Below are 56274 nucleotides of genomic sequence, written 5' to 3'. Positions count from 1 at the left end.
TAAAGTCGTTTGTACAAAACAGCGGCGACTACGTCTCGACGCTTATTTCAAACACCTTTAACCTCTACGCCTATGAGAGGCAAAATGAGAGCTGGCTTGGCGGTTGGACGCTGCTATACTGGGCTTGGTGGCTATCTTGGTCGCCGTTTGTGGGGCTGTTTATCGCCAAAATTTCAAAGGGTAGGACGATAAGAGAATTCGTCATAGGCGTGCTTTTCGTGCCAACCGGCTTTACCTTTGCTTGGATGAGTTTTTTTGGTAACTCGGCGATCGCGCTTGTGCAAAGTGGCTTTAGCAAGCTTGCGAGCACGGTAAATTCCGACTCGGCTTTGGCGCTTTTTATGTTTTTGGAGAAATTTAGTTTTTCAGGCGTGCTAAGCACGATCGCAGTCTTTATGATCGTCATATTTTTCGTCACTTCGGCCGACTCAGCGGCGATCGTGATGAACATGCTTTGCTCAAACGGCAAGGACGATACGCCGGTTTGGCAAAAGGTCTTTTGGGGCGTTACAGTGGGCGTCGTGGCGGCATTTTTGATGCTAGCCGGCGGCCTTGGCTCGCTTCAAGCACTTACGATAACTACGGCGTTGCCGTTCGCTATCGTGCTACTTGGCGCCATTTACGGGCTATTTAAAGCCTTGCGCGTCGATGTGACCAAAAAAGAGACAAATAACTTTAACAACATGCCTCTTAGCGATCTTTCAAAGCCTTGGCAAGAGCGACTAAGCGCGATCATCACGCTACCTAGCAAAAAAGACGGCAGTAAATTTCTAAACGAAGTCGTGCTAAAAGCTTTTAACGAGCTAAAAGAGGAATTTGCCAAAAACGGCCTTGAGGCAAATGTCGCAAAGGCTGAAAATTTCGTAAATTTAAACGTCGAACTTGGCGATGAGATGGACTTTAGATACGGCGTATATCTCACCAAAAGCCAGAGCCCGGACTACACGAGAGAGCTTGAGGGCGACGATCTTTACTACAGAGCCGAGGTATATCTAAAAGAGGGCGGTCAGGACTACGACGTGCTTGGCTGGAGCGAGGCCACGCTGATAAACGACGTAATCGAGCAGTACCGCAAACATATGCAGTTTTTGCATGTCGTTAGAAGGTAGGCTTGACTTAAATTTGCCTGGAATTTGAAAATTTCTAGGCAAATTATAAATCTTACTCACTCGTTATCGTTTGTTACTGAATTTAAAAGTGTGATGCGCTTGTTTATAAATTTTAAAATTTTAATTGAGTTTTATATGCACATGGTGTAAAGCGAAATATAAGTGTTATTATTTTTTAGAGAAAACAAATTAGAAAATTTAACTTTATTAGTTTGTATTTTTGCTTGTAGCTATGAGATAAATTTGAAATAAAAAATGTTAATTTTTTGTTGCGTATCGTTCAAATTCCAGAGCCAAAATGCATTTTCTGTAAATTTTTAACTTTGATAGATGTTTTGCTATATCGGTCATTGTAAAAATTTATAAAATCTCAAGTCTGGTGCTGATATCAGCAACGCCTTTTGAATACATAGCTGACGTTACTATCGCATCGGCTTTTGCGTATTCTTTTACATTTGATAAATTTATACCACCAGCTGCTAGGATAATGGTATTTGGCGAAATCTCATCTCTTAAAGAGAGTACATTTTCGATGAGCTCTGGACTAAATTTATCGCACTGCACGACGTCGCAGTTTACTTTTAAAAGCTTATTTGCTTCGTCTAAATTTTCAGCTTCAATGCATACTTTTCGCTCAGCCATTTTTGCTTTAAACTCTGGCAAATGCGATAAAAATTTATCAAAGCTACCGTAGGCTTTCATGTGGTTTTTAAAAAATAAAATACTATCGCTAAGCCCAAGCCTATGGATGCCACCACCGCCTTCAAGTACGGCTTTTACGCAAAATTTCTTAGCAAATGGAAAACTCTTTCTAGTTGCCAACACTTCACATTTTTCATTGACGTACTTTGTGGCATTTACCATTTTATTTGTATAAGTTGCGATGGCACTGGCATATTCTAGTGCGACTTGAGCTAACTTCCAAGCCTTATGCACGTTTTCATAGTTTCCATAAATTTTTATGATCACATCGCCAGCCTTGCAAATTTGAGAATTTTGCACAAAAATTTGACTTTCGCATGAAAGTAACCTCGCGATGCTAGCGGCTACATCAACGCAGCTAACACAAATTTCATCGCGTGAATAAATTTCAAGTAAGGCATTTTTATCGATATTTTGAAGCGACGTAGTAAGATCAAAGTAAGGTATATCTTCGTTTATATAGCTTAGAATTTCTGCGTCGCTAAGTGTCATTTTATGCCTTTTTTACCTCATTTTTTGCTTTTATTATCATTTTTTTGAAGATTCCATTATCATAAAGCCCAGCATGATAAAGAGCAAAGCAGGTAAATGCAATGCCTGAAGCAACATGAAATTTCTTAATGCTTTTATTTCTTTTCATAAAAAGGGCACTTAAGCAAACTGAGGCTAAAGTGATGCCCATACCGACTTTTGATACTTGTCTATGAGTGTTTATATCAAGTAGTTTACCACTTATTTTTGTTTCGTTTTTCAAATTCTTCTCCATTTAGTTTTTATTCCAGCAACTTGTATTTTTTATACCAAGACTTTCTGGGTCAAATTCTGGATTTTGCCCAGCTTTTCTTTGAGCTTCGTAGTCTTTGACTGCTATTATCACTACTTTTGAAAGTAAGAATATAGCGATGATGTTGATAGTTGCCATTGCAGCCATTGTGATATCAGCGATATTCCAAGCGAGTTTTAAATTCATCTGAGCACCAATAAATATCATAACGACAGCTGTTATCTTAAATAGCAATGTAAGCTTGTGGTTTTTGGTTAAAAATTTCATATTTGCCTGAGCGTAGTAGTAGTTGCCAATAAGCGAAGTGATGGCAAAAAGTACGACTGCAAGAGTGGTAAAATGAACTCCAAATTCACCAAAATACTCTTTCATTGCGGCTTGAACGAGAGGAAGTGCTGTTAGCACCTCGCCACTTGAGCCAGTTTGTTTCGTAAGATAGGCCTGTGAAAATAGCACGATCATACCAGAGGCGATACATATCGTCATGTCTATAAAGACTGCCATTGCTTGAACCAGGCCTTGTTTTACTGGGTGGCTAGTATGTGCTGCAGCTGCTGCGTTTGGAGCTGAACCCATGCCAGCTTCGTTTGAGAAAAGGCCTCTTTTGATGCCTATTACGATCACGCTGCCGGCAAATCCGCCAAATATCGCTTTAAAATCAAAGGCATTTTCTAAAATCATCTTAACAACATCAGGAATTTCTTTGAAATTTAAAACGATAGCAATAAGTGCTAGCGAGATGTAGGCAAGTGCCATGAACGGCACGATGTATGAGCTTACTTTACCGATGATGTGACTTTTGCTAAAAAACATTACCGCCGCAAATGCCGTAAGAATAAGGCCGATGCCAACAGGTAGGCCGCTTTGTGCAAAGCTAACGTTGCTACCAGCTTTGTCGTAGTAAATTTCAAACGCTGATGTCATGGTGTAGCTTTGAAGGCCGTTAAAGCCGTATGCGTAGGTGATGATGAGAATAACCGCAAAAAGCGAAGCTAGCCACTTTACGCCAAGTCCATTTTTGATGTAATAAGCTGGACCGCCTTTAAACCCAAAAACGTCTTTTGTTTTATAAATTTGCGCTAGTGTACTTTCTATAAAAGCCGAAGCTGATCCTAAAAATGCCATCAAGCACATCCAAAAAAGAGCACCAGGACCGCCCGCGGCGATAGCAGCTGAAATTCCAGCAATATTGCCTATGCCAACGCGCGAAGCAGTCGAGATCATAAGTGCTTGAAATGGCGTTAAATGGTGCTTGTTGTACTTGTCTTTTTTTTCAACCAAGACCCTGCAAGCTTCAAAGAACATCCTAAACTGCACAAAACGAGTCAAATAACTAAAATAAATTCCCGTAGCCACAAGAATAATGACTAAAAAATATCCATATAAAAAGTCGTTGGCTATGTCCATTTTGCCGTTTAAAAAATTTAAGAAACTATCAAGCACCATCTACCCTTTCAAATTTATTTTGATTTGAATTTTACGCCCTTCATTGAATTTAATAAAAGCCAAATCGTTGTGCCATTATGAAGCATGGCAGTTGCTATTGGATTTAACATACCAAGTGTCGCAGCACTTAGTATAGCTGTGTTTACGCCAACGGTTGAGCGGAAATTTGAGCTAATTAAATCCATTGTTTTATTTGCAAGCTCTTTTACGAGAGCTACGCTCATGATATCGTCTTTTAAAAGACTTATGTCAGCCGTCGCTTTAGCTATATCAGCACCTTTGTGCATACTTATGCCCACATTTGCTTTAGTTAGGCTTGGAGCATCATTTATGCCATCTCCCACAAAGGCTACTTTTTTGCCCTCACTCTTTAGCTCTTCGATAATAGCTGCTTTATCTGTTGGTAAGCACTCCGCATAGACCCTATCAAGTCCAAGCTCACGTGCTACTTCTTCAGCCTTGCTTTTGATGTCGCCGCTTAGCATGACGACCTCTTTTACGCCAAGACTGCGTAGTTTTGCCACCATGTCTTTTGCGTTTTCTCTCATATCATCTTTCATAGCAATGACGCCGACCAGCTCTTTATCATATCCTACGTAGAGTAAGGTTAAACCGCTATTTAATGCTTTACTTATTAAAGCTTCATGAGCTTTAAAGCTTATCATCTCATCATCTTCTAAAAAGTGTCTACTACCTATAACCACCTCTTTGCCGTGCATCGCAGTTTTTACGCCGTGAGCTACGATAAATTCAACTTCATCGTGATGAATATGGTGGAAACCACGCTTATTTGCAGCTTCAACTATTGCTTCAGCTACTGGATGAAAGTAGTGCTCCTCGGCACTTGCAGTTAAATTTAATATATCATTTTGAGAAAAGCCCTCTTTAAATGAGTAAATTTCAACTACGCTTAGGCGTCCATGTGTCAAAGTACCAGTTTTGTCAAAAACAAATGTATCAACTGTGCTTAAAGCCTCGATAGCTTTCGCCCCTTTTACAAGAATGCCGTTTCTGCCTGCTTTTGAGATGCTTGATTTAAAAGCAACTGGTGTAGCAAGCTTTAATGCGCAAGAGTAATCCGCTTGAAGTACGCTAGCAACGCTATTCATATTTTTATTTATAATGTATGAAAGTCCAGCAAGCGAGAGCGTAACAGGTACAAGTTTATCAGCTAGTTTTAACGCTTTTACACCAATGGCTGATTTTTCATTGAGTGAAGTTTGTATGTACTCTTTGATCCTAGCTGTCGCTGTGTCGCTACCTACATTTTCAGCCCAAATTTTTATCCTACCTTCATCGACAACAGTGCCACTTATAACACGGTCGCCTCTAGCTTTTGGTATAGGTTCAGCCTCTCCGGTCATTGAGACTTGATTTACGTCGGCGTTGCCTTCAACGATATAACCATCAACGCCTATCGTCTCACCAGCTCCGACTACTACGATGTCGCCCTTTTTTAAATTTTCGGTTTTTACCTTTTCAAGCGTCTTTTCACCATTTAAATTTCTCTCGACCCAGACTTCTTCGATATTTGGTTTTGCTAGCTCTTTGATGAGATCATCACTTCTGTGGCTAGCACTTTCTTCCATATATTCGCCGATATTTATCATCAAATTTGTGCTATTTGCTGCTAAATGATCGCCCATTGCTAGGCTAGTACCAATGGCAGTTGCCTCAAGTACTTTTGAAGTGACGCCCTCATGCCTTAGCTCTTTTGCACCCTCTATTAAATTTGGCGCTGTGGCATAAAGAGTCACGGCTGATTTTAGAGTTTTATTACTCATAAATGGCGTTATGCCAAGTGCAGTAGCAGCCTTATAGATATTTGCCTTGCTTGGCAAATTTGGATCTTTTGCCTTTGTTGGAAAATCATAGCTTTTTATAAAATCTAAAATTTTCTCATAGCTTTTATCAAACTCGACAACAATACTTTTTGCGTATTTATTTACACGAACACTTAGTGCATCAGTTCGTTCCGAGATCGCAGCCTCGATAGCACTGACGTCGCTTCTAGCGTTTAGGCTCTCGCAAATAAACCTCGCTCTATTTTTACTCTTGTGAGCTAGAGTGATCTTATTTTTGTGAGTCAAGTTCTGCTTTGACATCTTCAAAACGCTCTTTTAGTTCTTCTATGCCAGCATTTATAAGCTCGCCACCTTTGATAATCGCTTTAAATACGCACTCTTGTGCTTTTGGATTAGTTAGTACATAAGCTGCGATACCACCTAAAACTAGACCTTTTACAAAGCCAGCAGCATTAAAATTTTCAGGTACAAATGGCAAATTTTGAGCTGCATTGTTTATTGCATTATCGATTGCGCTTGGCTGAGTAGCTGCTGCATTGTTAGCTACAGTCTCACTTGCTACGTTTTCTTCATTGATGTAAGGGTTGTTCATTATTTACTCTCCAATTTTATTAGTTTTTCTGCTATCAAAAGACCGCCGATGCCAGCTGCTGTAAAAGCTGCTGCATTTAGATATTTTTTTTGTGCTATTAAATTTGAAGCATGAATGCCAACAGCACCTACGAAACCACCAGTTACAGCGTATTTTGCTATCTTTTTAGCAACATCTTTTTTAGTTGCTCTATTATTTAGATAGTCGCTAAAGCCAAGTGCAGCTGCACCCATGCCAGCGATTAAAGCACCGCTGATGAAGTGATCAAATGGAAGTCTTGTGCTTGAAAGTGTAAAAAGACTATTTTCTTGCATTCTCTATCCTTATGCTATATCGTTTGGTGTGATAGCTTTTGGAGTAGTTGGCTTTTTAGCGCGTGGTTTTCTTGTTTTCTTTGCCACTTTTTCAGCCTCTTTTTCTACTTTTTTAGCACCACGTTTTACTTTTTTCTCTTCTTTTACTATAAAGTCTTTTGCATCTTTTGCAACACTTTTACCTTTTTTGTAAAGATCTTTTGCAGCCTCTTTGCCTTTATCTAAGCCATCTTGGGCGTACTCTTTGATCTTATCTCTTTTATTCCAAGCAGCTATTGCTAAACCGCCTACTGCTAAACCTGCTAAAAATGGTAATGCCATTTTAAATCCTTTCTTTGTTTGATTTTGTAAATTATTCATTTTCTTCATCCTTATTAAAATTTTTGCTAACTACTGAAATGCCTAATGCTCCAAGCGCAAGTCCGCTAAAAAACGAGAAATTTGGATTGTTGGTTATCTTTGCTAACTCGCTTTTATCAGCTTTGCCACTCGCGATATTTTGCAAGCTTTTAGTTATCTCATTAAAGTCGTTTTGATAGTTTTCTAAAATATTTGTTATGCCATTTTGCTCAAAATTTTGTGAAATTTCATTTAAATTTAGCTCATTTTTTATTTCACAGCCACTATAAATTTCTTTTAAGCGTTGCTTTAAAGAGGCGACGTATTCGTTATTTGAAGTAGCCCAAAGTCTAAAAAATAGATCTTTTAGCTCTTCATCATCTAAGCTTTCACAAAATTTTTCATACATTTTATTTAGCTCTAACTCGTAGTTTAAAGCTTGTATTAGCGCATCTTCTTTATTTTTTGCTGGCAAAAATATAGCTTCATTTTCGCAAGCAAGCTCATAATCATGAGCACTCGCAAATTTTTCTATCAAGATGATCGCATTTTTTCTGATATTTGTGATCTCGTTAAAAACATCACCAAATGAAGCTAAAATTTCATATAAGCTAAGTGCGTTCTTTTCGCTGGTATATGATGCATTTAAAAGTTCATTAAGCATATTTCACTTCTTTTGCAACTTCATTTACTCTAGTTGAAATCTCTTCTAAATTTTGCCCTTTTAAAAGATCTTCCCAAAGGTTTTTTGGAAAAATTTCATGATCATATTCGATCGTTACAGAGCCGATTAGCTTGTTAAATTTTACATTTTTTATACCATTTATCTGAGCTATCACATCATCTAAGCTAGCTAAATTTACGCTACTACTTAGCTCTTTTATCTTTGGACTAACTCTTACTCTTAGTCTGCCGTTTGTGTGAGCTATCATTGAAAAATAGCTTGCAACTTGTGCTAAAGTTTGTGTTTTTATATCCATTTTCATCCTTTTTTAATTGCGTATTATCTATTTCACAGCTTAAATAAATCTGAAATTTTTTTGTTTTTCATTATCAAAAAGTAAAATGAAATGATAAAATTTAATTTTCATTTTTCTCTTGGCAATCACTGCAAATACCATAAAGTATCATTGTATGCGACTGCTCGCTAAAATTTTTTTCTTTGCAAATTTGCTCTTGCCTTTGCTCTATTATCTCATCTTCAAAATCAACTATCTTTTCACAAATTTCACATATCAAATGATCGTGCGATGATTTTAAATTTAGTTCAAATTTCTTTACTCCATTCTCTTCAAAACAATTTGCAAGATGATGCATTTCGAGAAAATTTAAAAAAGAATAAATTGATGTCATTGAAATTTCATTCTTGTGGATTTTGTAAATTTCTGAAGAAATTTCTTGAGCACTTAGATGAGAGTTGCTAATGAAAAGTACATGCAAAATTTGTTCTTTTAACTCTGAGCTTTTCTGCCCAAAGGCTTCTAAAAACTCTTTAAAATGCTTATAAAATAGTTCAAAATTATCCACAAAAACCTAACTAAAATGATAATGAATATAAGGATTTTACAACTTTACTTATAAAAAAAGCATAAAATTTCTTACGAATTTCAAGTAAAGTATTTTATAAGATTGTTTTGGTATAGTGTCGCATTTTTTAAATCAAAATTAAGGAATAAAATGACTTACGACGAGCTTGAATTAGACGCCGTTTTGTTAGAGGTTTTAGAAAATAGAGGCAGTTTTGATTCTATGGACGATGAGGAGCTTTACGAGCTTATCGAGCAAGTTGCACAATATACAGATGGCGATTACGAAGAAGCGTTTGAGTATATGACTCAATTTTCTCCAATCCCTAAAAAACGCTTTATTTCATTATTTATGGTTTAGCAAAAAGCTAAGCCATAACTTCTATAAAATTAATCAAAAAAGTAAAAATAAAAAGAGCTCTTGACTCAATTAATGAGCCAAGAAATTTGAGCTATAAGAAATATTTTGAGATTATTTCTTTAAATTTTAGTGTGTATTTACTAGCTTTTGGGCTATTGTTGTAGATATTTTCAAAATCATACATTCGCTCATAGTAATCATTTGTATCTTGTCTGTTTATTTTTAGCCTTGCTACATCTAAGCTAACTCCTACAAAAGCACCACTTGTCTTGCCACGCTCCTCAGCAAATGCTGAAATTTCAGGCAAATCACTTGTGATCGCTACTTCATTACCAACGCCACCAGTTGCTTCTGCTTTTAGACTGATCGTATCTTTTGCATTAAATAAATTTGCATAAGCTTCTGAATTTTTAAATAAGATGATCATGTCAGCTGAGCTGTAACCAATCTGCAAGCCTATGCTTCCAGATGTGTAATTTACAAAAAATGGGCTTGACCATTCACCATCATCGTTTTTAGCGATAAATACGCCTTTACCTTTTGAGCCAGTAACGATAGCGCCTGCTTTTGTTACATCAGGGATTATGGCGATTGCTTTTATGCCTTCAAATTTAGTGTTTGGCTTTAAATTTCTCGCACCAAAAGCATTTAAAATATTTATTGCATTTTTTAGCTTTTGATTTTGGATCACATCAGCGTTTAAGTTTGGCGTGAAAAATAAACCAGCAAGAAATATTATTAATAGTCTTTTCATTAAAATTCCTTCCTTAAATTTTTCGTTATTATAGCCTAAAATAAACTAATGGTAAAAATATTATTAATGATTTTTTATGAGAGTTCATTATAAAATGCGACCTTTTAAGGAAAAAATATGAGTTTAATACTTTTTGTCGAATACGTCGGTATCGCATCAGCTGCACTTAGCGGGTTTTTATTTGCAGTAAAAAAGGAGTGCGACTGGCTTGGAGTCTTTTTGTCTGCATTTTTGACTGCGCTTGGTGGCGGTATCATGCGTGATATGCTCGTTAGCAGGGCAGTTTATTCATTTACGCACTATATGCCAGTAAGCGTTGTTATTTTTATGTTGATTGTTTCAAGAGCGGCAAATTTACACATAAAAAGAGAAGGTTTGGAGCGAAAATTTGTATTTATCTTCGCCGATGCGATCGATGTTATCTGTTTTTCGATTGTTGGTGCGATGGTTGCCATCGAGTATAGCTACAATATCTTTGGCGTCATGATGATCGCCTTTTTTAACGGCGTTGGTGGCGGTATCTTAAGAGATATTTTGCTAAACGAAATTCCATGGTTTTTACGCACTGGACTTTACGGCACGATAAGTCTTGGTGTGGGGCTTGCTTACTTTGTGCTATATCATCTAGGTCTAACCAATATATTTTTTACTATGCTCTTGCTTGCTGCTGGCATTACAGTTAGGATGCTTGCATTTTATAGAGGTTGGAAGTTACCTGATCTATGAAATTTAGCGAGTTTTTTGATATTTGGGCCAATGAAAACTACTATAAATTCGGCGTAGATATCGGCAAAAAGGGCGATTTTTATACAAATGTAAGCGTTGGCTATTTCTTTGGTGCTTGCCTTGCAAACTACTTTTTAAAGCTGCTTAGAAAAGGCGAAATTTCTAGCTCTTGTAAGGTTGTGGAGATCGGCGCAAACTCAGGTGAAATGCTAGCTGATTTTGTTCAAGGAATTTTTACACTCGAGCCAGAGATCTTAAAAAATTTAGAGTTTATTATCATTGAGCCTCATGAAAATTTAAGGGAAAAGCAGCTTGAAACTTTCACAAAGCGCTTTGGTAATGATGTCAAAATAAGGCATTATAAAAATTTAAATGAGTGTTTATTTGAAGAAATTTTTGTCATCTCAAATGAGCTGCTTGACGCATTTAGCTGTGAGGCGATAGATGGCGAAAATATGCTTTTTGTGGATAGTGAGCTAAAATTTTACTGGCAAAAAGCTGATCAAAATTTATTAGACTTGGCAAAGAAATTCGGGATAAAAAAGGGCGAGATATCAACTAGCTACGCTAAATTTGCAGCCCAGCTTGCAAATGCAGCAAAAAAGGTTAGGTTTTTAAGCTTTGACTACGGTGAATTTGAGCCAAAAAATGAGTTTAGCTTAAGGGTCTTTAAAGATCATAAAGTTCTTTCTTTGTTTGAAATTTCAAACCTTGCGCCATATTTTAAAGCTTCAGATCTGACCTATAGTCTTTGCTTTAAACAAGTTGAATACGCTTTTAGTGAGGCTGGCTTTAAGATACTTAAATTTAAAAAACAAAATGATGCTTTACTTAATGATCTTGGCGTGGATGAAATTTTATCTTTAGTACTTGAAAAGGGTAGCAAGCAAGCCTATGAAAATGCAGCTAAACAGGCGAAATTTCTACTCTCACCCGAGTTTTTAGGCGAGAAGTTTAAATTTATAGAGTTTTTAAAGAGCTAGCCTAGCAATATTGGCAAAACTTGCCTCGCAAGCCTTTAAAAGATCATTTGGATCTATTTTTATCTGTTTGCCTCTTACTCCAGCGCTTACTAGCACATACTCTTGCTCTTTTGCTCGCTCATCGATAAATGTTGCAAAGTGTTTTTTCATAGCAAGCGGTGAGCAGCCGCCCCTGATGTAGCCAGTGATCTTTTCTAAGTCTTTTAAATTTATAAGTTCGCAGCGTTTGGCACCACACGCATGAGCAAGCGCTTTTAGATCAAGCTCCAAATCGCCCTGCAAGCAAGCAACGACGAAATTTTTAGGCTCACACTCACAAACAATAGTTTTATAAATTTGCTTTATATCTTGCTTGGTGCTAGCTGCTACGTGAATGGCTGAAAGATCGTTTAAATCAACTTCATACTCTAAAATTTCATAATTAATTTTTAGCTTATCTAAAGCTCTGGCAGCATTTGTCTTATGTATCATTTTTTCTCATTTTTGCGAATTTTTTGTATAATTATAGCCAAAACTTAAAGGAGGAAAGATGGCTGAAGAAGTTGAAGAGAAAAAGGCAAAAAAAGGTGGCAATGGTGCATTAATGATAATTATCATTGCGATATTTGTTTTGCTGCTAGTTATTGGAGGGCTAGTCGCGTTTTTGATGCTTAGTTCTGACGAGCCAAAAGAGGCAAATATGGCGCAAACACCAGCTCAGACTCAAACGCAGTCCATGCCAGCTCAAAATAAGGCAAAGCATGGTAGCAACGACTATTCAAATATGGGACCGATATATCCGCTTGATCAGTTTATTGTAAATTTGCTTAGCGAAAATGGCTCAAGATTTCTTAAAACCAAGATTGATATGGAGCAAAGCGATGAGTTGCTAACTCCTGAGCTTGATAAGAAAAAGGCACTTTTAAGAGATATTATTATAAGAACACTTTCATCAAAAACCTACGAAGAAGTAAGCACTGCAAAAGGCAAAGATAGGCTAAAAGACGAGATCGTCGGCAAGCTAAATGAAGTGCTAAATGATGGCTACATCAAAAACATATTTTTTACTGATTTTGTGGTGCAATGATAGGTATTGATATCATTAAAATAGATAGAATTTCTAGACTTAAAGCTCGTTATGGCGAGCTTTTTTTAAAAAAATTTCTTAGTGATGACGAGATCACGCTAGCAAAAAACGATGCGACTTTGGCTGGATTTTGGGCGGCCAAAGAAGCAGCTAGCAAAGCCCTTGGTGTGGGCATCAGCAAAGAGTGTGGCTTTTTAGACATTATGCTCAGTAAAGACGCAAGAAACGCACCAAAGATAAAATTTAGCACAAAAATTTATACAAATTTTAATATCAAAGAAGCAAGCCTTAGCATAACTCACGATGGCGGATTTGCCGTAGCTGCAGTGATGATTGTCTAAAATTTATGCATTTTTACAAAGCTTTTTAATATCTTTTAACTACTTCTGATAAATTTAAAAAACGTATTTTTATAAAATTTTTTAAAGAAAAGACGATATCTTTAATTAAGATTTAATGGAGCTAAAGAAACTAAGGATAGTAAAATGCGAATTTCTAATAACCTCCCAACCTCTAACTATCTCTCAAGAGAGAACATAGCAAGAGAGATAGGCTTTCAATTTAACGATATAAATGAGATACTTAGTAACGATATGGGTCATGGCATGACATTTCCTAAGTATATGAGCCTAGACGATAAAGCTAAAGCAAGGGAATACGACAGATATGAGCACTCACTCACTGGCTTCGTAAAAGGTGAAGGAGAGGCGAGAGTAAGCATACTTGGCAAGCTAATGGGCTATGACGACTCTTTTTCAAAAGATGAGATAGATGAGCTAAAGAAATTTATAGATGATAGTAGTGCTTTAGGGCTTGAGAGAGCTTTTGGTGACTCAGAGACTTTATCCGTTAATGAATTTATAAAAAGATATACCAGAAAGCATGGTTTCTCTGACTTTACCTTTGGTGGAACAAAAACAGCCGAGTTACTTGATAGCGATATGAGCGTTGATGAGTTTAAAGCTAATTGGACTAAATTTGCACTAAAAAAGCGCTTTGGTTTAGAGCTTGACGAGGAGCTAGCAAAAGAGACTATAAATTCCATTAATGATCTTGAAACACAAAACGAAGAAGATAAAAAAGAGAAGAAATTTACACCTATACAAGTTACTAAAAAATCTCACACCTATAAGCTTGAAGCCGATGAGAGATTTAAAGAGCTTTATAAATTTATAAAGAGTGAATTTGATAGTGGTAAGAGTATGTTTGAAATTTTAGAAAAAGTGGCAAAGCTTAAAGTGGATAAGAGGGCATAGGTATTTTATAAGCAAAGAATGGAATTTTTATAATTTAAATTTCAAAGAAAAAGCATAGATGTTCTTAGACTTATGCAAAAGATAAATTTCAAAACATGGCTTAGCCAGCAAAGTATTGATATTAAGTTGCTGGCAAGATAAATTTTATAAATAAAATACAAAGACTTGTAGATATATTTGAAAAAGAAGTTTTAAAATATTGCCTGACATAAAACTAGAATTTACTTCGGGTAAAAATAGGCTAATTGCTGTAATTATAAAAGGAGGTAAATGATACTGTGTTTGTTACAACTCGCTTTTTAGAAACATTGGAGAGTTTAAAAGAAAATGTTGGCAACAATATTATATATTGTGGCGATGATACATACAATAACTTTTTATATATTAAATTTGTACATAAAGTTTATGGTATAGCTTGTTGTGATTATGGGGTTAAGCCACAAATAAGTTTTAATTCAAAACAAAATTTGCTTTATATAGGTGCTAGTCAAAATTTTATTTGTTTCGATATAGAAAAAGAAAGTATAGTTTTTAATAACAAATTATCTTTTTTGTTTTATGAAATTCTTACTGGAAATGAAAGCGAATATGTATTTGTCATATGTGAATGCGGTGTAATATGTTATATCGGCTCTACACAAATATGGGAGACATATTTTAAAGATATTATATGTGATTATAAAATTATAGGAAAACAGCTGTTTATAAAATGTATGGATGGCTTAGAGTATTTTGTAGATTTGCAAAACGGAAAAGTGAATTGATATAGTTTTTGCGTAAATAATTATACTAATTCGATTAAATAGGAAAATACAATAATGATAAAAAAAGATAATAATTTAGAATTTATACATAGTATTTTGTCTAAATTGTTAAATAACTATGAAGAAAAATTTATAAATTTGAAAATGTCAGATTTTATTAAAAATGAGATGATCAATATGGATCATGGCGAGTATGGAGTTGTATTGGAAGATTTATGCGTTCAATTATATGAATATGGCATAAAAGTGTCTGTTGAGGATTTTGAAATGATAAAAGAAGCAGCAAAGATTATTGGTATAAATAAAGATGCATACGATTTTTTACGTTTGGTCTAAAATTACAATAACTGTTTGTAATAAATTACCAGATCCTAAAAAGGGTAAAATTTGAAAGTAAAACTAAAAGCGGGCGTTGATATTTCATCGCTTGAACTTCGCGAGCTAAGCGCATTTGATGGGCTTGAGAAAGATACTATTTATGATGTTTTGCTGATGGAGATGCATGAAGACAAAGTAAAATTTATCATCGTGTATAACAAGGATGATTTTGATGGTATTTGCGGATTTAATGCTGAGCTTTTTGATATTATTGATGGCAGTATCCCAAATAGATGGAATGTTGTTAGGATAGAGGATGCCTTAAGCGTTGCTCCAAAAAATATTAATTATGAAAATTTTTGGTCGGATTTGCAAGAAATTTTTGAAGATGATCTAAATTTTAGAGAGAAAGAGAAGAGATATTGTTTTGCGTTCAGAAATTATGTAGTTGAATTTGCTGGTTTTATTGATTTTAAAATTTATAAAAGCGAATTTAGAAAAATCTTTAATGACTATCAAGACCCAAGTATCAAAGCTATCGGAGTAGATACGCAAGAAGATGGCTACGTGGTTTGTCCGCATTGCTACAATGCTGAGCAGGTAAGTGCAGAACTAGGTGTCATAAAGTGCGAAAAATGCCACCAAGAGTATAACAACCCAATTGCTAAAATTTGTCCAAGTGGGATATCGGTGCTTGATGAGTAAATTTAAATGTTTTTATAAAAGCTTATATGCCCCAAAATTCTATCAGCTCGTCTGCGAGTGATAGAGTTTCTTTGCCAAAATACTTCTCAATTTTCTTATATTGCTCTTTGTTTGAAACATTTTGTATCGTCTCAATAAATCCAGTCAAAAGTGCCGTGCCAACGTAGTTATTGTTCTTAATGTTTTTTTCAACTAAGTCAAAAATTTCTAGCTTATCTTGCTCGCTTAATTCATCAAAAATATAAACTGTAACATTTGCAAAAATTTCCAATAAAGTAAGTAATCCTGGGGTATCTGGAATAAAATTTAAAAGTTCGGATTGATAAATTTCAAAATATCTAATGTCTTTTGATATAAAAATATATAAAAAATCTTCATATACAAAAATGTCTTTTTGAGCTAGCATAGCTTCGCCTTATTTTTTGTATTTTCACCAAAATACTTCTCAATTTTCTTATATTGCTCTTTGTTTGAAACATTTTGTATCGTCTCAATAAAGCCAGTCAAAAATGTCGTGCTAACGTAGTCATCGCTCTTAATATTTTTCTCAACTAAGTCAAAAATTTCTAGCTTATCTTGCTCGCTTAATTCAACAAAATTTTCCACCAAAATGACCGCAAAATCAACAAGTAATAACTCTAAGCTAGGGTAAAGTGGTAAATTTCGCGTGAGTTCTTTTTGATACTCGCTAAAAAATCTTTTATCTTTTGACACAAAAGCATAAATTATCTCTTTGTAACTTTGTAGATCACTGTCATTTTGCGCAAAAAGCATACCGAAACTATCTCTACATCCATTCAAGTACTTGCGTGATATCTTTGGCGTAAAAGCACTTTAGACCTTGCGTGTCAAGCGGTTTGTTTGGGATGATCGCGTTTTTAAATTTCTGCGTTTTTGCCTCTTTTAGACGCTGATCGAGGTTGAAAATTTCTCTTATCTCGCCATTTAGGCTTAGCTCTCCGATGAAGACGCTGTCCTTGCTGATAGGGCGGTTTTTGAAGCTACTTATTATCGCTGCGATGACGGCTAGATCGGCTGCAGTCTCGCTTATCTTAACGCCACCTGAAACATTTATAAAGACGTCGTAGTGCCCAAGTGGAATTTCAAGCTTTCGCTCAAGTAGGGCTAGCAGCATATCCAGGCGGTTTTTCTCAAAGCCAGTCGAGCTTCGCTTTGGATAGGCGCTTTCGCAAACAAGGGCTTGAATTTCGATGCTAAGTGCTCTTGAGCCTTCCATTATGATAGTGATCGCGCTACCACTCATCGCCCCGCCACGTGTGAAAAATTTACTCGATACCTCATTTGCGCTCACAAGTCCGTGCTGGCTCATCTCAAATATACCAACCTCGCTTGTCGAGCCAAAGCGGTTTTTAAACCCACGCAAAATTCTCAGCTCTCTACTCGCGTCGCCTTCGAAATAAAGCACCACATCGACCATGTGCTCAAGCACTCTTGGCCCTGCGATCGAACCCTCTTTGGTTATGTGTCCGATGATGAAAACGCAGATATTTTGGCTCTTTGCAAGCCTCATCAGCTCAAATGTGATCTCGCGAACCTGCGTGATCGAGCCTGGAGCGGAGGTTATATTTTGGCTATAAAGCGTTTGTATGGAGTCTATCACAAGCACCTTGTAGTCGCTCTTTTGCACTTCTAGTAGGATATCTTCTAGGCAAATTTCAGTTAGTAGGTATAAATTTTTATCCACCGCATTTAGCCTGTCAGCTCTCATTTTTATCTGGCTTTGGCTCTCTTCGCCACTTACATAGAGCGTTTTTTTGCCGTCTTTTGCTAAATTTGAGCCGATTTTTAGAAGCAGGGTTGATTTGCCGATGCCCGGGCTGCCGCCTATTAAAACAAGCGAGCCCTCGACAACGCCACCACCAAGAACAAGGTCTAGCTCGCTATCTTTTGTGCTAAATCTCGTAAAATTTTGAATTTCAACTTCGTCTATGCTTATGGCTTTGCTAGGTGCGCTAGTGCTTTTTGCTATCTCTTTACTTATCTTTATCTCTTGCTGGCTAAGCTCGACAAAGCTATCCCAAGCCCCACATTGTGGGCATTTGCCCAGCCACTTTGCCTGCTGATTACCGCAGGCTTGACACTCAAAAACTGGCTTTGCTTTTGCCATAAATTATCCTTTTTAAAATTTCAACTACTATCACTCCAAAAGCCGCTCCGATCATGTCAGCCACGATGTCAAGCAAGCTAAAGCTCCTGTTTGGTAAAAATGCTTGAACGAGTTCTATTTGCACACCAAAGGCTAAAAGTATGGCTAAATTTTTAAAAATTTTAAACTCATAGCCAAGATAGAGCAGGATGTATAGGACGCAAAAAGCTAAAAAATGATTTGCTTTATCCCACGAATTTTCGATGATAGTAGGAGATTTTGGAGTAAATGCAAGAAAATCGATCGCCAAAAGAGCGATAAAAAAGCAAATTTTACTAAGAAATTTTACCCTACTCAAAAATGGCGTCCATTAGCTCGTCTAAAAATTCGTCTGGATTAAATTTGATGATATCATCCATGCTCTCGCCAACGCCTATATAAAATATAGGTAGCTCAAGCTCTCTTGCCACGCCAAATAGTGCTCCACCCTTTGCAGTGCCGTCAAGCTTTGTGATGATAACACCATCAAGCGAGACGATATCGTTAAATGCTTTTGCTTGTGCAACTCCGGCGTTACCTTGCGTTCCATCAAGAATCAAAATTTTGCGGTGAGGCGCTTTTTCGTAAGCTTTTTTGCTAATACGAACGATCTTTTCTAGCTCGTTTGCTAAATTTGTCTGGTTTTGAAGTCTGCCGGCTGTGTCAAGGATGACTCGGTCGATACCTTTTGCAAGGGCTGAACTAATCGTATCGTAAGCAACAGCCGAAGGATCGTGCCCTTGCTGTGTGGCGACTATTGGCACATTTAGTCTAATTGACCATTGGCGTAGCTGCTCGATCGCTCCAGCTCTAAATGTATCACAAGCGCCTAAAATAACGCTTTTACCGTTATTTTTATATAAATTTGCAAGCTTTGCGATTGTGGTTGTCTTGCCAGCGCCATTTACGCCAAGGATGAGATCGACAAATGGCTTATCAGGCTCGATCACACGCTCATTTTCGTAGATAAAGTAGCTGCTCATAACACGTCTTAGATCGGCTCTGCTTACTTCATCTTGAGGCGGCAAGTAGTATAAAATTTCTTCCACGATCTCGTAAGCTACGTCAGCTTCAATCAAAATTTCTTCTAAACTCTCTTTGTCTATCTTTTTTGACTTCTTCGCTGAGCTTATCGCTCCAAAAGTCTTCTCAAGGCCTTTTTTTAGAAAATCAAGCATTATTTTGTTGCCCTATTTATGTCGTTTTCAAGCATCTCTTCAGGCACAAGACCGATGTAGCCCTGAACGTAGTCACCATTTGCTTTAAAAAGTGCTGACGCAGGCAAGCCTTTTATGCCGCCCATCGCTTTTTCAAATAAAAAATTTCCCTCGCCAACCGCGACTTCATATTTTATTTTATATTTTTGAGCAAAATCTTTTACTTCATCTTCACTTTTATCTTCAAGTAGCACACCAACGATATCTAGTTCGTTTTTAAATTTCTCGCTTAGGTTGTTTAAGTGCGGGATCTCAGCCTTGCACGGAGGACACCAAGTGGCGAAAAATACGTAAAGCGTTGCTTTTTTACCATCTTTTACGTCAAAGCCATTACTTCTTTTTGTAATCTGCATAGTTGTGCCATTTAGTAGCTTTAGATTTATCTCTTTTATCTCGTTTTCTTGGGTATTTTCACTCATTTTTGGAGTGAGTGAGTCTTTGCTTAAATTTTCATCTTTGTTGGCATTTTTATCTAAAATTTTGCCTTGCGTTTGTTCGCTTGTATTTTGCTCTTTTTTTTGCTTGTTCTCGTCGCCGCATCCAAAAAATGCAAAAATGCAAAGTGATGTTATAATTGCTCGTTTTAATGTCATAAATTTCCTTTTGAATAAGATTTCAGGATTATACAAGAAAGAGCATAAAATGAGCGTTAATTTAGAAAAAAATGAATTTAGAAAAAATGCAAGAGCAAATTTGATGAAACTTACTAAATTTAAGGCCAAATGCTCGCACTGTAAAGCTACAAAAACGCTTTTAAATTTGATAAATTTTACAAATTCTAAGAAAGTATTGTTTTATTTGCCACTTAACTACGAAGTCGATGTGCTTAAAGTAAGGCGAAATTTATCACGTAAATGTGAAATTTTTGCCCCTTTTATGGTAGGTCTTAGCTTAAAGATGGTAAGATTGCGACTGCCATTTATAACTTATAAATTTAATGTCAGACAGCCATCTGGCAAAAAAATGGATAATGTTAGACTTGATATGGCGGTAGTTCCAGCGATTGGGGTTGATGGAGCTATGGCTAGGATAGGGCATGGAAAAGGATTTTATGATAGATTTTTTGACTCTTTGCCTATTAAGCCAAAACGGATAGTTTTTCTTGAGATAAAAGACTTTTACACCAAAGATGTGCTTTCAAATGCACAAGACGCGGTAGCAGACTTTTATATAACCCCAAATAAAAATTATATAAAAAGAGGAATAAATGATAGAGGTTTTAATAGGCTTAGGAGCCGGTGTGGCGGGCGTTGGAGCAGGGTATCTATACGCTAAAAAGATAAATGATGCAAACTACAACATCTTCTTAGAACAAGCAAAAGCAAAAGCAAAAGCAATAGAATACGAAGCTGAACTAACGCTTAAAAATTCTAAAATTTCAGTACAAGAGGCCGAATTTGAGGCTAAAAAAAGATACGATGACAAGACGACAAAGCTTCAAAAAGAGTATGCGAGTAAATTTGATGAACTAGCCAAAAAAGAGAAAATTTTGCTAAATGAGCAAGAGCTTTTAGACGAAAGTAAAGAGCTTTTTGAAAAGGATAAGCAAGATGCAAAAATAACTTACGAAGAGGGTTTAAATTTAAAAGCAACTTATCAAAATAAGGTAGAAGAGGCGATAAGGGTACTTGAGCATGCTGCTGGCTTAACAGAGGAAGAAGCTAGAGAAGTGGTGCTTAAAAAGGTTGAGGAAAAATCTCGTGCAGATATCGCTCATATAGTTAGAAAGTATGAAGAAGAAGCAAAAAGAGAAGCCAAAAAGAGGGTTAATTATATCTTGGCGCAGGCCACGTCAAGATTTGCTGGAGAATTTGCGGCTGAGCGTCTGATAAATGTCGTAAATATTAAAAACGATGAGCTAAAAGGTAGGATCATTGGCAAAGAAGGACGTAACATCAAGACCCTTGAAATGGTGCTTGGCGTTGATATCATCATCGACGACACGCCTCATGCGATCATCTTAAGCAGCTTTAACCTTTACAGACGTGCGATCGCAACAAGAGTGATCGAGCTTTTGGTAGAGGATGGAAGAATCCAACCTGCTAGGATAGAAGACCTTCACAAAAAAGTGACTGAAGAATTTGAGCAAAGCATACAAGAAGAGGGCGAAAACATCGTCATGGATCTTGGTCTAAATAAAATTCATCCAGAGATCGTAAAACTAATAGGCAAGCTTAAATTTAGAGCGAGCTACGGTCAAAATGCCTTGGCTCACAGCCTTGAAGTAGCTCACCTTGCTGGCATCATTGCAGCTGAGTGTGGTGGAGATGAGAAGCTTGCAAAAAGAGCTGGCATACTTCACGATATCGGCAAGGCGCTAACTCACGAGTATGAGGGCAGCCACGTTGATCTTGGAGCTGAAATTTGCAAACGCTACAAAGAGCATCCAGTAGTTATCAACGCTATCTACGCTCACCACGGCCACGAAGAGGCAACAAGTATAGAAAGTGCGGCTGTTTGCGCAGCTGACGCACTAAGTGCGGCTCGTCCAGGTGCAAGGCGTGAGGTGCTTGAGAGCTTCCTAAAGCGTGTCGAAGAGATCGAAAACATCGCAAAAAGTAAAGATGGCATCAAGCAAGCTTATGCAATAAATGCAGGCCGTGAAATTCGCGTCATAGCAAACGCTAAGCTCATAAACGATGATGAAGCCGTACTTGTAGCAAAAGAGATAGCTCAAGAGATCGAGAGCAAGGTGCAGTATCCTGGCGAGATAAAAGTAAGCGTCATCAGAGAGACTCGTGCTGTTGATTTTGCAAAATAACGGCAAGATATGAAATTTCTTTTTTCAATTTTATTATTTTTCTCAATTGGCTTTGCCAGCGAGGAGCTCGTGCTAGACTCGGCAAACTCGTTTATAACAACGATGAGAGGCGCTAGAAACGCTCCTATAAAAGAGCTAATCGAGCAGTCAAAAGCAACGATCATCTTTCCAAGTATTAAAAAGGTCGGTTTTGTAGTTGGTGGTATGGGTGGAGATGGCATTATGGTTGTTGGCAACATTAACTCGCCAAGTGAAATTTTACCAGTTAGCATAAGTGGCGGCAGTATCGGTATACAGCTTGGTTATGAAGATAGTTCACTTGTACTTTTTATATTTAAAGATAGCATTATCCACGATATTAAAGATGCCAAGATCACGCTTGATACAAAGCTTTCAGTAGCTTTTGGTGACATTGGACGCAATTACAGCAAAGTAAGCGATTTTAAATTTTCAAGTGATATTTACGCATATGCCGCAAATGATGGTTTCTTTGCGGGAGCTAGCTTTGGTGGAGCAGTCATCAGTGCAAGAGAAGAAATTTTAAAGCAAAGTGGCTATGCCTATGAACAGCTAATAGCCTCTGCATCTAAACTTTTAGGAGATTAATGCAAGATATCATAAGCTCAGTTTCAACATACGGCTATATTGTATTGTTTTTTTATAGTCTTGGTGGTGGCATGGTTGCATTAATCGCCGCTGGAATTTTAAGTTTTGCTGGCAAGATGGATATCACTCTTAGTATAATTATCGCTGCTGTGGCAAATACAATCGGTGACACACTAATTTTTTATGTCGCAAGATTTAATAAAAACTCACTTATGCCTTATATCAAAAATCATAAAAGAAAGCTTGCTTATGCAGGAATTTTGGCTAAAAAACACGGCGATAAGATAATATTTATCAAGAAATTTATCTACGGCGTCAAAACTTTGGTTCCTATCGCACTTGGACTTACGAAGTATTCATTTTATAAATTTAGTATTATAAATTTGATCTCGTCAGTGCTTTGGGCGATCATTATCGGATTTGCCAGCTTTAAAGCGGGTGATTATTTTGTAGGTGTAAGCGACTATCTTGGCGAGCATGGATATATTATGCCTATTGCCATGGTTTGTTTGTTGCTTGGAATTTGGTTTTTTTTACAACATATTACAAAAAGGAGAAAAGCATGAAAAAGGTGATATCTGCTTTAATCGTAGTTATCGTGGTAGCCATTGGAGCGGTTTATTTTGCTTCAAATGAGGTAGAGAAAAACTATCAAAGGATAGTGAATGATCTAAACAATATTAATGGCTTTAAAATTTCTAATAACAATTACAAAAAAGGTTTTTTTGGCTCAAAAGGATCATTTGATTTTAGTGTTTCAAAAGATCTTTTGGAAAATATATTTGGTAAAAATGTAAATGAGGATTTGGTTTTTAAAGTAGAAAATGAAATTTCTCATACAGTGCTTGCTTTTATAGATGGCTTTGAAATAGACTCAAAAATTTCTATCCAAAACGATATGATTAAAAACATTATCGCAACATTTATGGGATCAAATGTCATTGCAACAACTAAAACAAAAGTTAGCTTAACTGGCGATAAAGATGTAGATATCAAATTTAGCAATATTGAATTTAACGATAAGCAAAAAACTGCCGTTAATACAAAAGATATAAAGATTGGTATGACGCTTGATTCAAAAGATAGTATAAACAGCTTAAAGGTTGAAGCAGATAAGATTGCTTTGAAAGATTTTAGTGAGTACAACAAAGTTGATCTAAATATCGAAGGATTTTATATTGACTCAAGTTATAAAGAGCCGGTTAAGTTTTCAAAAATTTTAGAGAGTCAGCTTGTACCTTATTTGGCAAAAGTTAAATTTAAAAGGGTGTCTTTCGCATCTAATGATATAAGTAATATCTTGATAGATGACTTTAGGTATGACTCAAAATTTGAAATCTCAAATGATCTTGGAAGATCAGACGATGTTATAAAAATAGGTATAGTAGCAGTTGATAAAGTAAAATATACAGACTTTGTCTTTGATAGCAAAATCGCAAATATCAATGTACCTGCATTAAATAATGTATTAGAAAAGCTTAATAATTTAAATAATGAAGAAAATTATAATGTTTTGGCTGGATTAAATTTTGATGAGATAATAGATCAAATCTTAGAAAAGAATCCAAGTATAAAAATAGATACATTAAGCTTTAAAAAAGGAGATAAGACTTTAAAGCTAAATTTGGATGCAGCAGTAAATGGCTTTAAAAAGGGAACAAATCAGTCAGAAATTTTTGATAAATTATCTCTTAGCGGAAAAATAAGTGTCGATGAAAGTCTGACGAATTTTTTTGATACATTAGTGCCAGAAGTAGCTTTTGTTGAGCCTACTTTGATATCTGCTGGATATTTTAAGGAAGAGGACAAAAAAGTAATAAGCGAATTTAAATATGATCCAAACAAAAAAGATATTATATTTAATGGAAAAGTTGGACTTCAAAATTTCTTTATGGGTTTTTAAAAAATTAGCCTGATTTTTATCTGCATTTAAGCATCACTTCTATATACTTCACTTTCTGTTTTGCAAAACGCAGAGCAGAAAGTTCTTTTAACTTACAATTGTTAAACTATTAGTCAATCTTTGAAATCTAAACAAGTGATCGATTGAGCCAGTCTATTATTTTATAATTTATAATAGATTAGACAAACTAATAAATAAAACTAAAAGTTTTTTGATTAAAAACTTCATAATAAAATCCTATCAAATAAATTTTGATAGGTAATTAATATGGAGAGTTTGATCCTGGCTCAGAGTGAACGCTGGCGGCGTGCCTAATACATGCAAGTCGAACGGACAAGTAAGAGCTTGCTCTTATGAGTTAGTGGCGCACGGGTGAGTAATGTATAGCTAATCTACCCTACACTAGAGGACAACAGTTGGAAACGGCTGCTAATACTCTATACTCCTGTCTTACATAAGTTAGATAGGGAAAGTTTTTCGGTGTAGGATGAGGCTATATTGTATCAGCTAGTTGGTGAGGTAATGGCTCACCAAGGCTATGACGCATAACTGGTCTGAGAGGATGATCAGTCACACTGGAACTGAGACACGGTCCAGACTCCTACGGGAGGCAGCAGTAGGGAATATTGCTCAATGGGGGAAACCCTGAAGCAGCAACGCCGCGTGGAGGATGACACTTTTCGGAGCGTAAACTCCTTTTGTTAGGGAAGAACAATGACGGTACCTAACGAATAAGCACCGGCTAACTCCGTGCCAGCAGCCGCGGTAATACGGAGGGTGCAAGCGTTACTCGGAATCACTGGGCGTAAAGGACGCGTAGGCGGATTATCAAGTCTCTTGTGAAATCCTATGGCTTAACCATAGAACTGCTTGGGAAACTGGTAATCTAGAGTGAGGGAGAGGCAGATGGAATTGGTGGTGTAGGGGTAAAATCCGTAGAGATCACCAGGAATACCCATTGCGAAGGCGATCTGCTGGAACTCAACTGACGCTAATGCGTGAAAGCGTGGGGAGCAAACAGGATTAGATACCCTGGTAGTCCACGCCCTAAACGATGTATACTAGTTGTTGCTAAGCTAGTCTTGGCAGTAATGCACCTAACGGATTAAGTATACCGCCTGGGGAGTACGGTCGCAAGATTAAAACTCAAAGGAATAGACGGGGACCCGCACAAGCGGTGGAGCATGTGGTTTAATTCGAAGATACGCGAAGAACCTTACCCGGACTTGATATCTAACAAATCATCTAGAGATAGAAGAGTGTCTGCTTGCAGAAATGTTAAGACAGGTGCTGCACGGCTGTCGTCAGCTCGTGTCGTGAGATGTTGGGTTAAGTCCCGCAACGAGCGCAACCCACGTCATTAGTTGCTAACAGTTCGGCTGAGCACTCTAATGAGACTGCCTTCGTAAGGAGGAGGAAGGTGTGGACGACGTCAAGTCATCATGGCCCTTATGTCCGGGGCGACACACGTGCTACAATGGCATATACAATGAGAAGCAATATCGCGAGATGGAGCAAATCTATAAAATATGTCCCAGTTCGGATTGGAGTCTGCAACTCGACTCCATGAAGCCGGAATCGCTAGTAATCGTAGATCAGCCATGCTACGGTGAATACGTTCCCGGGTCTTGTACTCACCGCCCGTCACACCATGGGAGTTGATTTCACTCGAAGCCGGAATACTAAATTAGTTACCGTCCACAGTGGAATCAGCGACTGGGGTGAAGTCGTAACAAGGTAACCGTAGGAGAACCTGCGGTTGGATCACCTCCTTTCTAGAGTACATATAGATATTCTCTCACAAGATATCTATAAGAAAGATATTCTCAATCATCCTTGTTTAGTTTTGAAAGATTGATAGACCTATAGGGGCCTATAGCTCAGCTGGTTAGAGTGCACCCCTGATAAGGGTGAGGTCACAAGTTCAAGTCTTGTTAGGCCCACCAGAGAATTTAATTGGGGAATTAGCTCAGCTGGGAGAGCGCCTGCTTTGCACGCAGGAGGTCAGCGGTTCGATCCCGCTATTCTCCACCATAAAATAGTTTAACTATATTAAGTCTAATTAGAGAGCTTAAAAATTTAAACTTTCTAATTAGACTTTTGTCTAAATGTTCTTTTAATTAATATTGTTAATAGTCACAAGCAAGTTTTAAAAACAATTTTACAGGACTTGTTAAAGATTTAAATTTCTATTTTCTTTGCATTTAATGCAAAAGTTTGATATCACAATCTATTTAGGATTTAAAACTTATCTAAATAGTAGTCAATGCTTTCCGTCTTGAGAGCTAGAATTTAAATATAGTAACATAAAGTTATCTTTAACAAGGAAGTGATGCGAATTAGAATAATCTAATATAGAAAAGGTAAGCTACAAAGAGCAAGTGGTGGATGCCTTGGCTAGTAGAGGCGATGAAAGACGTGCCAGGCTGCGATAAGTCTCGGGGAGCCGTCAAGGGGCTTTGATCCGGGAATTTCTGAATGGGGCAACCCAGTTAAGCGCGAGCTTAACTACCTAATATGGAGCGAACGAGGGGAATTGAAACATCTTAGTACCCTCAGGAAAAGAAATCAAAAGAGATTACGCTAGTAGCGGCGAGCGAACGCGTAAGAGGGCAAACCGTTAGTTTACTAACGGGGTTGTAGGACTGCGATATAGACTAAACTTAGCTAATAGAATAATCTGGAAAGATTAAGCATAGAGGGTGATACTCCCGTATATGAAAGCTTTGTTTTACTTAGCAGTATCCTGAGTAGGGCGGAACACGTGATATTCTGTCTGAAGCTGGGTAGACCACTATCCAACCCTAAATACTACTACTAGACCGATAGTGCACAAGTACCGTGAGGGAAAGGTGAAAAGAACTGAGGTGATCAGAGTGAAATAGAACCTGAAACCATTTGCTTACAATCATTCAGAGCCCTATGATTTATCAGGGTGATGGACTGCCTTTTGCATAATGAGCCTGCGAGTTGTGATGTCTGGCAAGGTTAAGGAAACCCGGAGCCGTAGCGAAAGCGAGTCTTAATAGGGCGTTTAGTCAGACGTTGCAGACCCGAAACGATGTGATCTATCCATGAGCAGGTTGAAACCGGTGTAAGAGCCGGTGGAGGACCGAACCCGCTAGCGTTGAAAAGCTATGGGATGACTTGTGGATAGGGGTGAAAGGCCAATCAAACATCGTGATAGCTGGTTCTCTCCGAAATATATTTAGGTATAGCGTCATGTAGTAACACTAGGGGGTAGAGCACTGAATGGGCTAGGGCATACACCAATGTACCAAACCCTATCAAACTCCGAATACCTAGTGTGTAATCATGGCAGTCAGGCGGCGAGTGATAAAATCCGTCGTCGAGAGGGGAACAACCCAGACTAACAGCTAAGGTCCCTAAATCTCATTTAAGTGGAAAACGATGTGGAGTTACTTAAACAACCAGGAGGTTGGCTTAGAAGCAGCCATCCTTTAAAGAAAGCGTAATAGCTCACTGGTCTAGTGATTCTGCGCGGAAAATATAACGGGGCTAAAATGAGTACCGAAGCTTTAGACTTAGTTTTACTAAGTGGTAGGAGAGCGTTGTATTTGCGTTGAAGGTATACCGGTAAGGAGTGCTGGAGCGAATACAAGTGAGCATGCAGGCATGAGTAGCGATAATTGGGGTGAGAATCCCCAACGCCGTAAACCCAAGGTTTCCTACGCGATGCTCGTCATCGTAGGGTTAGCCGGGTCCTAAGCAAAGTCCGAAAGGGGTATGCGATGGAAAATTGGTTAATATTCCAATGCCAACTATAATGTGCGATGGAAGGACGCTTAGAGTTAAGCAAGCTAGCGGATGGTAGTGCTAGTCGAAAGGTGTAGGTTAAGATCCAGGCAAATCCGGATCTTTTTAAGCCGAGATCCCACAGGCGTTTGAAGTTCTTCGGAACGGATAGCGAATTGCCGATACTGTCGAGCCAAGAAAAGTTTCTAAGTTTAGTTATAGTTGCCCGTACCGTAAACCGACACAGGTGGGTGGGATGAGTATTCTAAGGCGCGTGGAAGAACTCTCTTCAAGGAACTCTGCAAAATAGCACCGTATCTTCGGTATAAGGTGTGCCTAACTTTGTGAAGGATTTACTCCGTAAGCATTGAAGGTTACAACAAAGAGTCCCTCCCGACTGTTTACCAAAAACACAGCACTCTGCTAACTCGTAAGAGGATGTATAGGGTGTGACGCCTGCCCGGTGCTCGAAGGTTAATTGATGACGTTAGCTCTGCGAAGCGTTTGATCGAAGCCCGAGTAAACGGCGGCCGTAACTATAACGGTCCTAAGGTAGCGAAATTCCTTGTCGATTAAATATCGACCTGCATGAATGGCGTAACGAGATGGGAGCTGTCTCGAAGAGGGATCCAGTGAAATTGTAGTGGAGGTGAAAATTCCTCCTACCCGCGGCAAGACGGAAAGACCCCGTGGACCTTTACTACAGCTTGACACTGCTATTGGGATAAAAATGTGCAGGATAGGTGGGAGGCTTTGATCCATAGACGCCAGTTTATGGTGAGCCATTGTTGAGATACCACTCTTTTTTATTCTGATAGCTAACTAGCTTGAGTTATCCTCAAGTAGGACAATGTCTGGTGGGTAGTTTGACTGGGGCGGTCGCCTCCCAAAATGTAACGGAGGCTTACAAAGGTTGGCTCAGAACGGTTGGAAATCGTTCGTAGAGTATAAAGGCAAAAGCCAGCTTAACTGCGAGACATACACGTCAAGCAGAGACGAAAGTCGGTCTTAGTGATCCGGTGGTTCTGTGTGGAAGGGCCATCGCTCAAAGGATAAAAGGTACCCCGGGGATAACAGGCTGATCTCCCCCAAGAGCTCACATCGACGGGGAGGTTTGGCACCTCGATGTCGGCTCATCGCATCCTGGGGCTGGAGCAGGTCCCAAGGGTATGGCTGTTCGCCATTTAAAGCGGTACGCGAGCTGGGTTCAGAACGTCGTGAGACAGTTCGGTCCCTATCTGCCGTGGGCGTAAGAAGATTGAGGAGAGTTGACCCTAGTACGAGAGGACCGGGTCGAACCAACCACTGGTGTACGAGTTGTTCTGCCAAGAGCACCGCTCGGTAGCTATGTTGGGATGTGATAACTGCTGAAAGCATCTAAGCAGGAAGCCAACTCCAAGATGAATCTTCTTTTAAGAGCTCATATAGACTATGTGTTTGATAGGCTGGGTGTGTAATGGATGAAAGTCCTTTAGCTGACCAGTACTAATAGCTCGTCTGCTTATCTTTTAATAAGCATCACTTCCTTGTTAAGGATAAAAACTTAATAAGATATGTTTTTATAAAACTTTGTTTATGACTTTTAACTTTATACGTAGTGTTAAATAAGAGATTTATCTAATGTATCTTTTATTTAACACTGCCCGTGACTATACAGACGAGGAAACGCCTTGCTCCATCTCGAACCAAGAAGCTAAGCTCGTCCTGGCTGATGATACTCTCCCTTACTGGGATGTTGGAAAAGTAGGTCGTTGCGGGCTTTGTTAATTTTTAATCTTCTTTATCTAAATAATCAACTTCTAATATTATTTCTTAATTTATAACAAAATATCAAATCTTAAATTTATTTATGTTTTTAAATAATTAGATATCTTTACATTTATAAATATCTTTTAGTCTATGCTTCTATACGAGTGTTGACTAAAAACACCAAATATGATAGACTCCAAACCCAAATTTACCTAAAAAGGACAAAAATGAAAAAGATTATATTCTCACTATTAGTAGCAGCTTCTACATTACTAGCAGCCATAAATTTAAACACCGCCACAAAAGAAGAGTTAATGAGTTTAGATGGTATAGGATCTTCAAAGGCAGATGCAATAATTGAATATAGAAAAGCAAATAAATTTAACTCAATAGAAGATATAAAAAATGTAAATGGTATAGGTGATAAGACATTTGAAAATCTAAAATCAGATATATCAGTATCAGGTGCTACAAAGATAGACGAAACAAAAGCTAAAACAAAATCTAAAAAAGATGAGATAAAAGAAAAAGTAAGTAAAAAGAGTGATGAAGTAAAAGAGAAAAAAGATGGTGCTAAAGATAGCGTAAAAGAAGTCAAAGATAAGAAAGAAAGCCTAAAAGATAAAACAGAGAAAAAGAGTAAAGCTAAAAAAGAGAAGAGTAAAGAGTAATAAAAACTAGAAATTTATAAAAATTCTTACATAAAATATATAAAAATAGTTAGGAGCGCATAGCGTTCCTAATAAATAAAATAGATTGGTTTTTTATATATCTACCTACTTTTTAATTCTATAACCTAGTTTGTCTATTTTTTAAATTTTATAAATTAATAAGCTCATCTAATAGATCTTGTAAAGTAATACTTCTTAAACTATCTTCTAAAGCTTCTTGTGCTTTTAGGAAGTGGTTGGTTAAGAGGCCTTCGATCTTGCCACCAAGCGGGCAGGCTTTAGGTGAGTCAGAGTGGATCTTGAAAAGTTTTTCTTTATCATTTACTGCGTTAAAAATTTGAAGGAGGGTTAGGTGTTGGGGAGTATCACTGACTTGAGATATGGTGTTTGTGGGGCTGGGGTGTTTAGGCATCAAATAGTTATGTCAAGCATATGATGTTCGCTAGGCGCTATTTCCTCATTATCTGCTATATCGTCCAAATTTTCTTCGTCACTATCTCTTGAATTTTGTCTTTCGCTCTCAAACTCACTTGCCTCTTCTTCATTTTTTTGGCGCTCATGCTCCTTTTCAGGGTCTATTTTATAAGACTCTTCCATCGGACGCACCTCTTTGATCTCTTCACTTTGTTGCGAGGCAAGCTCAGCTGCCATCAAAGATTGCATATCAAATCTGGCTTGTTGATTTGCATGCACTTGCGATACTACTGGGGCATTTTGATTTATAAAGTTACTATTTCCTAAAGGTGTTACAGCCATTTTTTAGCCTTTATTTATGATGATAGTTTTATAGTTCGTATAAGTGACATTTGCGCCATTTTCACGTTTTAAATTTTCACGCTTAGTGTAGTCTACCTCGTATCTGCCAGCTCCCTTTACACTAAATTCCACGCAGAATTTAGCTGCCATTTCTAGCACATCTTCAGGCACCCTACTCTTGTTTGTCTTGATGATGACATGAGTGCTTGGGCTATCCTTTAGATGTAACCATATATCGTCTTTTTTAGCAAGATCAAGCAAATTTATATTGCCTTTTTCGTTTCTACCAACTAGTATTTTAAATTCTCTAACGTAAAAAATTTCAGCATTTTCACTCACATCTTTTACGTGGCGTTCTCTTTGTTTTGCCTTGTTTTTTGGGCTTAAAATTTCAAACTCATAAAGACTGTTCGCTTCTTTTAAAAGATATTTTAATCCTTCAAAAAACTCGATCTTTTCGCTTAAATTTCTCTTTTCTATCTCCACGCCAAGGGCTTTTGCGCGAAGCTTTTTTGATCTTGTGTAAAACTCATTTGCACTATTTTTTGGTGTATCGCTAAGAGTTAGTTTTATCTCATTGCCATCAAAATCTTTCAGACAAATTTCCCTCTCATAGCCCTTAAAATTTCCCAAATTTGCAAGCAAAAGCGATCCTAAATTTGCAGCCTCCTCGCTTTTTTTCATTAGCTCATCTTTGTCTTCAAGTGAGTTTAAAATTTCACTCATACTATCTATCTTTTTTTGTACGCTTGCAAGCTTCGCCTCTTTTAAGCTAGCTATCCTAGACTCATTTACTCTAGCCGCTTCACTTCTAAAAAACGCCTCAAAGTCTATTATTTGTTCACACGGCTTTTCTTTTATCTCGATAGCCGGTAGCTCTTTTAAAATTTCTCCAGTTTCTATTTTACGGTAGCTATTATCGATATGCCTTAGAGCCTCAATAATTACGTTGTTTTCGTCAGTTATCACAGCATTTGTAAAGCGGCCTGTAAATTCAAGATAGAGGATAAAATTTTCACTTTTATATGAGCCACTTTGCGTGCAGATAAATTTTAAAATTCTATTATCTTTTAAGCACTCAACGCTTTTTATATGTGAGGCATTAAAGCGCTTTTTTAGCACATTATCAAAAGGCGCTTGATAAATTTTTGCTTCTTTTTGCTCATCATCTTTATAAATAGCAGAGTTTGATTTATTTAGATCAAAGATGATCTTCTCGCCATTAAATTCGATCAAAATAGCCATATCATTGATGCGTTTTGCTTGGTTTATCTTTGTAAAATTTGATAAATAACTTGCTATTTGAACTAAATGTGCGTACTTCATGCTAAAGATTATATCAGAAATGTTGCAAAAATGTTTTAACAAAAGCTTCATCGCTTTTTGTGACAGAATAGTAAAAATCTGTTTTTATGGTCTTGTTTTTAATTTTGAAAATGCTTCATTTGTAATGTTATTGAAATATAAATTTTTCGTAAATTTTTTCATAAAAATTTAAATTTTGTTTATATATAATGATAACCGTTTTTATAATATTAAAATTTTGAGGAAAAATAAATGAATAAATTTCGCATTAGTGCGGTGCTTTGTTTTGCCATTTCTGCGTTAAATGCTACTGATGTAAGCTTAGATGGTATCAGCGTTGAAGATAGCGCAGACGATGGATATAGAGCCACAACGAGCGAAGTAGGCAAAACAAATACGCCTATTTTAGAGATCCCGCAGACGGTAAACGTCGTAACCCAGCAGCAACTAAAGGATAAAAAGCCAGAGACCCTAGCTGAGAGCCTTCAAAACGTGAGCGGAGTTAGCTACGGAAACACCACGGGTGGTATTTTTGACTCGATCATAAAAAGAGGCTTTGGCGGCGGACGCGACGGCTCGATCATGCGAAACGGGGTGCCTGCTAGCGTCATGCATAGCTTTAACAAAACCGTAGAAAGCGTCGAGGTGTTAAAAGGCCCGGCTAGCTTGCTCTACGGCGCGCAAGAGCCAGGCGGCATCATAAATATGGTCACTAAAAAGCCAAAATACGATTTCTCAAACGAAATTTGGGCTGGTATCGGCAACCGCAACTACTGGAATACAGGCTTTGATACCACAGGACCTATTGCGGAGAGTGGATTTGCGTATAGATTTATATTTGATACGATGCAAAAGGACTACTGGAGAGAGTTTGGCGAATATAAAAATGTTCTCTTTGCACCCTCACTTTCGTATAAAGGCGATGATTACCGCATAAATTTGGCTTATGCGCACACACGCTCGACCGATCCGATCGACCGCGGCATGTATCTCATTCCAAGCACTGGCAAGCTACTACCCATAGATAAGAAAAGACGCCTTGACGAGCCATTTAATAAGCTAAAAACAAAGCTTGACACGCTAGATGTAAATTTTGAGAAAAATCTCGGCGAAAACTGGCTATTAAAGGGCGCTTATGCATTTTCTCGTTCAAAACATGAGTATGGCCACATCAGGCTAATGAATGTATTAAATAATGGCACAGCAACTAGGCGAAACGAATATTACGACGGATTTATCCACCGCACACATGCTGGATCACTAAATTTAAACGGCTATGTTAAAACAGGTGAGATAGAACACAACTTGCTCTTTGGCATCGACGCAAAGGAATACTACCGCTATAGACCAGGTGGCCTAAAAGATACGGGTAACCACTTAAGCATAAACATATATCATCCTATCTATGGAAGAGTAGGACTACCAACTGCCAGGGAGTCAAGCATCCAGTACCAAAAGCTAAAAACTATCGGATTTTACGTACAAGATAGCATAAATTTAACTGAAAATTTAATCTACTCTTTAGGAACTAGGTATGAATACTACGACCAAGTAGCTCGCGGCACAACCAGTGGGCCAAATAGCACAGATCAGCAAGATGGCAAATTTACGTGGCAAACTGGGCTTTTATATCTACTAACGCCTCAGTGGTCGGTCTATACCAACTACGCACAAAGTTTCAATCCGCAAATGGCTATGAAAGGCGATATCGGCGATATAAAGCCTGAAGAGGGCAAAAGTGTCGAGCTGGGAACTAAATTTCAAAACGATAGCATAACGGCTAGCGCGGCGGTTTTTAATATCAATAAGAAAAACATCATGCGCACCGTAAGTGGCGTAAGTACGCCAGTGGGAAAGGCGCGCTCGAGAGGATTTGAGTTTGACTTTAACGGCCGCGTGACGCAAGGGCTAAGCGTGGGCGCTAGCTACGCATACACTAAAACCGAGGTGCGCAAGGATAGCGGCGCGTTTGCTGTGCTAGTGGGCAAACCGCTAGAAGCCACGCCGAAACACCAAGCCAGCCTCTTTGCTAACTACGACTTTAGCCACCTAGGCGCAAAAGGCCTAAGGATCGGCGGCGGAGCGAGGTATTTTGGCTCATGGTACACCTACTACATGAGGACGAATCTACCGGCCGTGCCTGCGGGAACCGGCTTTAAGATGGACGACGCGGTCGTTTACGACGCATTTATCAGCTACGATACCAAGATCGCGGGCTACGAGACGAATTTCTCATTTAACGTCAAAAACTTGACCGACAAGCTTTATTATACGTCCTCATCTACTGGTACGGATGCTAATATCATACCGATACAACCAGGCTATGCTCGTCAGTTTATGCTAACAGCTAGCGTTAAATTCTAAATTTACTAGGCCTTTTGGCTTAGTAAATTTTCTTTAAATTTAGCAATTTTCGTTAAAATCGCCTCAAAAATTTAAAGGAAATTTATGAAACAAACTATCACCGAGAAAATATTTTCAGATCATGTTGGCAAAGAGGTAAGCGCAGGAGAGATCATCGAAAGTAAGATCGATATGATCATAGGCAACGACATCACGACACCTATTTCGATCAAGCAGTTTGAGCGAAGCGGCGCTAAAAAGCTAGCTAACCCAGACGGCTTTGCCATCGTGATGGATCACTACATCCCGACAAAAGATATCTTAAGCGCCAACCAAGCCAAAATTTCACGTGAATTTGCCTACAAACACGACCTTAAAAACTATTTTGACGAAAAAGATATGGGCATCGAGCATGCACTTTTACCTGAAAAGGGGCTGGTCATCCCAGGCGACGTCATCATCGGCGCAGATAGCCACACCTGTACACACGGCGCTCTTGGGGCATTTAGTACCGGCATGGGTAGCACCGACCTAGCTTATGCGATGATCACTGGTAAAAACTGGTTTAAAGTGCCTGAGAGCATCAAGGTCATATTTAAGGGCAAGCTTGATAAGCACGTTTACGGCAAGGATCTCATCCTTGAGATCATCCGTCAAATAGGCGTTGATGGCGCACTTTACAAGGCGCTTGAGTTTAGTGGCGAAGTGATAGAGGGCCTTAGCATGGATGATAGATTTTCTATGTGTAACATGGCGATCGAAGCTGGTGGCAAAAGCGGTATCATCGCGGTTGATGAGATCACAAAAGAGTTTTTAAAAGATAAAAATTTACGCGATAAACCAAAATTTTTCTACTCAGACGAGGGTGCAAAATACGACAAAATTTTAGAGATAGATGTCACAAACCTTGATCCAGTTATCGCATATCCATTTTTACCAAGCAACGGCAAGAGCGTAAGACAAGCGGTTCGTGACGATTTAGCTATCGATCAAGCATTTATCGGCTCATGCACAAATGGTCGTCTAAGCGACCTACGTATCGCTGCTGAGATACTAAAAGGCAAAAAAGTAGCCCGCAAAACAAGGCTCATCATCACTCCAGCGACACAAAAGATCGCAAGAGCTGCCGAGAAAGAGGGTCTTATCGACATTTTCATCGAAGCAGGAGCAGTTGTTAGCAACCCAACTTGTGGTGCTTGCCTTGGCGGATATATGGGAATTTTGGGTGCAAATGAGCGCTGTATCTCAACAACAAATAGAAATTTCGTAGGCCGTATGGGCGATAGGACGAGTGAAATTTATCTAGCTAACTCAGCTGTTGTGGCGGCGTCAGCGATAGCAGGTAAAATTGCTGATCCGCGTAATCTTTAGAAAATAGCGGCTCGTCTCGTGAGCGTTTTTAACGGAGCTAGTAAAAATTTAGCTCGATAGACTAAAATGTCTTATCTTTGCTAAATTTTTACGTCGCAACCCTTAAACCCATCTCACGATACTTTGCCTTATCTTTTTCGCAAAATTTGGCGAAATTCCTTCTTAAAATTTCATCACAACATCCAAATCTATCTTAAAATCTTGCCACTCTAAGCTCTTTTGCATAATCAAATAAATTCGAAAGCATTTTGTATAAATTAAATTTAGCTGGTAAATTTGCAAATTTATCGGCTATTTGTAGTATAAAAAGCTTGATGTTGGCGCATTAAAACGCTGTTATAGTTGCCAAAAGACCAAAGATTATACCTGGAAAGTTTGCAGCAGAAAGTGGATAGTCTTTTTTAGCTTTTAATAGGCCGTAACTTGTCCAGATTGTGCAGTTTAGTGCGGCTGCCAGTGGCTGTATAAAAGGCGTCTTGTTGCCGTCAAGGTTGCCCATTATTTGTGGGATGTATGAAAAGTACATAACAACTGATAGGCATGTGCCGATCCAGCCTAAAATTTGTAGATTTTTTTCACTCATTGCTTCTCCTTAAATAAAAGCGCCATTATATCTTTTTAAATCGTAGCAAGCAAATGGATAAAATAGCCATGATTTTTACTTCGATTAAGATGGCTTTAGTAAAATTGAGCATTTTAAAAGGATAAAAATGCCAGATATAGTATATGACAAAGCAAAATGGCATTGGGGTGCGAAAGATGCGCCGACTGATATACCGCATGAAAACGGTGCGACACACATTGCATTTTTCTTTCGCTGGTGCATGGAACACAAATTTTATTCAAAGGAATTTGCAGCAGATTTTGCGGACGATATAGCACAGATGGATGAAAATTTTAACTATCGTCAGTATCTTTTTGACGCTATGGACGGCGTACTTGGAAGCGCGGAGCTAAATACTGCTGGTAAAGCCTTTGCAAAAGCTTACTATACGACCGATCGGACAAAATTTGCCAAAATGTATGGTTGGTATTTGCAGGATTATACGGATTTTGTTTCGAAAAAATTTGGTAAAAAATACTTTGATAACGCCTATTTTTATATAGAAAACTCACAAGAAAACTATGCCTTGATCAAAGCTATCATAGATCATCGCTACGAGGAATTTTTAACAATAAAAAGGGCAAAGCAGGCTTAAAATTTTACAAGTAGCATAAACAAAAATAAGTTTTTATCACATATTTTTGGTAGATCAAAGCCGCTTTTAGCTAAATTTAGCCTCATAACTTTCTTAAGGGAAAAGATGCAAACTTGTGTGATTTTAGCAGGTGGCAAAAGCTCGCGTATGGGGCAAGATAAGACACTTTTGCCATTTGGTGGTTTTAAGACGCTTACTCATTATGAGGTTGCGAAATTTAGCAAAGTTTTTGGCGAAGTTTATGTAAGCTCAAAATTTGAGAAATTTAGCCCGCCACTAAAGCTTATAAAAGATGAAAATAGCAATAACTATTCGCCAATGCTCGCACTTTACTCCATTCTTAAAAATTTTGATCATAGTGTTTTTGTGATCCCAGCCGATATGCCATTTTTTGATCTTAAAAGCTTAGAGGAGCTTGTTAAATTTAAAGATGAATTTGACATGGTTGTGGCCAGTGATAATGAGCACATTCACTCGCTTTGTGGTTTTTTTAGTCCAAGGCTTGCCACTTTAGCTCATGAGTTTTATTTAAAAAATGAGCATAAAATCGGACTTTTGAGAAAAAGCTGTAAATGCAAAGTCGTAAATTTTAAAGATAGTGAGCAGTTTTTTAATGTAAATTTCCCTGACGAATACGAAATGGCAAAGAAAATCCAAGAAAAGAAGATAGATGATGAGTAAAATTTTATTATTTTTAAGCCTTAGTCTTAGTTTTTTGATAGCAAGTGAGCTAGATGATTTTAAAAGGGCACAAGAGCTGGAGCAAAGCGGCGATATAAAGGCTGCGATGCAAATTTATAAAGAGCTAGCCAAAAGCTCTTTAAACGAGCAAAACGTTGTGCAAAATGTGCAAGAGAGCGAGCTAGCGCCAAGAGAGGCGAAGCTAAAGCAAGCTGATCTTTTAAGAGAAGATAAAAGTGGTAAAAATTTACAAAATGCACTTGGTATCGAGCTTTATAAATTTAACTACCTTTTGCCAGTAACTTATGCTAAAAATGTGCCAAACGATGAGCGAAAAAGCGTTGAAACTAAGTTTCAAATAAGCCTTGCAAAGCCGTTATTTTATGACCTGTTTGGATTTAGAGAGAGCCTTGTGGCAGCCTACACGCAGACATCTTGGTGGCAGATAACAAGGACATCTGCGCCGTTTCGTGAGACGAACTATCAGCCAGAAATTTTTCTAAATTTTACTTCGCCAAAATATTTGGAGCAAATAGGTGTAAAAAACCTAAAATTTGGACTTTTGCATGAGTCAAACGGACGAGATGGTAGCAATTCAAGAAGCTGGAATAGAGCTTATGTGCAAAGTGATTTTGTTTTTGGCAAGCTTAGCATTTTGCCAAGAGCTTGGATGGTAGTGGGCAATAAGGGCGATAATAAAGATATATTAAAATACATCGGGCATGGCGATGTAAGGCTTAGCTACAACCTTAATGATCACATTTTTAGCCTAATGCTAAGAAATAACTTACATTTTGATAAAACAAATAAGGGTGCTGCTGAAATTTCATATATGTTTCCTATCTTCTCAACCGGAGTTTATGGCTATTTGCAGTATTTTACGGGATATGGCGAGAGTTTGATTGATTATAATAGGCATACTGATAAATTTGGTCTTGGTTTTGTTATTTTAAAATAAGCTAAAAATTTTGAACTTATAAAATGGCTAAATTTAGGCGAATAGTCATAAATTTACTCAAATATGTCAAAAAAATTTAATTAATCAAAAAACTTAAAAATATTAGAAAAAATACAAGCAAATTTTGCTAAAATCTTAAGCAAAATCTCAGAACAAAGGAGTTTTTATGAGCGGAATCTCACTAATTGTCTGTTTTATTGTAGCCATCATACTTATGATCGTTATGATCTCTAAGCTAAAAGTGCATCCATTTTTGGCACTTATGAGCATTTCTTTGGTTCTTGCGATCGTCGCGGGCATCGATCTGTCCAAGATCCCAGCGATGATAGGTGTCGGCTTTAGTGGCACATTTAAGAGTATCGGTATCGTTATTATCTTTGGAACGATCATCGGCACCGTGCTTGAAAAAACGGGAGCTGCTTTAAAGCTAGCTGATATGGTCGTGAAGTTAGTCGGACAAAAGCGTCCAGAGCTTGCTATGCTCATCATGGGCTGGGTTGTTGGCATACCGGTATTTTGTGATAGCGGATTTGTCGTTTTAAACTCTATTCGCGAGGCACTTTATAAGAAAATTTCAGCAAGCCCAGTCGCTATGTCAGTCGCACTTAGTGGCGGTCTATACGCATCTCACGTCTTCATCCCGCCAACCCCTGGCCCAATAGCAGCTGCAGGAACACTTGGTCTTGGCGGAAATTTACTCCTTGTTATCATCATGGGAACAGTCGTTTCAGTGCCTGTTTTGATAGCTGTTTATTTCTTTTCAAAGAGTGTTGGCAAAAGTGTGACTATCAGCGACAAAGATGCTGACGCTACTATCACAGCTAGCTACGAAGAGCTTTTAAAGAAATTTGGCACGCTACCTAGTGGATTTTTGAGCCTTGCTCCTATCATCATGCCTATCATTTTTATGGCGATTGGTTCTATTGTCGATGTTTTAGCAAAACAAGGCATGTTTGATAAAACGGCTCTCTTGCCAAAGATACTTTTATTTTTAGGAAACCCTATCATTGCTCTTGCAATCGGCGTGATCTTTTGCGTATTTTTATTAGTAGAAGCCAGAAAGATAAGAGAATTTGACCACATCACGAACGAATCTTTAAAGATCGCTGGACCGATACTCTTTATCACAGCAGCTGGCGGTGTTTTGGGCAATGTCATCACTGAGGCCGGCTTTGTAAATTTCATAAAAGAAAATGCAACCGCCATAAAAGCGATAGGAATTTTCTTCCCATTCATCATCTCGGCCGTACTAAAAACCGCTCAAGGAAGCTCGACCGTGGCTATCATCACGACAGCATCTATCATGGGCGCATTTAGCGCTGATAACTCGCTCATGCATACACTTGGCTTTACGACCGAGCTTTCAGCTGCGCTTTGTGTCATGGCGATAGCATCAGGTGCTATGTGTGTATCTCACGCAAATGACAGCTACTTCTGGGTTGTGACAAATTTTAGCAAGATGAGCGCAGAACAAGGATATCGCACACAAACAGCTATGACGTTTATAATGGGTATCGTTGGTATAATTAGCGTTTACATATTATCTTTGGTGCTTTTATGAGAATTTTAGTTGCGATTGATTCATTAAAAGGCTCACTTAGCTCGCTTGAAGCGGGCCTTGCTGTAAAAGAAGGGCTAGAAGAGATTGGCTGCGAGGTCGTTGTCAAGCCTATCGCAGATGGTGGCGAGGGTAGTGTAGAGGCGATGGCTGATGCACTTGGTGCGAAATTTATAGATACGATAGTTAAAAATCCACTTGGAATTGAAATTTTAGCTAGATATGCACTAAAAGATGACCTTGCTATACTTGAAATGTCAAGTGCTTCTGGCCTTACACTCATAAACCCAGACGAGAGAAATCCACTAAAGACTAGCACATTTGGTTTTGGTCAGATGATAAAAGATGCCATTGCTAAAGGCGCTAGAAAATTTATCATAGGCATCGGCGGAAGCGCGACAAATGACGCTGGTACAGGCATGCTTAGCGCACTCGGCTTTAAATTTTATGATAAAGATGGTGCTTTACTTGAAGGAAAAGGCGAGAATTTAGCCAAAATTTATGAGTTTACAGATGAAGATGCTTTAAAAGAGCTAAAGGAGTGCGAGTTTTTAATCGCCTGCGATGTAGACAATCCTCTTTATGGCATGAATGGATCAGCCCATGTTTATGCCCCTCAAAAGGGTGCAAATGGCCGTATGGTAAAAGAGCTTGATGATGGACTAAAACACTTTGCAACTCTTGTAAAGGAAAAGACTAATAGTAAATTTCACACACAAAAAGGCGCTGGTGCCGCTGGTGGACTTGGCTTTGCATTCGTGGCATTTTTAGGAGCGAAACTTCGCCCAGGTATCGAGATCATTACGCAGACTATCGCGCTTGAGGATGAGATCAAAAAGGCTGATCTAGTCATCACTGGCGAAGGTCGTATGGACTTTCAAAGCTCAATGGGCAAGACTCCGACTGGGGTTGCAAAACTAGCCAAAAAGTATCATAAGCCAGTGATCGCATTTGCTGGAAGCGTGCAAAAATGCGCCAAAGATTGCCACAAAAATGGGATTGATGCCTATTTTTGTATATTAAATGAGCCAGTAAGTCTTGAAGAAGCGATGAGAAAAGATGTCGCGATTAGAAATTTAAAGATGACAGCAGAGCAAGTCATTCGCCTTTATATGCTAAACTACAAAGCATAAATTTAAGAAGATAGAAGTTTATTTTCTATCTTTTTCCCACTTCTTTCTAAATTTTACTATCCAAATTCTATCTTTTAAGTGCTACAAAAATTCTCAAAATTTAATACATTTTGCAAAAATATAAAATAAACTTTAGAAAAAATATTTACTATGCTAAAATAAGAAAAAATTCTAAAAAAAAGGAGAATTTTATGCAACAGACCTTAAATTCTCGTCGCAGCTTCATTGCAGCTGCAGGATTATTTTTCGCTACGACCGCACTAAAGGCTGCACCAAAAGACTTTAGTGGTAGTAGTGTTCGCTACGGCATGGCGATAGATCTAACAAGATGTGTTGGATGTCAGTCATGTACTATGAGCTGTATGTTAGAAAACGACGTTCAGCCAGGCGCTTTTAGAACCATTGTTTCCGAGTACGAGGCAAGAGATAAGAGCGGTAAAATGGCAGTCATTGCGTCACTTCCAAGGCTTTGCAACCATTGCAACAATCCAGCCTGTATTAGTGTTTGTCCAACTGGTGCTAGCCATCAAAGAAGTAATGGCATAGTAAAGATTGATACAAAAGAGTGCATAGGCTGTGCGCTTTGCGTAGAGGCCTGTCCATATCACGCAAGATATCTTAGCCTGCATACCTATAAGGCCGATAAATGTACCTTTTGTGACCACAGACTAAGAGCAGGGCTTCAGCCAGCATGTGTAGAGAGCTGTGTGGGCGGTAGCCGTATAATAGGCGATCTTAATGATCCTAACTCAAATATTAGAAAATTTCTAGCCACACATGAGACTATGGTTATAGATAGCCCTAAAAATACAAATCCACAGGTGTTCTACCACGGTGTTAGTGAAATTTTGGCTAAAAACAATAAAAAACTCGAGCTTGATAATGGATATAAAAAGGTTATCAGCTGGAGCGAAGAGATAGCACAGTAAAAGGAAATAAATAATGCAAAGAAGAGAATTTTTAAAAAGATCAGCCGTGCTCTCAACACTAACCACGAGTGCTATGCTGGCAGATGAAGATAAGGACGACTATAAACCGCAGGCAAACTCGCTAGAGCCCGAATTTAGCGTAAAAGATGACAAAATTTCACTTAGTGATGGACATAGTGTTATCTTTTCGATGTGCCATGGCTGTACGACGAAGTGTGGCATAAGGCTTCATGTGGACGATAAAAACGACCGAGTTTTAAGATGTAGTGGCAACCCATACCACCCACTTTCAAACGTACACTGGGCAAATTTTGACACATCGATAAATGACGCACTTCTTGCCACAACACTAAGTGGCGAAGACGAAAAGCGAGCCACAGTTTGCGCTAGAGGAGCGATATTGCCTGAGATGATAGACTCACCTGCAAGGATACTAACGCCACTAAAGAGAGTTGGCAAAAGGGGTGAGGGAAAGTGGAAGAGCATAAGCTTTGAGCAGCTAGTAGAAGAGGTAGTGGAGGGCGGAGATCTCTTTGGTGAGGGGCATGTTGATGGGCTAAGAGCAATATATAGCGACGAGCTAATCGATAGCGAAAACCCAGAGTACGGTACCAAACGCAATCAATTTTTAAGTTTTTATCTATATGACGGGCGCTCTGACATCGTTGATCGCTTTGTCAAAAAGTCATTTGGCACTATAAATCACTACTCGCACGGCGGAATTTGTGGTGGTGGCTTTAGGGTCGGTGGTAAGATTGCGCACAACGCAAAGGGCTTTGCACATACAAAACCAGACTATGAAAACTCTAAATTTGTCATCTACTGGGGCACTTCGCCGTCAAATGGTGGCAACCCTTTCCAAAAACAGGCAAAAATGCTCTCTTACGCAAGAGGCACTAGAGATGACTTTAGCTACGCAGTGGTCGATCCAAGCGTTACAAATGCTGTAAAATACGCCTCTTCGGACAAAGGCCGCTGGATAGCGATAAAGCCAGGCACCGACTCAGCTCTAGCTATGGCGATGATACGCTGGATCATAGAAAATGAAAAATACGCTACAAACTACCTTATCCAGCCAAATTTAGACCAAGCAAAGCTAGCAGGCGAGATACACTGGTGTAATGCCACGCATCTAGTTATCACCGAAAAAGGTCACAAAGACTACGGCAAATTTGCACTTATCAACAATGAATGGCAGGTTTGCTCACAAGATGGTAAGATACAAAGCTACAAGGTAAATGAACCAGCCAAGCTTTATTACAAAGGCAAAATTTTAATAGATGGCAAAAAGGTTGAGGTAAAGAGCTCAATGCAGCTTTTAAAAGAGTCAGCCTATAAGCACAGCTTAGAGGAGTACTCAAAAATTTGTGGTGTAAGCGTTGAAGATATCATCTGGCTTTGCGAAAATTTCACCAAAAATGGCAGACAGGTGAGCACAAACGTGCATGGCGGTATGATGCATACGCAAGCTGGTATGACTACTTTTGCGATCCTTTGTCTAAACACGCTCATGGGCACTTATGGCTACAAAGGCGGCAATGTCAATGCAAGTGCCGGCACACACGAGTTTTTAAAGGGCAGATATGACCTTGAGAGCTTTGAGGGCGCTTATAAGCCAAATGGTCTAAATTTATCAAGATCAGGCAAATACTACGAAACAAGCTCTGAGTATAAGCGCAAAGTAGCAGCTGGCGGCAGCGGCTATCCATCAACTCAGCCATGGTATCCTATCTCTATGCCACTTGTAAACGAAACGCTTACGAGTCACAAGGCCGGCTATCCATACAAAGTAAAAGTTTTCATAAACTACATGACAAACGTACTTTACGGACAAGCAGGACTTGAAAGAGCGGTCTTAGACGTGCTAAAAGATAGTAAAAATTTACCACTTTTTGTGGGCATCGACGCCTTTATGAACGAGACAAACGCCTATGCTGACTACATCGTGCCAGATGGGGTAAATTTAGAAAACTGGGCACTTCCAAACTCTCTTTGGGGAACGATTGCTAAAACTTCAGTCGTGCGCTATCCAGCCGTTAGCTCAAAGCAGGCAAAGGATAAAAACGGCAGCGTGATCGACGTTGAGGCATTTTATATAGCCGTGGCAAAGAGGCTTGGACTAAAAGGCTTTGGCAAAAATGCCTTCAAAGACAAAGACGGAAATTTCATGGACCTTGACGTAAAAGAGCAGTATTACGCGGCTGCACTAGCAAATTTAGCCTTTGACGGCGAGGGTGTGAAAGATATAAGTGACGAGGACAAAAAGCTTAGTAAGATATCAAGAGTGATGACAAAACTCGATCCTTATCTAAAAGACGAAGAAAAACCAAAAGTGGCGCATATACTAGCAAAAGGTGGCAGATATGGTAGCTACGAGAGCGCATATAAGGGTGATAAAGCAACCGTAAAAGTACCAGCGCCTACGCCAGCTTCTATCTACTATGAGCCACTTGGTGGACACAGACACTCAATAACAGGCGAATTTATGCCAGGAGTGCCAAGTCTGATGCTACCAGTAGCAAGTGATGGCACACCGCTTGAGAAATTTTTCCCACGCTCTGAGTGGAAATACGTAGTGAGCTCAAGAAAGTCAAATATCCAACACTTCTACACCTTTGTTAGTCCAAGGCTAAGATCTGTTCATCCTAAGAATTTCATAAGGATAGCACCAGATGTTGCAAGTGAGCAGGGCATTCGCTCAGGCGATAAGGTTAAAGTGACTACGCCTTATGGTGCGCAAGTTGGTGAGGCATTTGTGACAGACGGCGTTGCTAGCGGGGTTATTAGTATCGAGCATGGATTTGGTCATGATGAGTTTGGTATAAGAACGCACATCGTCGATGGAAAGCCAGCTTTTGGGATCGCAAATTTAGAAAAAGGGGTCAATCATAATAAGCTTGGACTTCTTGATCCAAAAAGAAATGGCGAATTTAGTTTAAATGACTGGTTGGTTGGCACTTGCGCTAGACAAGCACTTCCTGCAAAGATAAGAAAGATCGGCTAGTTTGATATAAATTTGGCGAGTAGAATAAAATTTGCTTGCCAAATTTCACTTTTTGTAAGAGCTTTTGCCTAGTGGATTGTAAATTTAGATACAGATCAAGCTTTTAGGCTGCTTGCAAGCTAAAATTTCCTCATATATTTATAGGGTTTCATAGTTAAATTTAATGTTTTAAATTTTACATGAGTTAAATTTAGTATTGCTAGTTTGCTTTGGTTTTAAGCGCTCTAGTTTGCTAAATCCTCAGCTACTTTTGCAGCGAGTTTTAGCTTGTCGCTATCAAAGTGAGTGTAAATTCGTGAGGTATTTAAGCTTGCATGACCTAGAGCTTCTTGCACCAAAACAAGGTCCTTTTGCTTTTTGTAAAGCATCGTTGCAAAGGTGTGGCGCAGCATGTGGGCACCATTTTTCTCTTTTCTGATGCCAGCTTTAAATAAAATTTGCTCAACTATGCGGCTAACATAAGCCTGCGTAAGCCTGGTGCCTTTTTTATTGATGAAAAGATAGCCTTCTTTGTTGATGTAGTTTATCGCGATTGCGTTTAGATGAGCTTCGATTAGGTGGCGTTTTATCATAACGATGCGATATTTGTTGCCTTTGCCCCGAATCCTAATGATAAAAAGATCGCCATCTTCAGTGATGTCTTTTCGTTTTAAGTTTAGGGCCTCGCTTACGCGAATGCCAGTAAAAATTATCGTTTTTATTATGAGCTTATTGCGATTTGAGTTTTGCTTAAAGTCGCTTTGTTCGATCGCATCTAGAAATTTCTTGACCTCATCTTCACCCATAAACTCAGGCAGCTTTTGCCCTTTGTTACCGCTCACTCCGCCCCAGTTTTTTAAATTTATATCAAAAACATGGGCCTTGCCATCCTCTTCGTTTTGTTTGTCTAAAAACGCAAAGAAATTTATTACTGAGATGCGGTAATTTTTCTTACTAGCGTCGCTTAGCCCGCCAGTCGTGCTAGCTAGTATTTCGCTTAGTAGCTCTTCATCGATCTGCTTTAGGCTGCTAAGCTCGTAAAATTTCATCGTTTCATATATTTTTTTAAGTGGATTAAAGTAGGTATTTATGCCAGTAAGTCCTGCATTTCTTGCGCTTTTTACCAAGCCATCAAGCTGATCAATATTCTTTACTTCGCGGCTTAGAGCGTAATTCACACTTGCAAGTGCTTTTGGATCTCTAAGCTCTTTATTCGAAAGTGAGCTTAGCTTAAATTTGACATAGCGAGTGAGCCAAAATATGAATGAGTTTTCAAAATTATCTTTACAATCAAGTGGATATTTCAAACCAATAGCCTTAAATTTTTATTTTGAAAAGTATTATATTTGAAATTTTATAAAATCTACTCTTTTTAAAATTCAACTATAAAAGCTTAAGCGCATATCCATTTTCAGTGGCTTCAAGCTTATATTTATGCATCTTATCAAGTTCTAAAACCACTCTGAAATATCTATCATGCCAGCCTATGATCACATTTTTAAAATATTCATTTTCAAGTTTTAAGCTCTTAGTTTTAAAACTTCTTGGCGGCCTTGCAAAGTCAAGAACAATCTTATTTTTCTCATAAGCAAAATGCTTTAAATTCTTAGCTTTTGTAGCGATTTTTAGCTCTTTGTCGTTGGCTAGAAAGCTTATAAAACCTAGAAATTTAACATCTTTTCCATTTTTTACACTATCAACTGGCTTTGCACTAGGCTCGATCTTTATCTCGACTACCTTGTGTTCAGGCTTTATGGTAGTTTCTTTTGTTTTGTCTGTGCTAAGATCGATCACTACAACATTTGGAGTTGGCATATCTGAAGTTTTGTTTCTATCTTTATTTGAAATTTTAGTTTCATTTTTTTCTATTATCACGGGAGTGCTTACTTTTTGGCTAGGCATATTTGCCATTGTGACCGAAACATCTAGCTTTTTTGCCACGACTGGTTCTGGATTTTTTACCTTATTTAAAGCAAATTCATCGCTGTAATCGATAGTTTTATTTATATCGGCTAGTCTTTTTTCCTTTATGGTACCGTCATTTGCTCTATATCTTATGGTGACATCTAGTAAGAGTGCCGCATCGCTTGGAAATTTAAACGAAAGAGAATCAAAGCTATCAAATTTTTCTATGATATTTGTTGTCATAACGCTTGTATTTAGCTCGCTAATAGGCATAAATGGGTTCTCTCTAGCAAAGACGCTTGCTGCAAATATAGATAAAACTAACCAAAATTTTTTCATCATTCCTACTTTTTATTAAAGTCTGGCTCAAGGCCTTGTAATTCAAAATAATCTTTTTGTAGACGCGCGTTCATTTTTTTTAAAATTTCCACGTCCTCGCTAAGCCTCTCTTTTTTGCTCTGAAGGCTTAACATAACATCAAGTGAGCGTTTGCCAAACATCATATTGCCTACATAAAAAGCAAACATAGCCACACAAATGGTGGCTATGACGTAGCGTAATGTCGGTCTAATGTATTTTAAAATTTTATGAAATATGCCATCGGTGTTGCCATATTCGTCTAAAATTTCGCTCAAATATTATCCCCCAAAAACTCTCCAGCCTCAAGCTCGATCTCGAGCAAGCGGTTATATTTCGCGTTGCGCTCGCTTCTTGAAGTGGCACCTGTCTTTATCTCGCCAGTATTTAGTGCGACTGCAAAGTCAGCGATGAATGCATCTTCGCTCTCACCGCTTCTGTGGCTCATTATGCAGCGATATCCGTTTCTTTGAGCAAGGCGGACAGTTTGCATGGTTTGTGTGACTGAGCCTATTTGATTTGGCTTAATTAATATTGCATTTGCGATCTTTTTCTCGATACCTTCGCGTAAAATTTTCTCATTTGTGACAAAAAGATCGTCGCCTACTAGCTGCACTTTGCTGCCAAGCCTTTTTGTAAGCTCAGCCCAACCACTCCAGTCATCCTCGCTAAGGCCATCTTCGATAGAAAATATCGGATATTTTTCACAAAGTTTTTCGTAGTAGCTAATGAGCTCGTCGCTGCTAAATTTCTTGCCTTCAAGCTCGTATTTGCCGTCTTTGTAAAGCTCACTTGAAGCGACGTCAAGGGCTAGCTTTATCTGGCTGCCTAGCTCATATCCAGCCTCTTTTACAGCTTGTGAGATGAGCTTTAGTGGCTCTTCGTTGTCTTTTAAATTTGGAGCAAAGCCGCCCTCGTCGCCGACAGCCGTGCTGTGTCCTGCGGCGTTTAGGATAGATTTTAGCTTGTGGTAAATTTCAGTTGCAGCCCTTAGCGCGTCGCTAAATGTGCTAAAGCCAAATGGCATGATCATAAATTCTTGAAAATCAACGCTGTTGTTTGCGTGCGCGCCGCCGTTTATGATGTTAAACATCGGCACCGGCAAGATACTAGCGTTTGCACCGCCAAGGTAGCGGTAGAGTGGGATATTTAGGCTCTTTGCAGCTGCGCGAGCCACTGCCATAGATACTCCAAGAACTGCGTTTGCGCCTAAATTTGAGTAGTTGTGTGTGCTATCAAGCTCAAGCATCTCTTCATCGACTGCTTTTTGATTGTAGGCATCAAGGCCGATAATAGCCTCTGCGATCTTTTCATTTACATTTGAAACGGCTTTTAAAACGCCTTTGCCAGCATATCTCTCGTCTTTGTCACGAAGCTCGAGTGCTTCACGCTTACCTGTGCTTGCGCCACTTGGTACGATCGCGCTTGCCTCGGTTCCGTCGCTTAGTCTAACTGTCGCACGAACTGTTGGGTTGCCTCTACTGTCTAAAACCTCGTGAGCTTCTACATCTTCAATAAATACCATTATTCATCTCCTGCTTCGTTTGTGTCGTCGTCTTCGTCTTTTGCGCCGCTGCTTATTAGGTGATCGATCCCCATTGAGCCTTTTATCGCTGCTACTATCTCATCAGAAATTTCTGGGTGCTCTTTTAGATAGGCTTTGGCGTTTTCTCTGCCTTGGCCTAGTTTTTCGGCCTTGTAGCTAAACCACGCGCCTGATTTGTCGATGATGTCGAGCTTTACGCCATAGTCGATGATCTCGCCCTCTTTGCTCACACCCTCGCCAAACATGATGTCAAATTCAGCCACTTTAAACGGAGGCGCGACCTTGTTTTTAACAACTTTTGCTTTTGTGCGGTTGCCGATAGGCTCGTCATTTTGTTTAAGTGTGGCTATCTTTCTTACGTCTATTCTTACTGATGAGTAAAATTTAAGTGCATTACCGCCAGTTGTGGTCTCTGGCGTACCATATCCCATCATACCGATCTTCATGCGAATTTGGTTGATGAAGATAACAGTTGTCTTCATCTTACTTAAAATTCCAGTTAGCTTTCTAAGCGCCTGACTCATAAGCCTTGCTTGCAAGCCAACGTGCTGATCGCCCATATCGCCGTCTATCTCACTCTTTGGAGTAAGTGCAGCGACGCTATCAACTACGATAAGATCGATCGCACCGCTTCTTGCAAGCGTCTCAACGATCTCAAGTGCCTGTTCGCCAAAGTCTGGCTGAGAGACGTAAAGGTTGTCGGTATTTACGCCTAAATTTGAAGCGTATTTTACGTCTAGTGCGTGCTCTGCATCGACAAATGCACAAATTCCGCCAGCTTTTTGCGCTTCGGCGATGATGTGAAGCGTGAGCGTGGTCTTACCAGAGCTCTCTGGTCCGTAGATCTCGATGATCCTGCCTTTTGGAACGCCACCTATGCCAAGAGCCAGATCAAGTCCAAGCGAGCCAGTCGGTATCGACTCGATAGCCTCAACCTCTTTGTCGCCAAGTCTTAAAAGCGTGCCTTTGCCAAAAGCTTTATCGATCTGCTTTAGCGCAAGCTCGAGCGCCTTTTTCTTGTCCGCTTCGCTCTCTGGGATAGCTATTTTTTTGTCACTATCTTTTTCTTTTGCCATTTTTTACCTTATAGTTGAAATTTGGCTTGATTTTATCTAAAAAGAGATGAATTTTACTTGATTTACTCGCAAATTATAATATTTTCGCCAAGCAGTGCAGCGCTATCAATAAGGGCAAAAAGCTGCTCTTTTTCAAATAAAAATCCATAAATTTGATCTTCATTTTTTAGTATCGCAAGCTTTAGTGGCTCTACAAGCGAGCTTGCACAAAGGTTTAAAAAAGCTTCATCGATATGATTTTGTGAAATTTGGGGCTTATTTTTAAAATTTTCATCTTTTATAAAAGATATAAATTCTTCTTGTGAGGTGGATTTATTAAATTTAAAAATTAGTTTTTCTTTTAAGGCTTCAGCCAAAATTTCATCAAATTTAACTAGGTCTATGTGATTTTGAACACCTAAAATTTTGGCGAAATTTAGCAGATTTTTATCATAACTAGCCACATTTTTCTCATGCTCGCTTTGTGCCTTTTTAGCCCTATAAACGGCATAAAAACCAATCATAATAAACAAAATAGAAAGTGTTAAAACTTCTGCTAAAAACTCACTCATCATCATCCTTATAAAATGCAAACTTCAGTCTTAAGCTCTACGCCAAATTTCTCTAAAACCCTAGCCTTTGCTAAATTTATAAGATTTGTGGCGTCTTCAAAGCTTGCGTGGTTAAAATTTATCAAGAAATTTGCGTGCTCTTCGCTAAATTTCGCTCCGCCGATCACGTGTCCCTTTAGCCCCACTGCTTCAATCAATGCCCCTGCAAAGTGCCCATCTGGATTTACAAAACAGCTGCCAAAGCTAGCTCCTTTTGGTTGATTTGCCCTTTTTGCGCTTATGGCTTCAGAGATGCTTGCGTCAAAGCCGCTTTGAAGCTTAAATTTAGCCCCCAAAATGGCCTCATCTATGCTGCTGTGACGGTAGCTAAAGCTTATCTCATCTTTGCTTACCCAGCCACGAGCCAGACGCACATGCGTGAGGTTGTCGCTTATGCTAAATTTAAGCAGTCCAGCGTTCATCTTGATAAGTCCGCCAAGCGTGCCTGGGATATTTTTTAAAAACTCAAGGCTAGCTATGTTGTTTTGCTTGCAGAAGTTATAAATTTTGGCTGATTTTGTCGCAGCACCTATCTCAAGGCAAATTTTTTCATCACAAATTTCTAAATTTATGTAGTCAAAGCTCTTGCCAAGCATCGCCATTTTTGGGGGATTTGGCGAGACAAGCAAGTTGTTGCCCCCGCCTATCATCACAGAGCCTGAAAAGTGAGGTGAGCTTAGATCTTCAAGACTTGTAACCTCAAAAATTTCATGCACGCCGCCTATCCTAACCGAGGTAAATTTAGAAAAGTCAACGAGCCTCGTCACTGGATAAATTCCGGTATAAAATCAAACATGCGAGTGGTAAACTCAACCATCATAGAGATCATCCAAGGCATCAAAAATATGATAACAACGACGACTAGCAAAATTTTTGGCACAAAGCTTAGCGTGGTTTCATTTATCTGCGTAGTCGCTTGAAAAATGGAGATGATAAGACCTGCTATTAGGCCGCTTAACAGCATCGGAAGGCTAATGTAAAGGGCGATCTTAAATGTTTCAACTCCAAGTGAGACAAGCGTGCTTTGCATTAGCTAAACCTTACTTCGTTATATTCAGTAGGTATAAGGTAGTCGTTTACGTCGATCGGCTTTTCAAAAAAACCTTTATCGTAGCCTATTTGATAGAGCTTATTTAGCGCTTTTAACTGAGTTTCGTTCATGCTTATAGACTCGTCATTTGCGTATAAATTTAGATATGTTTTTAGCTCGTCTTTGCCAACTCTGATGAGGTTTCGCTCCATTAGCATGTGAGATAAAAATGGCTTGTGAGAAGTGGCGATCCTAACGGCCTCGCTAAGCACCCTCTCGCATTCGATCGCGTCAGTTATCGGTAGGCTTCGTCTAAGTGCCATGCCACCAAGTGGGAGCGGTAAATTTTCGCCGTTTAGTTCACTCCAGATATCCCAAATTTCACGCTCGACACAGAGCTCGCCTGAGAAATTTAAGATGCTTTCATGTATTAGTACGCCAGCATCGACTTCGCCGCTAAGCACAGCATTTTCGATCTCAAGGAAATTTTTATAAACTATCCTTGCTTCTGGATAGGCGATACGAAAGAGCAGGGCATTTGTCGTGTTTTTGCCAGAGAGCGCGACCTTGAAATTTCGCTTTAGCTGCTTATTTTTTAGCTTGATAAGCTTTGGGCCATATCCATTGCCAAAGCTCACCGCGCAGCGTAAAAGCGCATACTCGTCGCAAATTTTTGGATAGAGTGCAAAGCTGATCGCTGTGGCCTCATAAGTGCCTTTTAGCGCCTCTTCGTTTAGCGTTTCGATATCAAGCGCCTTTGATGTGAAGGCTAAATTTTTACTGCTAACCCAGCCAAATTTGACCGCGGCATACATGAAAATATCGTCAGCGTCCGGCGAGTGAGCGACGTTTATGGTTTTTAGATTATGCAAAGATGATCCTTTTTTTGATTACGCCATTTTAATGAAATTTATTTAAAATAAAGTTTTAAGGGCGGCTCTGAAACGATTTTACCAGCTTTGCCTCTTTGAAATTTAGCATGTATTTTACGTCTATGGCGTCTTTAGCCCCTTTTCTTCGAGCTAAGATCGTTGAGTAAAATGGATGCTTAAGCTCAAGCATCTTAAGCAGTTTTTGATCGCTATCTTCTTTTTTTATATTTTCAACGATTATTGTCGTTATAAATTTGCCATCAAACTCGTAAAATGGCCATACTATTACGCCAGCATCGCTTGTTTTAAAGTCCGTGATTTTAGATTTTTTAGGGATATTTAGCATGGAGATAATCTTTTTGCGGGAGCTGTCCAAGTTTTGTACTGAGATCACCTTTATAAGCAGGTCTTTGTTCGCTCCGAGTCCATTTTCACTAAATCGATAAACTCCGTCTTCAAAGATACCAACCTTTTCAAAGGCATTAGCGTAGTTTGCGGCGGTGCAAACGGTTAGAAAAAGCGCTAGAAACATTAAAATTTTTATAAATTTCATCTTTTCTCTTAAAACTTAACTCTCTTTAGTCTATCTGAAGCGAAATTTTTTCTGCCAAATTTAGCCTCATTTTTGCCGTTTAGCTCGACTAGATCGCCTGTAAAGCCACAAATATCATTTTTAACAAGATAGCTTCCCACGCCATAAGTATCAACCGGCGTGTTATAAGCTTCAAAATCTTCTATAATCTTAGGACTAAATCCTGAGCTAACGACGATTTTGACGTATTTAAAACCAGCTTTATCAAGCGCCTCTCTTAGAGCAAATATAAGCTCCTTGCAAACGCCATGCGGGTCAAATTTGCTCGTATCTTTGCCTTCAAAATACTTATCAATTAAATTTTTACTAGTATCCACTCTAACCGCGCCAAGCCTCTCTTTTAGGGCATTTGCAGCCTTTAAGGCGTCCGTTATCACATCGTTGTTATAATCAACCAATGCCGTGATCTTCTCATTTTCAAAGGTCTTAGCATAAATTTCTGAAGCTTTTACTATATCTCCACCGCACATTTGAATGAGTGCATGAGGCATGGTGCCACCACCTTTTAGCCCAGTAAGCTCGCCCTGAGCATCTGTGGCGACCTTTTTGATGCCGCCGATAAATGAAGCATAGCCGTCACCTGGTTGCGTGTAGATGTCATCTTGCCTGTCTGCCATGCTAAAGACGTCCTTGCCATTTGCCGCTCTTATCACATCTCTTGAGTTTGTCGCCACGCAGCTTCTTCTAGTAAGCGTCGCATCGATCACATTTTCTAAAAAGCCAAAATTTTCATACTTGCCGCTTATTTTTAAAACTGGCTCGTTTGCGTTTATGATATCGCCATCATTAAGCGCATAAATTTCAAGCTCCCTTGGGTCTTTGGCAAATTTATTGATGACGGCTAAAACCTCGTCAATGCCACAAAGCACGATATCATCGCGCCTTTGGAAAAACTGCATCGTCACGTGCTGATTTGACAAATTTTGCTTAATTATCTCATTTACTTTTAGAAAATATTTCGCAGTAAAGTAGCCCTCGCCGATCCTTGGATCTAGCTTAAAGGTCTTGTCTGTTAGCCTTTTTATCTTGCCTTGCATCTTTAGCTCAAGTTCGTTCATATTTGTCCTTTTTTTAGCGTGATTATAGCATTTTGGTAGAAAAGTGAAAATTATAAAAATATATTTTAAGAATGTATAAGAGTATATTTTATAAAATCTTGAAATTTTACTTTTAAAGGAAAAATATGAAAAAGTTCTTACTTTTAATGGTCGCAATTTTTGCATTTGGCAATGAAAATTTGCTAGTAAGTGCTGGTGGCGGATATAAAAAGATAGTTGAGGCAGTCGCGCAAAATCTCAAAAAAGATGGCGTAAATATCGACACTTCTTTTGCGAACATCACAGCTATCATGGCTCAGGCAAAAGAGGGCAAAACTGACGTGATCGTGGGCGATGAGGACTTTTTGAAAAAGTCTGATCTAAAGATCGCTGAGTATGTAAATTTAGGCTCAGGTGCCTTGGTGCTGGCTACTAAAAAAGGTGTAAAAATAGAAAAAGTTGAAGAGCTAAAAGCACTTTCCAAGATCGCTATGCCAGATGCAACAAAGACGGTTTATGGCAAAAGAGCGAATGAATTTATGCAAAAAGCAAATTTAAGTGGCGAGCTAAAGGATAAAATTTTAGCGGTTGCCGGCGTGCCACAAGTCGTTACTTATGTATTAAACGGCGAAGTTGATGCTGGATTTATTAATCAGACCGAACTAAATGCACATAAAGACGATTTTGGTAGTTTTATCTTGATAGACAAATCGCTTTACGCTCCAGCAAACATTGTAGCTGCGAAGCTTGAAGGATGCGATAAAAAGGCTGATTGTGAGAAATTCTTAAATGAGCTAAAAAGCGAGAGATCAAAAGAAATTTACACTAAATTTGGCATAAGATAAGGCTAAATTTGCAAGAGCTCTCTTGGCTGTTTGATCCTCTGATTTTAAGCATAAAGGTCATTTTGTGCCAAGGGGCTTTGCTCGTCGTTTTTGGGCTAGCTTTAGCTTATCTTTTGGCCTTTTATAAAGGTAAACTTAGAGCCGTTTTAGAGATGATCGTAACTTTTCCACTCATCTTTCCGCCCATTGCGACTGGATTTTTACTGCTTTATCTGCTTGGCAAAAATGGCATCTTCGGTAAGGCTTTAAATTTAGAAATTATTTTTAGCTTTAAGGCCCTTGTTTTAGCTGCTTTTATAGCTTCGTTGCCACTATTTGTAAAGCCTGTCGCTTCTGCTCTTGGCTCACTTTCAAAAAGCCTAAGCGAAGCAGCATATAGCCTTGGAAAAGATAAATTTCAAACAGCTATTTTCGTGCTCTTTCCATGTGTTGCAAAAAGCGTAGCGACGGCTTTTATTTTAGCGATCTCGCGTGGGCTTGGCGAGGTTGGAATAACACTAATTTTGGGTGGTAATATCATAGGCAAAACAGACACTATCTCTCTTGCCATTTATAATGCCGTATACGATGGTAAAAGTGATGAAGCGCTGATTTTAAGCCTTGTTTTGGTTGTATTAAGCTTTATTTTGTTTGGGATTATAAATTTGCTTGATAAAAGTAAAATTTAAAGTGAGTGGCGAGAGGATGAGAGAATCGAACTCCCCACCAGACGGTCAACCGCCCAGTCATCGGGTTTGAAGCCCGTGAGCATCACCAGATTACTTTATCCTCCGTGCGCGTTATTTTAGCAGATTTAGATAAATTTTAGCCCATTTTCTATAAACTTTTTGAAATTACAAAAGGATTTCT

Annotated in this window: 61 protein-coding genes, 3 tRNA genes and 3 rRNA genes (2 of these 67 only partly in view); 33 read left to right on the top strand and 34 right to left on the bottom strand. The window is 38.7% G+C overall.

Features of this window, described 5'->3' with window-relative positions:
- Positions 1-1109 carry the 3' portion of a BCCT family transporter gene (locus tag CVT18_RS01205; protein WP_107824122.1) on the top strand. 832 nt of this gene lie to the left of the window's left edge, so only the last 1109 of its 1941 coding nucleotides appear in the window; its start codon lies off the left edge, out of view; the stop codon is at positions 1107-1109.
- Positions 1110-1469: 360 nt separating this feature from the next.
- On the opposite strand, the gene modD is transcribed toward CVT18_RS01205, so the two are convergent.
- The 10 genes from modD to CVT18_RS01155 form a co-directional block, all read right to left on the bottom strand.
- Positions 1470-2303 carry a ModD protein gene (gene modD / locus CVT18_RS01200; RefSeq protein WP_103628415.1) on the bottom strand — a complete coding sequence of 278 codons (834 nt, stop codon included), beginning with the start codon at positions 2301-2303 and terminating at the stop codon, positions 1470-1472.
- A 1-nt stretch (position 2304) separates the two neighbouring features.
- Positions 2305-2565 (bottom strand): helicase, encoded by a 261-nt coding sequence (locus CVT18_RS01195; protein ID WP_087585279.1) that lies wholly within the window; start codon positions 2563-2565, stop codon positions 2305-2307.
- Between the two features lie 12 nt (positions 2566-2577).
- Positions 2578-4041: an alanine/glycine:cation symporter family protein gene (locus CVT18_RS01190; RefSeq protein ID WP_234410250.1), complete on the bottom strand. Its 1464-nt coding sequence runs from the start codon at positions 4039-4041 to the stop codon at positions 2578-2580.
- Positions 4042-4055: 14 nt separating this feature from the next.
- Entirely contained in the window at positions 4056-6131 is a 2076-nt protein-coding gene (locus CVT18_RS01185; protein ID WP_103628417.1) for a heavy metal translocating P-type ATPase, read from the bottom strand.
- Positions 6115-6438, bottom strand: a complete 324-nt coding sequence (locus CVT18_RS01180) for an oxidoreductase (RefSeq protein WP_087585277.1) — start codon at positions 6436-6438, stop codon at positions 6115-6117. Before CVT18_RS01180 ends, CVT18_RS01185 begins: the two co-directional genes overlap by 17 nt.
- Positions 6438-6752: a hypothetical protein gene (locus tag CVT18_RS01175; protein WP_021091246.1), complete on the bottom strand. Its 315-nt coding sequence runs from the start codon at positions 6750-6752 to the stop codon at positions 6438-6440. Before CVT18_RS01175 ends, CVT18_RS01180 begins: the two co-directional genes overlap by 1 nt.
- Before the next feature lie 9 nt (positions 6753-6761).
- Complete coding sequence (locus CVT18_RS01170; RefSeq protein ID WP_103628418.1) at positions 6762-7112, bottom strand: hypothetical protein; 351 nt, start codon at positions 7110-7112, stop codon at positions 6762-6764.
- Positions 7105-7755, bottom strand: coding sequence for a ferritin-like domain-containing protein (locus CVT18_RS01165; protein WP_103628419.1), 651 nt, complete (start codon positions 7753-7755; stop codon positions 7105-7107). The genes CVT18_RS01170 and CVT18_RS01165 overlap by 8 nt, the downstream gene beginning before the upstream one ends.
- Positions 7748-8071: an HMA2 domain-containing protein gene (locus CVT18_RS01160; protein ID WP_021091233.1), complete on the bottom strand. Its 324-nt coding sequence runs from the start codon at positions 8069-8071 to the stop codon at positions 7748-7750. Before CVT18_RS01160 ends, CVT18_RS01165 begins: the two co-directional genes overlap by 8 nt.
- A gap of 100 nt (positions 8072-8171) precedes the next feature.
- Positions 8172-8618 (bottom strand): Fur family transcriptional regulator, encoded by a 447-nt coding sequence (locus tag CVT18_RS01155; protein ID WP_021091224.1) that lies wholly within the window; start codon positions 8616-8618, stop codon positions 8172-8174.
- A gap of 150 nt (positions 8619-8768) precedes the next feature.
- Here CVT18_RS01155 and CVT18_RS01150 point away from each other — a divergent pair, with 150 nt between their 5' ends.
- A complete protein-coding gene (locus CVT18_RS01150; RefSeq protein WP_103628420.1) occupies positions 8769-8978 on the top strand; it encodes a hypothetical protein in 210 nt (69 codons plus the stop codon).
- A gap of 91 nt (positions 8979-9069) precedes the next feature.
- On the opposite strand, the gene CVT18_RS01145 is transcribed toward CVT18_RS01150, so the two are convergent.
- On the bottom strand, positions 9070-9732 hold the full coding sequence (locus CVT18_RS01145) for a lipid-binding SYLF domain-containing protein (RefSeq protein ID WP_103628421.1): 663 nt from the start codon (positions 9730-9732) through the stop codon (positions 9070-9072).
- Positions 9733-9849: 117 nt separating this feature from the next.
- On the opposite strand from CVT18_RS01145, the gene CVT18_RS01140 reads away from it, so the two are divergent.
- Together CVT18_RS01140 and CVT18_RS01135 are read left to right on the top strand one after the other, a co-directional pair.
- Positions 9850-10458: a trimeric intracellular cation channel family protein gene (locus tag CVT18_RS01140; protein ID WP_103628422.1), complete on the top strand. Its 609-nt coding sequence runs from the start codon at positions 9850-9852 to the stop codon at positions 10456-10458.
- Complete coding sequence (locus tag CVT18_RS01135; RefSeq protein WP_103628423.1) at positions 10455-11441, top strand: SAM-dependent methyltransferase; 987 nt, start codon at positions 10455-10457, stop codon at positions 11439-11441. Before CVT18_RS01140 ends, CVT18_RS01135 begins: the two co-directional genes overlap by 4 nt.
- Here CVT18_RS01135 and ybaK read toward each other — a convergent pair.
- Positions 11430-11912 (bottom strand): Cys-tRNA(Pro) deacylase, encoded by a 483-nt coding sequence (ybaK, locus tag CVT18_RS01130; RefSeq protein WP_103628424.1) that lies wholly within the window; start codon positions 11910-11912, stop codon positions 11430-11432. The two genes, CVT18_RS01135 and ybaK, sit on opposite strands and share 12 nt — an antisense overlap.
- 58 nt (positions 11913-11970) lie before the next feature.
- On the opposite strand from ybaK, the gene fliL reads away from it, so the two are divergent.
- From fliL to CVT18_RS01100, 6 genes are all read left to right on the top strand, one after another.
- Positions 11971-12507 (top strand): flagellar basal body-associated protein FliL, encoded by a 537-nt coding sequence (fliL, locus tag CVT18_RS01125; protein ID WP_021091240.1) that lies wholly within the window; start codon positions 11971-11973, stop codon positions 12505-12507.
- Positions 12504-12848, top strand: a complete 345-nt coding sequence (gene acpS, locus CVT18_RS01120; RefSeq protein ID WP_103628425.1) for a holo-ACP synthase — start codon at positions 12504-12506, stop codon at positions 12846-12848. Before fliL ends, acpS begins: the two co-directional genes overlap by 4 nt.
- Before the next feature lie 144 nt (positions 12849-12992).
- Positions 12993-13763 (top strand): hypothetical protein, encoded by a 771-nt coding sequence (locus CVT18_RS10395; protein WP_103628426.1) that lies wholly within the window; start codon positions 12993-12995, stop codon positions 13761-13763.
- A 278-nt stretch (positions 13764-14041) separates the two neighbouring features.
- Positions 14042-14527 (top strand): hypothetical protein, encoded by a 486-nt coding sequence (locus CVT18_RS01110; protein WP_103628427.1) that lies wholly within the window; start codon positions 14042-14044, stop codon positions 14525-14527.
- Positions 14528-14581: 54 nt separating this feature from the next.
- Positions 14582-14863, top strand: a complete 282-nt coding sequence (locus tag CVT18_RS01105; RefSeq protein WP_103628428.1) for a hypothetical protein — start codon at positions 14582-14584, stop codon at positions 14861-14863.
- A gap of 51 nt (positions 14864-14914) precedes the next feature.
- A complete protein-coding gene (locus CVT18_RS01100; RefSeq protein WP_103628429.1) occupies positions 14915-15550 on the top strand; it encodes a 2-hydroxyglutaryl-CoA dehydratase in 636 nt (211 codons plus the stop codon).
- Between the two features lie 22 nt (positions 15551-15572).
- On the opposite strand, the gene CVT18_RS01095 is transcribed toward CVT18_RS01100, so the two are convergent.
- Genes CVT18_RS01095 through CVT18_RS01070 form a run of 6 tightly spaced genes read right to left on the bottom strand, consistent with a single transcriptional unit; the run spans position 15573 to position 19506 of the window.
- A complete protein-coding gene (locus CVT18_RS01095) occupies positions 15573-15956 on the bottom strand; it encodes a hypothetical protein (RefSeq protein WP_103628430.1) in 384 nt (127 codons plus the stop codon).
- The gene (locus tag CVT18_RS01090) at positions 15950-16324 is read right to left on the bottom strand and encodes a hypothetical protein (RefSeq protein ID WP_103628431.1); all 375 of its coding nucleotides are present in this window, start codon (positions 16322-16324) and stop codon (positions 15950-15952) included. Before CVT18_RS01090 ends, CVT18_RS01095 begins: the two co-directional genes overlap by 7 nt.
- A 13-nt stretch (positions 16325-16337) precedes the next feature.
- A complete protein-coding gene (gene radA, locus CVT18_RS01085; RefSeq protein WP_085658607.1) occupies positions 16338-17678 on the bottom strand; it encodes a DNA repair protein RadA in 1341 nt (446 codons plus the stop codon).
- On the bottom strand, positions 17653-18015 hold the full coding sequence (locus CVT18_RS01080; protein WP_107824121.1) for a VanZ family protein: 363 nt from the start codon (positions 18013-18015) through the stop codon (positions 17653-17655). Before CVT18_RS01080 ends, radA begins: the two co-directional genes overlap by 26 nt.
- Positions 18008-18874, bottom strand: a complete 867-nt coding sequence (gene ftsY, locus CVT18_RS01075) for a signal recognition particle-docking protein FtsY (protein WP_085658605.1) — start codon at positions 18872-18874, stop codon at positions 18008-18010. The genes CVT18_RS01080 and ftsY overlap by 8 nt, the downstream gene beginning before the upstream one ends.
- Positions 18874-19506 carry a TlpA family protein disulfide reductase gene (locus tag CVT18_RS01070; RefSeq protein WP_087579298.1) on the bottom strand — a complete coding sequence of 211 codons (633 nt, stop codon included), beginning with the start codon at positions 19504-19506 and terminating at the stop codon, positions 18874-18876. Before CVT18_RS01070 ends, ftsY begins: the two co-directional genes overlap by 1 nt.
- Before the next feature lie 49 nt (positions 19507-19555).
- On the opposite strand from CVT18_RS01070, the gene CVT18_RS01065 reads away from it, so the two are divergent.
- From CVT18_RS01065 to CVT18_RS10745, 11 genes are all read left to right on the top strand, one after another.
- On the top strand, positions 19556-20188 hold the full coding sequence (locus CVT18_RS01065; RefSeq protein WP_103628434.1) for a 5-formyltetrahydrofolate cyclo-ligase: 633 nt from the start codon (positions 19556-19558) through the stop codon (positions 20186-20188).
- Positions 20121-21674: a ribonuclease Y gene (gene rny / locus CVT18_RS01060; RefSeq protein WP_107824120.1), complete on the top strand. Its 1554-nt coding sequence runs from the start codon at positions 20121-20123 to the stop codon at positions 21672-21674. The genes CVT18_RS01065 and rny overlap by 68 nt, the downstream gene beginning before the upstream one ends.
- A 9-nt stretch (positions 21675-21683) precedes the next feature.
- A complete protein-coding gene (locus CVT18_RS01055; protein ID WP_103628436.1) occupies positions 21684-22280 on the top strand; it encodes a lipid-binding SYLF domain-containing protein in 597 nt (198 codons plus the stop codon).
- The gene (locus tag CVT18_RS01050; RefSeq protein WP_103628437.1) at positions 22280-22846 is read left to right on the top strand and encodes a DedA family protein; all 567 of its coding nucleotides are present in this window, start codon (positions 22280-22282) and stop codon (positions 22844-22846) included. The genes CVT18_RS01055 and CVT18_RS01050 overlap by 1 nt, the downstream gene beginning before the upstream one ends.
- Positions 22843-24183, top strand: a complete 1341-nt coding sequence (locus tag CVT18_RS01045; protein WP_103628438.1) for a DUF945 family protein — start codon at positions 22843-22845, stop codon at positions 24181-24183. The genes CVT18_RS01050 and CVT18_RS01045 overlap by 4 nt, the downstream gene beginning before the upstream one ends.
- Positions 24184-24447: 264 nt before the next feature.
- A 16S ribosomal RNA gene (locus tag CVT18_RS01040) occupies positions 24448-25958 on the top strand.
- A gap of 94 nt (positions 25959-26052) precedes the next feature.
- Positions 26053-26129, top strand: a tRNA-Ile gene (locus CVT18_RS01035).
- 12 nt (positions 26130-26141) lie between these two features.
- A tRNA-Ala gene (locus tag CVT18_RS01030) sits at positions 26142-26217 on the top strand.
- A 327-nt stretch (positions 26218-26544) separates the two neighbouring features.
- A 23S ribosomal RNA gene (locus CVT18_RS01025) occupies positions 26545-29448 on the top strand.
- A 132-nt stretch (positions 29449-29580) separates the two neighbouring features.
- A 5S ribosomal RNA gene (gene rrf, locus CVT18_RS01020) occupies positions 29581-29699 on the top strand.
- Together the 16S, 23S and 5S rRNA genes with 2 tRNA genes alongside form the textbook arrangement of a ribosomal RNA operon.
- 216 nt (positions 29700-29915) lie before the next feature.
- Positions 29916-30359, top strand: coding sequence for a helix-hairpin-helix domain-containing protein (locus CVT18_RS10745; protein ID WP_103628976.1), 444 nt, complete (start codon positions 29916-29918; stop codon positions 30357-30359).
- 148 nt (positions 30360-30507) lie between these two features.
- On the opposite strand, the gene CVT18_RS10385 is transcribed toward CVT18_RS10745, so the two are convergent.
- The 3 genes from CVT18_RS10385 to CVT18_RS01000 are packed head-to-tail and all read right to left on the bottom strand — an operon-like array spanning position 30508 to position 32441.
- Positions 30508-30771: an Rrf2 family transcriptional regulator gene (locus tag CVT18_RS10385; protein WP_234410282.1), complete on the bottom strand. Its 264-nt coding sequence runs from the start codon at positions 30769-30771 to the stop codon at positions 30508-30510.
- Positions 30771-31115 carry a hypothetical protein gene (locus CVT18_RS01005; RefSeq protein ID WP_103628612.1) on the bottom strand — a complete coding sequence of 115 codons (345 nt, stop codon included), beginning with the start codon at positions 31113-31115 and terminating at the stop codon, positions 30771-30773. The genes CVT18_RS10385 and CVT18_RS01005 overlap by 1 nt, the downstream gene beginning before the upstream one ends.
- 3 nt (positions 31116-31118) lie before the next feature.
- Complete coding sequence (locus tag CVT18_RS01000) at positions 31119-32441, bottom strand: NFACT RNA binding domain-containing protein (RefSeq protein WP_103628613.1); 1323 nt, start codon at positions 32439-32441, stop codon at positions 31119-31121.
- A gap of 231 nt (positions 32442-32672) precedes the next feature.
- Between CVT18_RS01000 and CVT18_RS00995 the strand changes: the two genes are divergently transcribed.
- Positions 32673-34784 (top strand): TonB-dependent siderophore receptor, encoded by a 2112-nt coding sequence (locus CVT18_RS00995; protein WP_103629247.1) that lies wholly within the window; start codon positions 32673-32675, stop codon positions 34782-34784.
- A gap of 84 nt (positions 34785-34868) precedes the next feature.
- On the top strand, positions 34869-36134 hold the full coding sequence (leuC, locus tag CVT18_RS00990) for a 3-isopropylmalate dehydratase large subunit (RefSeq protein WP_103629248.1): 1266 nt from the start codon (positions 34869-34871) through the stop codon (positions 36132-36134).
- A 325-nt stretch (positions 36135-36459) separates the two neighbouring features.
- Here leuC and CVT18_RS00985 read toward each other — a convergent pair whose 3' ends face one another.
- Positions 36460-36717, bottom strand: coding sequence for a SemiSWEET family transporter (locus tag CVT18_RS00985; protein ID WP_021091682.1), 258 nt, complete (start codon positions 36715-36717; stop codon positions 36460-36462).
- Between the two features lie 127 nt (positions 36718-36844).
- On the opposite strand from CVT18_RS00985, the gene CVT18_RS00980 reads away from it, so the two are divergent.
- The 7 genes from CVT18_RS00980 to CVT18_RS00950 all read left to right on the top strand — a co-directional run bounded on the left by CVT18_RS00980 (position 36845) and on the right by CVT18_RS00950 (position 45596).
- The gene (locus CVT18_RS00980) at positions 36845-37333 is read left to right on the top strand and encodes a hypothetical protein (RefSeq protein WP_103629249.1); all 489 of its coding nucleotides are present in this window, start codon (positions 36845-36847) and stop codon (positions 37331-37333) included.
- 105 nt (positions 37334-37438) lie between these two features.
- Positions 37439-38014: a molybdenum cofactor guanylyltransferase gene (locus CVT18_RS00975; RefSeq protein WP_087586027.1), complete on the top strand. Its 576-nt coding sequence runs from the start codon at positions 37439-37441 to the stop codon at positions 38012-38014.
- Positions 38004-38972 (top strand): phospholipase A, encoded by a 969-nt coding sequence (locus tag CVT18_RS00970; protein WP_234410248.1) that lies wholly within the window; start codon positions 38004-38006, stop codon positions 38970-38972. Before CVT18_RS00975 ends, CVT18_RS00970 begins: the two co-directional genes overlap by 11 nt.
- 166 nt (positions 38973-39138) lie before the next feature.
- Positions 39139-40533 carry a GntP family permease gene (locus CVT18_RS00965; RefSeq protein ID WP_107824119.1) on the top strand — a complete coding sequence of 465 codons (1395 nt, stop codon included), beginning with the start codon at positions 39139-39141 and terminating at the stop codon, positions 40531-40533.
- Entirely contained in the window at positions 40530-41663 is a 1134-nt protein-coding gene (locus CVT18_RS00960) for a glycerate kinase (protein WP_107824118.1), read from the top strand. Before CVT18_RS00965 ends, CVT18_RS00960 begins: the two co-directional genes overlap by 4 nt.
- A 191-nt stretch (positions 41664-41854) precedes the next feature.
- The gene (locus CVT18_RS00955) at positions 41855-42592 is read left to right on the top strand and encodes a 4Fe-4S dicluster domain-containing protein (RefSeq protein WP_107824117.1); all 738 of its coding nucleotides are present in this window, start codon (positions 41855-41857) and stop codon (positions 42590-42592) included.
- Between the two features lie 13 nt (positions 42593-42605).
- Complete coding sequence (locus tag CVT18_RS00950; protein WP_107824116.1) at positions 42606-45596, top strand: molybdopterin dinucleotide binding domain-containing protein; 2991 nt, start codon at positions 42606-42608, stop codon at positions 45594-45596.
- Between the two features lie 224 nt (positions 45597-45820).
- On the opposite strand, the gene CVT18_RS00945 is transcribed toward CVT18_RS00950, so the two are convergent.
- From CVT18_RS00945 to CVT18_RS00895, 11 genes are all read right to left on the bottom strand, one after another.
- Positions 45821-46882, bottom strand: coding sequence for a tyrosine-type recombinase/integrase (locus tag CVT18_RS00945; protein ID WP_107824115.1), 1062 nt, complete (start codon positions 46880-46882; stop codon positions 45821-45823).
- Between the two features lie 76 nt (positions 46883-46958).
- Positions 46959-47819, bottom strand: a complete 861-nt coding sequence (locus tag CVT18_RS00940; protein WP_107824114.1) for an AMIN domain-containing protein — start codon at positions 47817-47819, stop codon at positions 46959-46961.
- Positions 47820-47824: 5 nt separating this feature from the next.
- Positions 47825-48007, bottom strand: coding sequence for a hypothetical protein (locus CVT18_RS10715; RefSeq protein WP_180378667.1), 183 nt, complete (start codon positions 48005-48007; stop codon positions 47825-47827).
- A 104-nt stretch (positions 48008-48111) separates the two neighbouring features.
- A complete protein-coding gene (eno, locus tag CVT18_RS00930) occupies positions 48112-49362 on the bottom strand; it encodes a phosphopyruvate hydratase (RefSeq protein WP_107824113.1) in 1251 nt (416 codons plus the stop codon).
- Complete coding sequence (gene recA, locus CVT18_RS00925; protein WP_002940852.1) at positions 49362-50459, bottom strand: recombinase RecA; 1098 nt, start codon at positions 50457-50459, stop codon at positions 49362-49364. Before recA ends, eno begins: the two co-directional genes overlap by 1 nt.
- Positions 50460-50521: 62 nt before the next feature.
- Entirely contained in the window at positions 50522-51010 is a 489-nt protein-coding gene (locus CVT18_RS00920; protein ID WP_107824112.1) for an addiction module antitoxin, read from the bottom strand.
- 8 nt (positions 51011-51018) lie between these two features.
- On the bottom strand, positions 51019-51816 hold the full coding sequence (locus CVT18_RS00915) for a UDP-N-acetylmuramate dehydrogenase (protein ID WP_103579432.1): 798 nt from the start codon (positions 51814-51816) through the stop codon (positions 51019-51021).
- Positions 51813-52079, bottom strand: coding sequence for a flagellar biosynthesis protein FliQ (gene fliQ / locus CVT18_RS00910; RefSeq protein WP_085658662.1), 267 nt, complete (start codon positions 52077-52079; stop codon positions 51813-51815). Before fliQ ends, CVT18_RS00915 begins: the two co-directional genes overlap by 4 nt.
- On the bottom strand, positions 52079-52894 hold the full coding sequence (locus tag CVT18_RS00905) for an MqnA/MqnD/SBP family protein (protein ID WP_234410281.1): 816 nt from the start codon (positions 52892-52894) through the stop codon (positions 52079-52081). The genes fliQ and CVT18_RS00905 overlap by 1 nt, the downstream gene beginning before the upstream one ends.
- Positions 52895-53006: 112 nt before the next feature.
- On the bottom strand, positions 53007-53504 hold the full coding sequence (locus CVT18_RS00900) for a chemotaxis protein (RefSeq protein WP_103579434.1): 498 nt from the start codon (positions 53502-53504) through the stop codon (positions 53007-53009).
- An 8-nt stretch (positions 53505-53512) separates the two neighbouring features.
- Complete coding sequence (locus CVT18_RS00895; protein WP_103579435.1) at positions 53513-54601, bottom strand: nicotinate phosphoribosyltransferase; 1089 nt, start codon at positions 54599-54601, stop codon at positions 53513-53515.
- A 125-nt stretch (positions 54602-54726) separates the two neighbouring features.
- On the opposite strand from CVT18_RS00895, the gene modA reads away from it, so the two are divergent.
- A complete protein-coding gene (gene modA, locus CVT18_RS00890) occupies positions 54727-55425 on the top strand; it encodes a molybdate ABC transporter substrate-binding protein (RefSeq protein WP_103579436.1) in 699 nt (232 codons plus the stop codon).
- A gap of 8 nt (positions 55426-55433) precedes the next feature.
- A complete protein-coding gene (locus CVT18_RS00885) occupies positions 55434-56093 on the top strand; it encodes a molybdate ABC transporter permease subunit (RefSeq protein ID WP_103579437.1) in 660 nt (219 codons plus the stop codon).
- A 6-nt stretch (positions 56094-56099) separates the two neighbouring features.
- Here the strand turns inward: CVT18_RS00885 and CVT18_RS10155 are convergent.
- Positions 56100-56197: transfer RNA gene (locus CVT18_RS10155), tRNA-Sec, on the bottom strand.
- Positions 56198-56272: 75 nt separating this feature from the next.
- On the opposite strand from CVT18_RS10155, the gene CVT18_RS00880 reads away from it, so the two are divergent.
- Positions 56273-56274 carry a 2-nt sliver of a BON domain-containing protein gene (locus CVT18_RS00880; protein WP_103579438.1) on the top strand. It continues 574 nt past the right edge of the window, so a 2-nt sliver of its 576-nt coding sequence is all that appears in the window; its start codon straddles the right edge of the window (only 2 of its three bases are visible, at positions 56273-56274); its stop codon lies beyond the right edge, outside the window.

The organism is Campylobacter concisus (assembly GCF_003048405.1).
In the GTDB taxonomy this organism is placed as follows: Bacteria; Campylobacterota; Campylobacteria; order Campylobacterales; family Campylobacteraceae; genus Campylobacter_A; species Campylobacter_A concisus_Q.
The sequence above is the reverse complement of the archived record's forward strand: the minus strand, read 5'-3'. Positions and strand labels throughout refer to the sequence as shown.

Excerpts from the sequence above, each read along its gene's own strand:
- leuC (WP_103629248.1), top strand. The coding sequence starts at position 34,869 with ATGAAACAAACTATCACCGAGAAAATATTTTCAGATCATGTTGGCAAA.
- CVT18_RS01050 (WP_103628437.1), top strand. The coding sequence starts at position 22,280 with ATGCAAGATATCATAAGCTCAGTTTCAACATACGGCTATATTGTATTG.
- CVT18_RS01180 (WP_087585277.1), bottom strand. The coding sequence starts at position 6,438 with ATGAACAACCCTTACATCAATGAAGAAAACGTAGCAAGTGAGACTGTA.
- rny (WP_107824120.1), top strand. The coding sequence starts at position 20,121 with ATGATAGAGGTTTTAATAGGCTTAGGAGCCGGTGTGGCGGGCGTTGGA.
- CVT18_RS00905 (WP_234410281.1), bottom strand. The coding sequence starts at position 52,894 with ATGTATGCCGCGGTCAAATTTGGCTGGGTTAGCAGTAAAAATTTAGCC.
- CVT18_RS00965 (WP_107824119.1), top strand. The coding sequence starts at position 39,139 with ATGAGCGGAATCTCACTAATTGTCTGTTTTATTGTAGCCATCATACTT.
- CVT18_RS10715 (WP_180378667.1), bottom strand. The coding sequence starts at position 48,007 with ATGTTTGCTTTTTATGTAGGCAATATGATGTTTGGCAAACGCTCACTT.
- CVT18_RS10385 (WP_234410282.1), bottom strand. The coding sequence starts at position 30,771 with ATGCCTAAACACCCCAGCCCCACAAACACCATATCTCAAGTCAGTGAT.
- CVT18_RS10395 (WP_103628426.1), top strand. The coding sequence starts at position 12,993 with ATGCGAATTTCTAATAACCTCCCAACCTCTAACTATCTCTCAAGAGAG.
- fliL (WP_021091240.1), top strand. The coding sequence starts at position 11,971 with ATGGCTGAAGAAGTTGAAGAGAAAAAGGCAAAAAAAGGTGGCAATGGT.
- modA (WP_103579436.1), top strand. The coding sequence starts at position 54,727 with ATGAAAAAGTTCTTACTTTTAATGGTCGCAATTTTTGCATTTGGCAAT.
- CVT18_RS01175 (WP_021091246.1), bottom strand. The coding sequence starts at position 6,752 with ATGCAAGAAAATAGTCTTTTTACACTTTCAAGCACAAGACTTCCATTT.
- CVT18_RS01070 (WP_087579298.1), bottom strand. The coding sequence starts at position 19,506 with ATGACATTAAAACGAGCAATTATAACATCACTTTGCATTTTTGCATTT.
- CVT18_RS00900 (WP_103579434.1), bottom strand. The coding sequence starts at position 53,504 with ATGAAATTTATAAAAATTTTAATGTTTCTAGCGCTTTTTCTAACCGTT.
- CVT18_RS00955 (WP_107824117.1), top strand. The coding sequence starts at position 41,855 with ATGCAACAGACCTTAAATTCTCGTCGCAGCTTCATTGCAGCTGCAGGA.
- eno (WP_107824113.1), bottom strand. The coding sequence starts at position 49,362 with ATGGTATTTATTGAAGATGTAGAAGCTCACGAGGTTTTAGACAGTAGA.
- CVT18_RS01160 (WP_021091233.1), bottom strand. The coding sequence starts at position 8,071 with ATGGATATAAAAACACAAACTTTAGCACAAGTTGCAAGCTATTTTTCA.
- CVT18_RS00920 (WP_107824112.1), bottom strand. The coding sequence starts at position 51,010 with ATGAGTGAGTTTTTAGCAGAAGTTTTAACACTTTCTATTTTGTTTATT.
- CVT18_RS00960 (WP_107824118.1), top strand. The coding sequence starts at position 40,530 with ATGAGAATTTTAGTTGCGATTGATTCATTAAAAGGCTCACTTAGCTCG.
- CVT18_RS01135 (WP_103628423.1), top strand. The coding sequence starts at position 10,455 with ATGAAATTTAGCGAGTTTTTTGATATTTGGGCCAATGAAAACTACTAT.
- CVT18_RS00895 (WP_103579435.1), bottom strand. The coding sequence starts at position 54,601 with ATGAACGAACTTGAGCTAAAGATGCAAGGCAAGATAAAAAGGCTAACA.
- ybaK (WP_103628424.1), bottom strand. The coding sequence starts at position 11,912 with ATGATACATAAGACAAATGCTGCCAGAGCTTTAGATAAGCTAAAAATT.
- CVT18_RS00940 (WP_107824114.1), bottom strand. The coding sequence starts at position 47,819 with ATGAAAAAATTTTGGTTAGTTTTATCTATATTTGCAGCAAGCGTCTTT.
- recA (WP_002940852.1), bottom strand. The coding sequence starts at position 50,459 with ATGGCAAAAGAAAAAGATAGTGACAAAAAAATAGCTATCCCAGAGAGC.
- CVT18_RS01005 (WP_103628612.1), bottom strand. The coding sequence starts at position 31,115 with ATGGCTGTAACACCTTTAGGAAATAGTAACTTTATAAATCAAAATGCC.
- CVT18_RS00950 (WP_107824116.1), top strand. The coding sequence starts at position 42,606 with ATGCAAAGAAGAGAATTTTTAAAAAGATCAGCCGTGCTCTCAACACTA.
- CVT18_RS01165 (WP_103628419.1), bottom strand. The coding sequence starts at position 7,755 with ATGCTTAATGAACTTTTAAATGCATCATATACCAGCGAAAAGAACGCA.
- fliQ (WP_085658662.1), bottom strand. The coding sequence starts at position 52,079 with ATGCAAAGCACGCTTGTCTCACTTGGAGTTGAAACATTTAAGATCGCC.
- modD (WP_103628415.1), bottom strand. The coding sequence starts at position 2,303 with ATGACACTTAGCGACGCAGAAATTCTAAGCTATATAAACGAAGATATA.
- CVT18_RS00970 (WP_234410248.1), top strand. The coding sequence starts at position 38,004 with ATGATGAGTAAAATTTTATTATTTTTAAGCCTTAGTCTTAGTTTTTTG.
- acpS (WP_103628425.1), top strand. The coding sequence starts at position 12,504 with ATGATAGGTATTGATATCATTAAAATAGATAGAATTTCTAGACTTAAA.
- ftsY (WP_085658605.1), bottom strand. The coding sequence starts at position 18,874 with ATGCTTGATTTTCTAAAAAAAGGCCTTGAGAAGACTTTTGGAGCGATA.
- CVT18_RS01140 (WP_103628422.1), top strand. The coding sequence starts at position 9,850 with ATGAGTTTAATACTTTTTGTCGAATACGTCGGTATCGCATCAGCTGCA.
- CVT18_RS01190 (WP_234410250.1), bottom strand. The coding sequence starts at position 4,041 with ATGGTGCTTGATAGTTTCTTAAATTTTTTAAACGGCAAAATGGACATA.
- CVT18_RS01055 (WP_103628436.1), top strand. The coding sequence starts at position 21,684 with ATGAAATTTCTTTTTTCAATTTTATTATTTTTCTCAATTGGCTTTGCC.
- CVT18_RS00995 (WP_103629247.1), top strand. The coding sequence starts at position 32,673 with ATGAATAAATTTCGCATTAGTGCGGTGCTTTGTTTTGCCATTTCTGCG.
- CVT18_RS10745 (WP_103628976.1), top strand. The coding sequence starts at position 29,916 with ATGAAAAAGATTATATTCTCACTATTAGTAGCAGCTTCTACATTACTA.
- CVT18_RS00980 (WP_103629249.1), top strand. The coding sequence starts at position 36,845 with ATGCCAGATATAGTATATGACAAAGCAAAATGGCATTGGGGTGCGAAA.
- CVT18_RS01045 (WP_103628438.1), top strand. The coding sequence starts at position 22,843 with ATGAAAAAGGTGATATCTGCTTTAATCGTAGTTATCGTGGTAGCCATT.
- CVT18_RS01000 (WP_103628613.1), bottom strand. The coding sequence starts at position 32,441 with ATGAAGTACGCACATTTAGTTCAAATAGCAAGTTATTTATCAAATTTT.
- CVT18_RS00985 (WP_021091682.1), bottom strand. The coding sequence starts at position 36,717 with ATGAGTGAAAAAAATCTACAAATTTTAGGCTGGATCGGCACATGCCTA.
- CVT18_RS01145 (WP_103628421.1), bottom strand. The coding sequence starts at position 9,732 with ATGAAAAGACTATTAATAATATTTCTTGCTGGTTTATTTTTCACGCCA.
- radA (WP_085658607.1), bottom strand. The coding sequence starts at position 17,678 with ATGGCAAAAGCAAAGCCAGTTTTTGAGTGTCAAGCCTGCGGTAATCAG.
- CVT18_RS01065 (WP_103628434.1), top strand. The coding sequence starts at position 19,556 with ATGAGCGTTAATTTAGAAAAAAATGAATTTAGAAAAAATGCAAGAGCA.
- CVT18_RS01150 (WP_103628420.1), top strand. The coding sequence starts at position 8,769 with ATGACTTACGACGAGCTTGAATTAGACGCCGTTTTGTTAGAGGTTTTA.
- CVT18_RS01170 (WP_103628418.1), bottom strand. The coding sequence starts at position 7,112 with ATGAATAATTTACAAAATCAAACAAAGAAAGGATTTAAAATGGCATTA.
- CVT18_RS01105 (WP_103628428.1), top strand. The coding sequence starts at position 14,582 with ATGATAAAAAAAGATAATAATTTAGAATTTATACATAGTATTTTGTCT.
- CVT18_RS01090 (WP_103628431.1), bottom strand. The coding sequence starts at position 16,324 with ATGCTTTTTGCGCAAAATGACAGTGATCTACAAAGTTACAAAGAGATA.
- CVT18_RS01095 (WP_103628430.1), bottom strand. The coding sequence starts at position 15,956 with ATGCTAGCTCAAAAAGACATTTTTGTATATGAAGATTTTTTATATATT.
- CVT18_RS00975 (WP_087586027.1), top strand. The coding sequence starts at position 37,439 with ATGCAAACTTGTGTGATTTTAGCAGGTGGCAAAAGCTCGCGTATGGGG.